Here is a 55,670-nt window from a genome sequence, read left to right on the forward strand (position 1 = left end):
TTGTCGAGGGTTTTGTTGCCGTCGGCACCATGGCAGGCGGCACATGCAGCGGCTTTCTGCTTTCCGGCGGCGGCATCGCCTTTGACGCCCATGGCAGCGGTTTGGCCGGCCAGACAGAACAAGGCGACAGCGAGGAGGGGTTTGATCTTCATCGATGGGGTCCTTTATTTGGCCGGTTTCAGCGCGGAGATGTAGGCGGCAATGTCGGCGATGTCCTGGGCGCTGAAGCTCTTGGCCTGCGCGGCCATGGTCGGGTGACTGCGCTCACCTTTGCTGTACGCGGTCAGGGCATTGACGATATAAGCCTCGTTCTGACCGGCGATTTTCGGCACGTGGTAGCTCGGATAGGCATTTTTGTACTCCGGAATGCCGTGGCAGCCGGTGCAGGTATACGCCAGCGCTTTGCCTTTCTGGGCATCGCCTTTGGCCAGGCAGGTGCCGCCGGCCAGAGCCAGCGCTAAACCGATGAGGAGGGACGTTTTGGTCATAGCAAAATGCCGAAGTGGGGTTCAAGTCCGGTAATTATACCTAAAATTCACCGGAATCAGGCAAGTATGTATGACTTTAGGCAGGTACGCAGGGGGCGGTTTCCCGATACCATTTCGCTTAATTCCCCCCAGTACGGTAACCGGTAAGCCCATGCCTCTTTCTTCCAAACATGCAAAAACCACGGCCTTGATGTTGGCCATTGCCTTGGCTCTGACGGCCTGCGGCGGCAAGCCCGATGCAGCCGGCACGGCAAAGTCCGAAGCCGGCGCCGAACAGGGCAAGGATGGCAAAGACGGAAAGCCCAAGGAGCCGGAAGCGGTTCCGGTCGAGGTGGTGACTGCCGCCAGCCAGAGCATCAACGCCAGCTATGCCGGCACTGCCAATCTGGAAGCGCCGAACGAGGCCCAGGTGGTTGCCAAAAGCTCGGGCGTCATGGTGTCGCAGCTGGCCGAGGAGGGCGACAGCGTCCGTCAGGGCCAGGTGCTTGCCCGCATCGATCCGGCCCGCGCGCAGCTTGAAGTCCAGCGTTCCCAGGCAACCGTCAACAAGCTGAGCAACAACTTTGCCCGCGCCCAGGAATTGCGCAGACAGAATCTGATCTCCGCCGAAGCCCACGATCAGATCCGGTTTGATCTGGAGTCCGCCAAAGCCAGTCTGAATCTGGCCAAGCTCGAACTGTCCTACACCAATGTCACGGCACCGATATCCGGCGTCATCGCACAGCGCATGGTCAAGCAAGGCAACCTGGTGACGCTGAATGCTCCGGTGTTCCGCATCGTCAATACCCAGTATCTTGAAGCCGTAATGAATGTTCCCGAACGTGAGCTGGCACTGATCAAGTCCGGCATGCCGGTGCGGATGACCGTGGATGCCGTGCCCGGCCAGGCCTTTGAAGGCCGCGTCGACCGCGTCAGTCCGGTGATGGAAGCCGGAAGCGGTACCTTCCGCGTGACCTGCGCCTTCGACGGCAAGCAGATTCTGCGTCCGGGCATGTTCGGCCGCTTTGAAATCATCTACGACCGCCGTGAAAACGTGCTGACCATTCCCCGTACCGCCATGCTTGAAGACGAAACCGATCCGGCCGTCTATGTGGTCCGCTCAGGAAAGGCGGTGCGTGCTCCCGTCAAGATCGGATACAGCAACGGGGAAATCGCCGAAGTCGTGTCCGGCCTCAAGGGCGGCGACAAGATCATTACCGCCGGCAAGGTCGCGGTACGTGACGGTGCGCTGGTCAGCGTGATTGCGGTTGACGGCAAGACCGTGGCCCAGCCCAAGAAAGACGGCAAATCTGCGGATGCCGGAAAATGAGTCTGGTCGAGTTTTCGACACGGCGGCGGGTTACCGTCGCGATGGTCACCTTCACCTTCGTGCTGTTCGGGCTCATCGCCCTGGGCAATCTGAAGGTCAACCTGCTGCCGGATCTGAGTTACCCGACGCTGACCGTGCGCACCGAATACACCGGTGCCGCGCCCGCTGAAATCGAAACCCTGATCAGCGAGCCGCTGGAGGAATCCCTCGGTGTGGTCAAGAACCTGCGTAAAATCAAATCGATTTCGCGTACCGGCCAGAGCGATGTGGTTCTCGAGTTCGCCTGGGGCACCGATATGGACCAGGCGGGCCTCGAGGTCCGCGACAAGCTCGAACTGCTGCGTCTTCCTCTGGAAGCCAAATCGCCGGTCGTGCTGCGCTTCAATCCGAGTACCGAGCCGATCATGCGTCTCGGTCTGGTCCTGCCGGAGAAAGTGTCCGGCAGCCGCCAGGCCCAGCTGATCCAGCTGCGCCGTTTTGCCGAAGAAGATCTGAAAAAGCGTCTTGAACCGGTCGACGGCGTTGCCGCGGTCAAGGTCGCCGGCGGTCTTGAAGATGAAATCCAGGTCGCCATCGACAACGAGCGCCTGTCGCAGCTGAACCTGTCGGTCGAAACCGTCATCAACCGCCTGCGCCAGGAAAACATCAACATCTCCGCCGGTCGCATCGAAGAAGGCAGCGAACGCTATCTGGTGCGCACCGTCAACCAGTTCGCCGATCTGGATACCATGGCCGACATGCTGGTGGCCAATACCGCCTTCGGTGTCCCGGTCAAGCTCAAGGATGTTGCGACGGTCACTCAGGGTTACAAGGAACGGCAGGCCATCATCCGCGTCGGCGGCCGCGAAGCCATCGAATTGGCGCTCTACAAGGAAGGCGATGCCAATACCGTGGCCGTGGCCAAATCGGTCAAGCAGGCACTCCAGCGCATGCAGGGCGATGGCGGCGCGTCCGATTCCGGAAAGCCGGCAAAAGCCGTCGCCGAGGGCGTCTATGAAATCGACGGGCTGGAACTGACCACCATCGAAGACGCCTCCCTGTTCATCGAGAGCGCACTTTCCGAAGTCAAGAAGGAAGCGCTGCTCGGCGGCGTCTTCTCGATCCTGATCATCTTCTTCTTCCTGCGCGACGGCTGGAGCACTTTCGTCATCGGCCTGTCCCTGCCGATATCGATCGTGGCCACGTTCTTCTTCATGGACCAGTTCGGCCTCAGCTTGAATGTGATGTCGTTGGCGGGACTGGCACTGGCAACCGGCATGGTGGTCGATGACTCCATCGTCGTGCTGGAATCCATCGCCAAGGCCCGCGAGCGCGGACTCGGCATTCTGGATGCCGCCATCAAAGGCGCCGGCGAAGTCAGCATGGCGGTGGTCGCGTCGACACTGACCACGGTGGCCGTGTTCTTCCCGCTGGTTTTCGTGGAAGGCGTCGCCGGCCAGCTGTTCAAGGATCAGGCATTGACCGTTTCGATTGCGCTGATGATTTCGCTGATCGTCTCGCTGACCCTGATTCCGATGCTCTCCTCGCTGAAGGCACATTCGCCGATGGCCTTCGCCGAAGACAACCAGCAACCGACGGCCGCCCGGGAGAAATGGCATCAGTTTCTGGCCAGTCTGAAGGAACTGTTCCGCTATCCGCTGCAGCGTGACTGGAAACGGCCCCTGGCCTATGCCGCATGGGTCCTTCTCGTTCCGCTCAAAATACTGACGGCGCTGATCTATGTCATCGCCCTGCTGTTCAGCCTCGGATATCCGCTTGCCGTCTTCGGCATTACCTGGGTCATCGCCACCTTCAGCCGTTTCGGCAAGGGCACCGGCGGCAAGGGCATGGTCTGGTTGGGTGAAAAAATCATCCGGCCCTACGATTACGCCGCCGACTATTACCGTGGAATCCTTCCCAAAGCCCTGGAGCGCCCGCGTAAAATCCTGATCAGCGCTGCAGTCGCCTTCATCGCATCGCTGCTGCTGGCCACGACTCTCGGTTCGGACCTGATTCCGCAATTGGCCCAGGACCGCTTCGAAATGACGGCCAAGCTCGCTCCCGGCACGCGCCTCGAAGAAACCGACCAACTGGTCAGCGCCATCCAGTCCAGACACAAGGCCGATACCGATATCCAGGCGCTTTACGGCGTCAGCGGTTCGGGCACGCGGCTGGATGCGAATCCGACCGAGTCCGGTGAAAACATCGCCAAGCTCAGCGTCGTTCTGGGCAAAGGCTACAGCCGCGACAGTGAAGCCGCCATCACCGAACGTCTGCGTGAAACAATGCGCGCCTATCCGGATGTGCAGGTCAAGTTCGGCCGGCCTGAACTGTTCAGCTTCTCCACGCCGCTGGAAATCGAAATCCGCGGCGCCGATCTGAATTCCCTGGAGAAATCCGCACGGAAACTTTCCGCCATGCTTCAGAAGGCCGAGCATTTCGCGGACGTCAAATCCAGCGTCGAACAGGGTTACCCGGAAATCCAGATCATTTTCGATCAGGACCGGGCCGCTGCGCTCGGACTGACCTCGCGGCAGATCGCCGATCAGGTGGTCAAGCAGGTCCGCGGCGAGGTAGCCACCCGTTACAGTTTCCGTGACCGGAAAATCGATGTGCTGGTCCGTGCCGAAGAACAGGCGCGGTCATCGGTCGATGATATCCGCAACATCATCATCAATCCGGCTGCGCCGCAACCGGTGACGCTGGCCTCGGTCGCGCAGGTCGTGGAAACCATCGGTCCCAGCGAAATCAACCGCGTCGACCAGACCCGCGTCGCCATCATTTCCGCCAACCTGCGCGATGTCGACCTCGGCACCGCGGTGTCGGAAGTACGCGACATGGTGGCTGCCGATCCGCTTTCGGCCGATGTCCGCATCGCCTTCGGCGGCCAGAGCGAGGAGCTCGATCGCTCCCGCAACTCGCTGTTCTTTGCCTTCGGGCTGGCCATATTCCTGGTCTATCTGGTCATGGCCTCGCAGTTCGAATCGCTGCTGCATCCCTTCGTCATCCTGTTCTCGATTCCATTGGCGATGGTCGGCGCCGTCCTGGCGCTGTGGCTGAGCGGCTCGCCGATTTCGGTCGTGGTATTCATCGGCCTGATCCTTCTGGTCGGCATCGTGGTCAAGAACGCCATCGTGCTGATCGACAAGGTCAACCAACTGCGCGAAGAGGGCGTCGCCAAGCGCGAAGCCATATGCCGCGGTGCGGAATCCCGGCTTCGCCCGATCATCATGACCACGCTGACCACGTTGTTCGGATTCGCGCCGCTGGCCTTTTTCGGCGGCGAGGGTGCCGAGGTGCGGGCGCCGATGGCGTTGACCGTGATCGGCGGCCTGACGGTTTCGACCCTGCTGACGCTGGTCGTCATTCCGATCGTCTACGATCTTCTGGACCGCAAGCCGGACAGCTATTACAAGGCGCGTGGTGCGTTGCATCATGATGTCCTCGAAGGCGGGAGCATCGGGTGAAAAGTCTTGCCGAGCTGAGTCTGCGACGGCCGGTCACGGCGGTCATGTGTTTCGTTTCGCTGGTGGTCATCGGCCTGCTGGCCGCTGTCAGGCTGCCGTTGGAGCAGTTCCCCGACATCAACGTGCCTTTCGTTTTCGTCAGCGTGCCTTATCCCGGTTCCACCCCGCAGGAAGTCGAACGCCAGATCACCCGGCCGGTCGAGGAGGCGTTGTCGACGCTTCCCGGCATTTCGATGATGAATTCGACGTCGCGCTCGGACAATGCCGGCATTTTCCTGATGTTTTCGGACTGGGATCGCGACATCGCAATCACCGCCAGCGAAGCGCGTGATCGCATCGATGCCATCCGCTCCGAACTGCCGGAAGATGTTCAGCGCTATTTCGTCCAGAAATTCTCGCCGAACGACGAGCCGCTGATGCGGGTGCGCTTCGCCTCCGACCGCGACCTCAAAAACAGCTATACCCTGATCCAGCATGCAATCCAGAAGCGCATCGAACGCATTCCCGGTGTCGCCCGCGTCGACATCACCGGCGCACCGCCGCCGGAAGTCGAAATCGCCATCGATCCGGTCCGCCTTGCCAGCCACAATGTCGGCCTCAACGAGCTGTCGGCCAAACTGCAATCCGTCAATTTCTCGGTTTCAGCCGGCGACATCAACGACCGCGACCGCCGTATCCGGGTACAGCCGGTCGGCGAAATCAAGACGGTCGAGGAGCTTCGCAGTCTGCCCTTGAATGACAAGGGCCTGAGGCTCGATGACATCGCCGATGTGCGCTTCAAGTTGCAGCGCCAGGACTTCGGCCGCCGCCTCGATGGCCGGCCGGCGGTCGGTGTCGACATCCTGCGCGAACAGAACGCCAATCTAGTCAATGTCGCCGATGCCATCCATGCCGAGATCGAAAAAATCAAGCAAGATCCGGAGCTTGCCGGCATCAAGTTCATCATCGTCAGCGATTCCGCGGAAAGCGTAAAGAGTTCCATTGCCGAACTCATCGAGGCCGGCATGATCGGCTCGCTGCTGTCGATCATCGTGCTGTTCTATTTCCTGCGCCACTGGCCTTCCACGCTGATGGTCAGTCTGGCTATTCCGATCTGCATCGTGATCACACTGGGTGTGATGTACTTCACCGGCATGACACTGAATGTCCTGTCGATGATGGGTTTGCTACTAGGCATCGGCATGCTGGTCGACAACGCGGTCGTGGTGGTCGAGAGCATCTATCAGTACCGCGAAAAATATCCGGATAATCCGATGATGTGCGCCATCGAGGGCACCAAATCGGTGCAACTGGCGATTTCCTGCGGCACCCTGACTTCCATCATCGTATTCCTGCCGAACCTGTTCGGCGACAAGAACTTCATCTCCATCTATCTCTCGCAGGTCGCCCTGACCATCACCATCTCGCTGCTGGCTTCCTGGCTGGTCGCGGTCAGCCTGATTCCGATGATTTCGGCGCGACTGAAAACACCGCCGGCCATCACCCAGTCGCACGGATTCGTACCGGCATTGACCCGGCGCTATGAAGCATTCCTGGCCTGGACGCTGGCGAACCGCAGGCTTTCCCTGCTCGGCATCCTGATGATCATCTTAGTCAGCATGGTGCCTTTCAAATTCACCAAGTTCGACATGAACTCGAACGAAGTGGGCCGTGAACTGTCCATGTATTTCAAGTGGAACGGCGCTTATTCCCTGGAGCAGATGTCCGATGAGGTGGCCAAGGTCGAGCAGTTCATGAATGAGAACCGGGAGCGCTATCAGGTCAAGCAGGTGTATGTGTTCTTCAGCGAGCAGGGCTGGGGCGGGATGAACCTGACCCTGCGCGATGATCTGCGTTCCTGCGGAAGTTTCGTTTCACGCAGCATCCGACTGGTCAACCCGGAGTACCTCTGTGCGATGTCCTCGGAACAGGTGCAGGAAATGATCCGGGCCGAGATTCCCAAGTTCGCGCGGGCGGAAGTCGGCTTTCAGGGCGGCGGCGGCCCCGGCGGCGGAGGCGGCGGCGGTCAGGACAACAGCGTAGAAATCTTCCTGAACGGCGATTCCACCGAAATGCTCAAGAAAATCGGAGCCGAAGTGATTCCGGTGCTGGCAAAACAGCCGGAACTGCGCGATGTGCGTCTCAACAGCGGTGACGAAAACAGCGAAATCCGCGTCAGCGTCGACCGCGACCGCGCCGGAGCCCTGGGCTTCAGCGCGCAGGATGTGGCCCAATACATCAGCATCGCATTGCGCGGTACCACGCTGCGCGAGTTCCGCAAGGATGACCAAGAAATTCCGATGTGGGTGCGTTTCGCCGGAGCGGAACAGTTCAGGGTCGAAGAGCTGTCAGGCCTGAACCTGCGACGCCCGGACGGCACCACGGTTCCGCTGATGTCCGTCATCAATGTCGAGATCCGTAAAGGCGACAGCGAGATCTACCGTCAGGACCGCTTGACTTCGCTGTCCATCAAGGCCAATAAAGCCGACAACGTGACCACCGAAGAAGCCATGGCGGCATTCAAGAAAGTGCTGAACAATCTGCCTCCGGGGTATTCCTGGAGCGAAAGCCAGGGCGGGTTCAACGGCGGCGATGCCGGAGGGCAGATGGCGACGAACACCCTGATTGCCCTGCTAATGATTCTGATTGTTATGGCGGCGCTGTTCGAGTCGATGCTGATGCCGCTGGCGATCCTGACCAGCATCCTGTTCTCGGCGCTCGGCGTGTTCTGGCTGTTTGCCCTGACCGGCACGACATTCTCGATCATGGCCTCGATCGGCATTCTGGTTCTGATGGGCGTGGTGGTGAACAACGGCATCGTGCTGTTCGAACACATCAACGCCCTGCGGCGCAGCGGCCATGCCCGAACCGAGGCATTGATCATGGGTTGCAAGGAGCGTCTGCGTCCGATTCTGATGACCATGGGTACCACCATTCTCGGCATGTTGCCGCTGTGTTTCGGTACCACCCAGATCGGCGGTGATGGTCCGGCCTACTATCCGATGGCGCGTGCGGTGGTGGGCGGCCTGGCGTTCTCGACCATCGTCAGCCTGATCTTTTTGCCGACCATCTATGCGGCATTGGATGACCTGCGCATCAAGACCGGAGGCGTCATCGCCCGGGCCAAAGACAAGGCGCCGTTGCGGCGCTTCGTGAAACCGGCCTGAGGGCCGGTCAGCCGAGTTTGATGAAAAAGGCCGCGCCGGCAACCCAGACCGCCAGGGCGGTGCCGGTATTGGTCAGGATGAAGTTCACCAGGATGCGTGCGAAGCGGTTTTTCCACCAGCCCGAGATTTCGATGGTATCGTCCTTGAGCTTCAGCAGATCTTCATACGTCGGTTTGCGCAGTTTGGCCTCGACATAGGCCGAAACCATGCCCGAGCTCAGGGCCGGGTGCAGCGGCGTCAACGGCGAGGCGATGAACGCGGCCAGACAGCTCAGCCAGTGCCCCTTGGCGGCGATGCACCCGATCAGTCCGCCGGTACCGGTGATGAGCGCCCATTGCAGCAACAGCATTCCGGCCAATTTCATCCCGCCTTCGTGGATGCCCCAGGCGAATCCGCCGATGAGAAAGACGGCAATGAACAGGCTGAACCAGGGCATCTCCGATTTTGCCGGAATGCTTTCCAGTGAAGCGAGTACGGCGCCATCCAGATTTGCGGAATCCTGAAGTGCGCGTTCCAGGCCGGCCAGATGGCCGGCGCCGACCACCGCAAGGACGTTTTTGACATCATCGTGCGCATGCAGCTGCAACAGCTTGGCGGCCATGTAACGGTCGCGTTCGGCGATGATGCTTTCATACAGTTCCGGAGTCTGCTTGGCGAAATCGCCGAAGCTCGACTCCAGCATGTCGCCTTCCTTGAGCTGCTCGATTTCGGTCTCGCCGATGTCATCCGAGCTGATTAGGCTGGCGCCCAGGCCGGCCACCAACTGACCGCGCTTGAAAAAGCCCAGCTTCGACCAGCTGCGCTTTAAGGTGATGCCGGCGTCGCGATCGATCAGCGCCATGCGCAGGCCGCGGGCTTCGGCTTCCTGCGCGGCGGCCTTGAGCTCAGCGCCGGGTTCGATGCCCAGCTGTTCGGCCAATCGGCGTTGGTAGGCGGCCAAAGACAGGTTGGCGGCGACCAGTCCGATCTTGTCTTCCTTAATGATCTGGAAAATGTCGAGCTTGTAGAGGGCATCCGGTTGGGTCAACTGCCGATGCCGGTTAACATCGAGCTCCACGGCAACGGTGTCGAAGCCGCCGCTGTCAATCGCGGCTTTGACCGCTTCAAGACTTTTCAGCGAAACGTGGGCGGTGCCGAGCAGGGTATAGACGACCCCGTTCACGGTGCATTGGCGGACCGGCTGGCCGGCGAAGTCAGGCAGACTCATCGGCAATCAATCGCGGTAACGCTTCAGCAGATCGGCATACGCGTCGATCCGGCGGTCACGCAGGAAGGGCCACATGCGCCGGACCTGTTCGCTGCGGCCCAGATCGAGCGTTGCGTAAAGTATTTCGGCGGCATCGGTGCCGGCTTCGGCCAGAATCTCGCCCTGCGGTCCGAGCGCATGAGAGCTGCCCCAGAAGCGGATGCCGCTGGCGCCCAGGGGGGATGCTTCAAAACCGGTCCGGTTGCAGCTCAGGACCGGAATGCCGTTGGCCACGGCGTGACCGCGATGGCTCAACATCCAGGCTTGCCGTTGCCGTTCGCGTTCTTCAGCCGTGTCGTCTGGATCCCAGCCGATCGCGGTCGGGTAGACCAGCACTTCGGCGCCGGCAAGCGCCATCAGCCGGGCGGCTTCCGGATACCATTGGTCCCAGCACACCAGTACGCCGATTTTCCCGATGCTGCTGTCGATCGGATGGAAACCGAGGTCGCCCGGCGTGAAATAGAATTTTTCATAGAATCCCGGGTCATCCGGAATGTGCATCTTGCGGTACTTTCCGAGCAGCGTGCCGTCTTTTTCGAACACGACGGCGGTGTTGTGATAAAGACCGGCGGCACGGCGCTCGAACAGCGAGCCGACCAGTACCACGCGGTTTTTGGCCGCCATTGCCGAAAGCCGTTCGGTGCTCGGGCCGGGTATGGCTTCGGCGCGGTCGAATTCACCGGCGGATTCGTGCTGGCAGAAATAGGCGCCGTTGTGGAGCTCCTGCAGCAAAACCAGCTCGGCACCGGCGGTAGCCGCCTCGGCCACGCGTTGCTCGATCTCGGCCAGATTCTCGGCCGCATCGCCGTGGTTGATGTCCTGGATCAGTGCGGCTTTCAGTGTCGAACGGCTCATTTCAATAACCCTTCCGGTAGTTGCATGGTGCAGCAGTGCAGGCTGCCATTCTGCCAGATTAGATCGCGGCAGGGGATGCCGATGATGTCATGCGTGGGGAAAGCGCGCTGCATCACCGAGAGCGCACGGCCATCGGCCGCATCGGCGTAGACCGGCATCAGTACCGCACCGTTGATGATCAGGAAATTGGCATAGGAGGCCGCCAGTCGCCGGCCTTCATCCATAATCGGTTTCGGCCAGGGCAGGGCGTGCAGGGTGTAGGGCTTGCCTTCAGCCGTGCGCAACTGCCCCAGTTCCGCGGCCATGGCCTGCAGTTCGGAGTAATGGCTGTCCTGCGGATCGTCACAGGCTTGATAGATGATCGAAGTTTCCGAGGCGAAGCGGGCGAGCGTGTCGATATGGGCATCGGTGTCGTCGCCCTCGAGGTAACCGTGCTCCAGCCAGAGTACACGGTGCTGCCTGAGGTGCGATTTCAGCACCGCTTCGATGTCGGCCCGTGATTTCTCCGGATGCCGCTCGTGCAGGCAGTGCCAAGTCGACAGCAGGGTCCCGGCACCGTCGGTTTCGATGCCGCCGCCTTCCAAGGCGAAGTCGATGCGGCGGTGCCGTGCATTGCGGAACAGCCCCAGTCGGTTCAATTCCGAGACGATCCGGTCGTCCAGTCCGGCTTCGAATTTGCCGCCCCAGGCGGTGAAATGGAAGTCCAGTAGCTCGAAGCCTTCATTGTGGCGCAGGCTGATCGGGCCGCTGTCGCGCAGCCAGGTGTCGTTATAGGGCAGGGTGATGAACTGGACCCGCGCAAGATCCGCATCGGCCTGGGCCAATGCGGTCCGCGCGTCGTCCTCGACCTCCGCCTCGGAGACCAGCAGCAGAAGCGTCTGATGCCGGCTGATGGCCGCGGCGATGCCCGCGAAACAGCCGCGGGTTTTCTCGAGCCGTGCCGCCCAGTCGGTACCGGCATGCGGCCAAGCCATCAGGATGGCGGATTGCGGTTCCCATTCGGCCGGGAAGCGGGGCGTATCGGTCATCAGTGACTCCCTAAGCCAAGCGGCTTGAACATGAAAAAGCCGGCTTCAGCCGGCTTGATCGGAACAACGGCCTTGAAAGCGATTAACGCTGACGGGCTTTGAAACGGGGATTCGATTTGCAAATCACAAAGACCTTGCCGCGACGACGGACGACCTTGCAGTCACGATGGCGGGTCTTGGCCGACTTAAGCGAATTAAGGACTTTCATGGCTATATTCCTAAACAACGAAAACGGGAAGCGGAAATTATATCGCCAAAATCCTGTGAAAGCAAGTACTTGTTAAATAAACCCTTAATCCGTGTAGGCTTTGGACAGGGTATGCAGATGCAGGCGCTCGGAGTCCCGCAGGAAGGGGGAAACCAGCATCATTACCTGCACGATGCCCTGCTGGATGGCACGCTGCTCGTCCTTTTCGCCGCGGACATTGGCGTAATTCAGCCAAAACGTGGCCAAAACCAGGATATTGGTGGCCAAACCCTCGATTTCGGCGGCACTGGCCCGCATGGCTCCGGTTTCGTTCAGACCGCGCATGATGCCGTGTGCATTGGCCGATCCGCGTTTCAGGATCCGGGCAAAGCGAAGGCGCAAGCTCCTGTTTCTACTCAGGATATTGATGATGTCCCGGTAGATGAAGCGGTAGTTCCAGATGCACTCGAACACCAGATGAAGCTGCAGCCAGACATCTTCAAGGGTGACTTCGCGGCCTTCCGGCGCGACCAAGGCCTGATCCATGCGTTCTTCGAAACGCTGGAACAGCTGCTCGATGATGTCATCCTTGTTGCGGTAGTGGTAGTACAGGTTGCCGGGGCTGATTTCCAGCTCTTCGGCAATATGGTTGGTGGAGATATTGGTCTCGCCCTGTTCGTTGAACAGGCGCAGCGCGACATCGAGAATGCGGTTTCGGGTTTTTCCGGACACGTCAGTCCTTCAGGGAGTGGACAAGGTCGACATACTTTTTCATGGCCGATTCCCGGCTGGTGCCCTCCAGCTTCTGCCAGGCCTGATGTTTTGCCGAGGCGACGAAATCGAACATGCCCGGTGCCGGGCCGCTGACATCGCCTTCGGAACCCTGTTTGTAAAGGGCGTACATGCGAAGCAGGGTGTCGTTGTCGGGACGATGCTTGAGATTTTTGGCTTCCAGGGCCGCCAGCTCGAACTGTTCCTGCAATGTTGCCATGAAGAAGTCCTTTGACCTGAAGTCGGATTCCAGTATTATGCATTAAACTGCGATTTGCGGTAAAAAATCAAGCACCTATTCAACATTCAACGGGAAAGGGATCGGGTATTTCTATGGCTTATTTCGTCACCGGCGCCACCGGCTTCATCGGCCGTTTCTTGGTCAGCAACCTGCTGAAGCGCAAAGGCCAGGTGCATGTGCTGGTTCGCAAAGGATCGGCCAAGAAGCTCAGCCAGATCGGTGAAACGATGGGGTGGGACATGAAGCGCATCGTCCCCGTCACCGGTGATCTCTCCAAACCGAAACTCGGACTCAGCGCAGCCCAAATTACCGCGCTCAAGGGAAAAATCCAGCATTTCTTCCATCTGGCCGCCATCTACGACCTGACCGCCGATGCCGACAGCCAGAAACTGGCCAACATCGGGGGCACCAAGAACGCCCTCGAGCTGGCAACGGTCATCAAAGCCGGATGTTTCCATCACACCAGCTCCATCGCCGCCGCCGGGCTCTATCCGGGCGTGTTCCGCGAGGATATGTTCGAGGAAGCCGAAGGCCTGAAGGATCCCTACCTCAAGACCAAGCACGAATCGGAAGGCCTGGTGCGCAAGCAGACGGCAGTGCCTTACCGGATTTACCGGCCATCGATGGTGGTCGGGCATTCCAAAACCGGTGAAATCGACAAAATCGACGGCCCTTACTACCTGTTCACCCTGATCAAGAGAATCCGTCAGACCCTGCCGCAGTGGATGCCGACTCTGGGTATCGAGGGCGGACGGATCAATGTCGTGCCGGTGGATTTCGTGGCCGATGCCATGGACCACATCGCCCACAAGAAAGGACTGGACGGCCACTGCTTCCATCTGGTGGACCCGGAACCGATGCGTTTCGGCGAGCTGATGAACACCTTCGCCCGCGCCGCGCATGCGCCGGAAATGACCATGCGTCTGGATGCCCGCATGTTCGCGTTCATCCCGGCGCCCATGCGCATGGCGGTCAACAATCTGCCGCCGGTGAAGCGCCTGACCAACATGATCCTGCGCGATCTTAAAATCCCGAAATCGACTCTGGCCTTCATCACCTATCCGACCCGCTTCGATACCCGCGAGGCCGAGCGTGCCCTCAAGGGTTCCAAAATCGCAGTGCCGCCGCTTGAAAGCTATGCCTGGCGCCTCTGGGATTACTGGGAACGCAATCTCGATCCCGATCTGTTCATCGACCGTTCGTTGCGCGGCAAGGTCGAGGGCAAAGTGGTGCTGATTACCGGCGGCTCGTCCGGCATCGGCAAGGCCGCCGCCATTAAAATCGCCGAAGCCGGCGGAAAGGTGGTCATTGCCGCACGCGGCGAGGAAGAACTGGAAGCGACCCGCAAGGAAATCTGCGATGCCGGCCATCTGTGCTATGCCTACAAGGCGGATCTGGCCGATCTGGACTCCTGCGACAGCCTCATCGAACAGGTCTCCAAACAACATGGCGGCGTCGATATCCTGATCAACAATGCCGGCCGCTCCATCCGCCGTTCGATCGAGCTGAGCTTTGACCGCTTCCATGATTTCGAGCGCACCATGCAGCTGAATTATTTCGGCTCGTTGCGCCTGATCATGCAGTCCCTGCCGGGAATGATCGCCAAACGCCGGGGCCACATCATCAATATTTCATCCATCGGCGTTCTGGCCAGCTCACCCCGGTTCTCGGCTTATGTGGCCTCGAAAGCCGCGCTGGACGCGTTCAGTCATTGTGCGCAGGGCGAATTGTCCGGCAAAGGCATCAGCTTCACCACCATCAACATGCCTCTGGTGAAAACGCCGATGATCGCTCCGACCAAGATGTACGATTCGGTGCCGACGCTCAGCCCTGAAGAGGCCGCCGATCTGATCGTCAAGGCCATCATCGACAAACCCAGCCGTGTCGCCACCCGTCTCGGCGTATTCGCCGGCGTCGTGCATGCCGTGTTCCCGAAAGCCTATGAAGTGGTGATGAGCACCGCCTTCGAGCTGTTCCCGGACTCGGCTGCCGCCAAAGGCATGGCCGGACGCGGCGAGGCCGCGCAGCCGACCAATGAACAGATCGCTTTCGCATCGCTGATGCGAGGCGTGCACTGGTAATGCACTAAAGTCTCCGGACGAAAAAAAGCACCGCTTGCGGTGCTTTTCTCTTTCGCGCCGGCTGCGTTGTCCGTGCCGGGAGGGAAGGCGGCGGACAGTGCTGGCCGGTATTGGAAAATCAGGCTTTCGGAGCGCGCGGGGTCGGGGCTTTCGGAAGCACGGCTTTGCCGGCTTTCTTGGCCACGGCGGGCTTCTTCACGGCTTTCTTGACCGGCACGGCGGCTTTCTTGGCAACCGGGGCTTTGCCATTCTGCTTGCGCAGCTCGGCAGTCAGGGACTCGACGCGCTTGTTCAGGCCGGCCAGATCCTCACGGGTCGGCACGCCGAGGCGGGTCAGTGCGCGCTGGACGCGGTCTTCAAAGACCTTTTCCATGCGGTCCCAGGTGTCGGTGGCTTTTTCGCGGACGTTTTCGACGCGGTCTTCAACGCTGGCACGCACGACATCGACTTTGCCGTTGGCCAGTTTACGGGTCTGGGCTTCCAGGCTCATGCCTTTCTTGACCAGGGCATCGAACATGTCGGTACCTTCACCTTGGGCGCGTGCCAAGGCACCAACGCCGGCAGCCCAGATTTGCTGGGCAGTGCCAATCAGGTTGTGCGAAACGGCTTCGGCGCGTTTTGCGGCCGGCTTGCGGCTTGCGGTTTTGGTGCGGGCGGCTTTTTTGAGCTTGGCCATGGGGTAACCTCGATAATTGGGAATGAAGTAATCAAGCCGGACTACCGACTTGATGCGCATTATGCGCCCCCTGTCTAGAGCAAACACACCAGAAATCAAGGGCTTCAGCGGGTCGGGTCAGCGTATTTTACGCTTGCGCAGCCCGTGTTCGATATCATCGAGATTGTGCCAGAGCTGGGCAGTCGCGGCGGTCCGGCGATAGACCGGGGCGATGCCGTCCAGAAGCGTAATATCCGGATCGTTGAGTACGGCCATGTTCAGGGTCAGGCCGTGCTTGGCCAGCAGCGGCGCCAGTTGCTTTGCACGCGATTTCAGGTCGCGCAGGGTGCTCTGGAAGGCGTGTTCGCAGACCCGGTGACGCGAGGAGTAACTGAATACATTGGTGAAAAACATCTCGGCATCGTCTTCGTTCGGTTCCAGAACGAGCTGGTCGGTTTCCGGATACTGGCGTGCGTATTTCTCGAGACCGACCTGCATGCGCGACTGCAGCAGGGTACGGAACGTCTGCGACAGCACCATGGGCAATCCGCCGTCGGCGAGTTTGACCGCAGGTTCGGTGCCCTTGGGCCGGTTCTTGGCATTGAACGGCACGAACGGATTGATGCCGATCATCAGATCGATGCCGTGATCGAGCACGACCGAAGCATGCATGGTCCTGCGCAGTGCGCCGTCCACGAAATGGTGTCCGTTGATGTCGACCGGCGGATACAGGCCGGGCAGGGCGGCGCTGGCCTGCACGGCCTGGGAAATCGGCACGGCATTCCAGTCCTTGCTGCCGAACCGGACGGCTTTGCCCTGGTCGAGGTCGACGGCGACGACATACAGCGGCCGTTCCAGCTCGCGGAAATCGTTGCTGCGGCCGGGCCCGGTGAAGATGCCTTTCAGGAATTTCTCGATTGGTGCGTTATCGAACAGACCGGTCGGCACGGCACCGGTGAAACGCGATGTCAATTCGCTCAGTTGCGATCCGGTCGGGTCGGTGACCAGGCTTTTCCACCAGTCGAAGGCCAGTCCGGGCAGCGAAGAGACGCGTTTGCCGAACTCCATGAAAGCCGGCTTCAGGAACATGCGCGGCGAGAAATGAATCTCCGGATGGTCATTGGTAATGAAGATCTGGCAGATTTCCGCTGTGCTCAGGCGGTTGACCAGCCCGGCCGCGAGGAAGGCGCCGGAACTGACGCCGACATAGACATCCAGACGATTGAGGTCCAGTCCGTCGATGGCCACTTCCAGTGCACGCAGGGCGCCCAGTTCATACATGCCGCCGATGGGTCCGCCGCCGGCAATGGCGAGGCCGATTTTACCTTGGTGTCTTGCGGACTGACTGGCGGCTTGCAATACGAGCATGAAATGGCCGTGAATTGACGGTGGATTTCATTGTAAGGCTAAAATAGCCCGAGTCCAATCTTGGAGTGCCATCCCGCATGGCGGTCAATGATCTGCAAAGCCGTCTGGGGCGCCGACTGCGTTGGCAGAAACAGGCGCATCTGTTGGAAAAACAGGATGTTGTACTCGCGAAGTGGTTGCCCGTTCTCCGTGACTGGCAGGCCAAACGGCTTGCCGCGAGTTTTGCTCATTTCATGGACGATCCGCGCAAGCAGCCGGCGGCTTCGTTTTTCCTGTCCGATCTTTACGGTGATGCCGATTTCATGAAACGTGATGAAGAGGCCGCCAAAATACTGCCGAAGATGTCGCGTCTGCTGCCGGAAAATCTGTTGACCGCAGCGGTGGATGCCATCGAACTTTCCGTGCTCAGCCATGCCGTCGACATGCGCATGGCCCGTGAGCTGCACAGGACCGGAAAAAAACCGGCGGCACTCGATGCCGCGCTCTATCAGCAGGCCTACCGCAGCGTCGGTCTGCGCCGGCTGCGTCGACGTCAGATCGATCTGGTGATGGATGTCGGCTCCCGACTGGATGCGGTGGTTCAAAAGCATGGCATCTCGAAGCTGCTGGCGGCTTCACGCCTGCCGGCACGCATGCTCGGACTACAACACCTGCAGAGCTTTCTGGAACGCGGATTCAGTGCCTTCAACCATCTCGGCGGCGCCGAGGAGTTCCTGGATGAAATCCACCGTCAGGAAACCTGCATCGCGAAGCGCCTTGCAGCGGGTTCCCCGGATCCGTTTGCGCCGCCTTTCAGCTGAACTCTTCGTCCAGATAACGTTCGATTTCGCTTTCAATCGGACCTTTGAGCGCCGACAGGAAAAAGCCGAGATCGGCGAAGACATGAATGGATTTCGGATTCACCTTGATGTGGCCGTCGACCCCAGAACGGCTGAAGTTGAGCATGTTGCCGTCCCATTCGCATTCGACATCGAATTTTTCAACGATGTGATCGGCGACTTTCTGGACCTTTTTCTTGGCCTTGGCGATTTCAAGGCCGTGCGTGCGTTTGATGTCGATGGCGGCCATGGGCTTCCCGTAAACCTGCGAAGCCTAGAAAATACAATGAAATTGTCGGTTTGTCAGGCCGGATATGGTAAATTTCCAAAAAAGGTCGATCTATGCAATGGCTTCTGAACATCCCCGGACAAACTGCCGTCCTCGTCGGTGACACTCCCGTGCGTGTCGGCTCCGATCCGGCCTCGGAGATTTATCTGGCGCAGCCCGGCGTTGCCCCCGTGCATGCCCGTCTGCTTCCGGATGCCGGCGGTGTTCTGTGGATCGAGCCGGCTTCCGATGAGGCCGCGGCCGTGCACGTCAACGGCCGGCGGATCGTGCGCGCGGCGATGCTTGCACCCGGTGATGATCTGCATTTGGGAACCTGCGCGTTGCGGGTCTGTTCCGCGCAAAAACCGGACGCCGCCCGGCGCCCTGCGGAACAGCCGATCAATTTTTCGGGCAGGGTGGTGTTGCGCATGCTGACCGGTGCCGATACCGGACGGGCCCATGTGATGGTCAACAGCCTGTGCATCGGACGCTCTGATCTGTCCGAAGTACGCATCGACGATTCCGCGCTGGCCGAACGTCAAATTCTGCTGCAACGGCAGGGCAATGACATTTTCGCCAAGAATCTCAGCCCGGTGCTGGAAATGCGTATCAACGGATGGGTCTGTGAAGAGGCCCTGCTGCAGACCGGTGCGCGCATTGCCATCGAGCAGCATCGGTTCCGTCTGGAAGGACCCTGCAACGATGCCCAGCCCGTTTCCGGCCCTGAAATCGTCGAGACCGTGCATTTATCGGAGTCGCCGGCTCCGGATATTGCACCGGTCAAGCGTATATTCAGTCCGGCGCAGTGGATTCTTCTGGCGGCAGCGATTGCCATCTCCGCGGTTTTCATCATTCTGCTGAGTTTTTCGCCGTAATTTAAGGAAAATCCGTGAAATGGGTTTCGCAGGCCAAGCCCTGCGTGATAGGCTAGAACCCATATTTCATGGAGTTTTTTATGTCGCGCGCGTTCAATTTCAGTGCCGGTCCGGCCACTTTGCCCGAATCCGTTCTCGTTCAGGTCCGGGAGGAACTGCTGGAATGGCAGGGCGAGCGCGCTTCGGTCATGGAAGTGAGCCACCGCGGCAAGGCCTTCATCGATTGCGCCGCCCAGGCCGAGGCCGATCTGCGGCATCTGCTCGGCGTTACGGATGAGTATGCCGTGCTGTTCCTGCAGGGCGGAGCCACGACTGTGTCGGCACTTCTGCCGATGAATCTGGCCCGGGCCGACCAGGCCGGCGAATACCTGTTGACCGGCCATTGGGGTGAAAAGGCACTCGAAAATGCAAAGGCCTCGCTGGCTACGCATGTCGTTGCCAGCGATAAGATCAACGCCTATCGGAACATACCGGAAGCCTCAGCCTGGCAGCGTGCCGGCAATGCGGCTTACTTCCATTACACCTCCAATGAAACCATCCACGGCGTCGAGTTCGCGGATATCCCGGATTCCGGCGATGTGCCGCTTGTGGCCGATTTCTCCTCCAACTTCCTGGCGCGTCCGGTGGATGTCAGCCGCTTCGGCATGATCTATGCCGGCGCCCAGAAGAACCTCGGACCGGCCGGCATCACCATCGCGGTCATCCGCCGTGACCTGCTCGGCCGCCACGGCCGTGATCTGCCGCCGATTTTCGAATGGCAGAACCAGGTCAAGAACGATTCGATGTTCAATACGCCGCCGACATTCCCCTGGTATGTGGTCGGTCTGGTGCTGAAATGGATGATCGCCGAAGGCGGCACCGAAGCCTTCGCGCGCCGCAATGCCGAGAAAGCCGCATTGCTGTACAAGACCATCGACGGCTCCGGAGGTTTTTACCGGAACGAAGTCGCGGTATCGGCGCGCTCGACCATGAACGTGCCCTTCATGCTGAAAGACGAGGCCCTGGACAAGGCGTTTCTGAAAGAGAGCGAATCTGCCGGGCTGATGGGGCTGAAAGGCCATCGCGCACTCGGCGGCATGCGGGCCTCGATTTACAATGCCATGCCCGTGGCCGGAGTCCGGGCCTTGGCCGATTTCATGAACGATTTCGCGGTGCGCCATGGCTGAGCGTGCGGGAAAGCCGCCTTCGAAGAAGAAACCGGCCGACAAGTCCGCGAATAAAGCCGGCAAGAACGGCGCATCGCCGGCCGGCAATCCGGAGAAACTGCAGGAAGTACGCGCCCAGATCGACGGCATCGACCGGCAGATCCAGGAGCTGATCACCCAGCGCGCGACCTGGGCGTCCAAAGTGCGTGCCGCCAAGGGCGAGCTGCGTGCGGCGGTCGAATACTACCGGCCCGAGCGCGAATCGCAGATTCTGCGGCGCGTGCTCGACCGCAATCAGGGCCCGCTCAGCAACGAAGTCCTTCTGCGCCTGTTCCGTGAAATCATGTCGGCCTGTCTTGCCCAGCAGGAACCTCTGAAGGTCGGTTTCCTCGGTCCGGAGGGCACGTTTTCCCAGCAGGCCCTGCACAAGCACTTCGGACATTCCGCGCGATCCCTGCCGCTGGCCAGCATCGAAGAGGTCTTCCAGGAAATCGAAAGCGGCAATGCCGATTTCGGCGTCGTGCCGGTCGAGAATTCAGGTCAGGGCACCATCCAGTCCACGCTCGACATGTTCCTGACCTCCAAACTCAAGATCTGCGGCGAAGTCGAACTGCGCGTGCATCAGCACCTGCTGTCCCGCACCGGCAGGCTCGAGGACATCGAGCGCGTGTATTCGCACCCGCAGTCGCTGGCGCAGTGCAAGGCTTGGCTGCGCGCGAACCTGCCGCATGCCGAAAAAATCGCCGTATCCAGCAATGCCGAAGCCGCACGCCGGGCCCGCATCGCCGATGATGCCGCCGCCATCGCCGGCGAAACCGCCGGTCATGTGTACGGACTGAAGGTCCTTGCTGGACCGATCGAGGACCGGCAGGACAACACCACGCGTTTTCTGGTCATCGGCCGGGAGTTCTTCACTCCCTCCGGACACGATCGTACCTCGCTGCTGGTGTTCGTGCGCGACCAGCCCGGCGCCCTGTACAGCGTGCTGAGTCCATTCGCCAAGCATGGTGTCAGCATGAACCGCATCGAATCGCGCCCGGCACACAGCGGCCGTTGGCAATATGTGTTCTTCATCGATGTCAGCGGCCATGTCGAAGATGAAAACGTGGCGAAGGCCATGTCGGAACTCGGCGAGTTCGCCTCCGATGTGGTGGTGCTGGGATCCTATCCGGTTGCCCTGCTGTAAGCATGGCCGGCACTCCCGATTTCAAGGCTCTGGCCAACCCGGCCATGCGGAATCTTTCCGCCTATGATCCCGGTCATGACATTCCCGCGCTTCGCCGCCGCTTCGCCGGGGCCGGCGGGCTGCTCGAGCTGGGCTCCAACGAAAATCCGTTCGGACCGTCGCCCTCGGTGATTCCGGCCATCCAGGCCGAGTTGGCGCAGCTGCACCGTTACCCCGATCCGGCCGGAAACGCCTTGAAACGCGCCATTGCCCGATCACAGGGCGTTGGCGAGCAGCACATCATGCTCGGCAACGGCTCGCATGAATTGCTGATGCAGTTGGCGCAGGTGTTTACCGGACCCGACGACGAGGTGCTGCTGAGCCGCTATTGTTTTGCGGTCTATCCCATCGCGGCGAAAGCCGCCGGCGCGCTGCCGGTCTATGCCGATGCCTATCCGGCGGACCATGCCATGGCGCTCGGTCATGACCTCGATGCGCTGGCCGCCGCGATTACGCCACGCACCAAACTGATCTGCTTCGCCAATCCCAATAATCCGACCGGAACCTGGTTCGGCAGCCGGCAACTCATCGATTTCCTCGACCGTGTGCCGCCCGAGGTGCTGGTGCTTGTCGATGAAGCCTATATCGAGTACGTTTCCGATCCTGCGCTGGGCAGCGCCTTGGCGCTGTGCACGCGCTATCCGAACCTGATCGTGGCACGGACCTTTTCCAAGGCGTATGGTCTGGCCGGGCTGCGTGTCGGGTACCTCATCGCCGAGCCGTCCGTATTGGCGCTGTTGGAGCCGGTCCGCGAATCATTCAATGTGAATGCCCTGGCTTTGGCGGCGTCCGAGGCGGCCCTTGCCGATGGACCCCACCTGCAGAAGGTGGTCGCCCGGACGCAGGAACAACGCGAGTGGCTGTCAGCGGCTTTACGTGGACTCGGACTGCGTGTGTCGCCATCGCAGACCAATTTTCTGTTGGTGCATTTCGGGCCCGAAACACCGGCCATCGAGCAGGTCCTGCTTCAGCAGGGAATCGTGGTCCGGCCCATGGGCGGATACGGGCTGGGCGAATACCTACGCATTACGGTGGCGGACCGCTCTGAAAATGAGCGTCTGATGGCCGCGCTGAAGGCGGTGCGGCCATGAGCCTGAACTGGACGGCATCGCGCTCAGCCGGTCTGGCCGGCAGCTTCCAGGTGCCCGGCGATAAATCGATTTCCCACCGGGCGGTCATGTTCGGTGCATTGGCCGAGGGAACAACCCGTATCCACGGCTTTCTGGAAGGCGAAGACACCCGTGCCACGGCACGCATTTTCAGCCAGCTCGGGGTGCGCATTGACATACCGGATACGCAATCCCGGGTCATCCATGGCGTAGGCCTGCATGGCCTGCGTGCCAGCACTGAGGTGCTTGACTGCGGAAATGCCGGAACCGGCATGCGGTTGCTGTCCGGACTGCTGTGTGCCCAGGCCTTTGACAGCGTCCTGACCGGGGATGCCTCCCTGTCGCAGCGCCCGATGGCACGGGTCATCGGCAAACTGGAAGCGATGGGTGCCCGCATTACCGCGCGTGACGGAAATTACGCGCCGCTGCATATCCATGGCGGCCAGCAGTTGAAGCCGGTTGTGATTGATACCGGCGTGGCCAGCGCGCAAGTCAAATCCGCCTTGCTGTTCGCGGCGATGTATGCGGACGGCGAATCGGTCATCACCGAACCGCGGCCGACCCGCGATTACACCGAAGCCATGCTCAAATCGTTCGGCTGGCCGGTCACCTACGGTCCCGGACGGGTCCAGATCCGGGGCGGCGGCCGTCTTCAAGCCGGCGATATTCGGATTCCGGGCGATATTTCTTCCGCGGCATTTTTCATCACCGCCGCACTTCTGATTCCGGGTTCCGACATCACCTTGGAGAATATCGGCATCAATCCGCGCCGCACCGGGATTTTGCAGGCGCTGCGACTGATGGGCGGCCGCATCGAGGTGATCAATGCCCGGGAGCAGGGCGGGGAACCGGTGGCCGATCTGCGCGTCCGGCATTCGGACTTGAAGGCAATCGATCTGCCGGAAAGCCTGGTTCCCGACATGATCGACGAATGCCCGATTTTTTTCGTGGCGGCCGCACTGGCCGAAGGCACCACCCGTGCCCGGGGCTTGGCCGAGTTGCGGGTCAAGGAGTCCGATCGGATTGCCAGCATGGTGGCGGGCTTGCGGGCCATGGGCATTGCGGTTGAAGACACCCCGGAGAGCGTCACCATTACCGGCGGTATCTTGCATGGTGCCGCCATCGACAGTCACGACGACCACCGGATTGCCATGAGTTTCGCCGTGGCGGCGCAATGCGCGTCCGGACAGACCCTGATCCGCGATTGCGACAATGTGGCGACTTCCTTCCCCGGATTCGTCGATTTGGCGCGTTCAGCGGGTATGATTCTTGAATGAGGGCTTAATTGCCCGCGCCTTTCGGAGAGCCCATGTCGCACATTTCAGTCCCTGTGGTGACCATTGACGGACCGGCTGGAGCCGGGAAAGGCACGGTCAGCCGGCTGGTGGCCCAAGCCCTGGGATGGGCCTACCTGGACTCCGGCGCCCTGTACCGGGCGGTCGGGATTGCCGCTGCATGGGAAGGGATCGGCTTGGATGAGCCGGAGCAGTTGGCGGCATGCGCAGCTCGAACAGACATTAAGTTCGTTACTCAAGCTACTGATGAACCTAAAATAATTGTCAATGGAAAAGAAGCGACCGACGATATCCGTTCGGAATTAGCCGGCTCCATGGCGTCGGCTTTGGCCGCCCAGCCGGAGGTCCGTACGGCCTTGGTCCTGCTGCAGCGGAGCTTCCGGGCGCCGCCGGGACTGGTCGCCGATGGTCGCGATATGGGCACGGTCATCTTTCCTGATGCCCCGTACAAGTTCTTCCTGACCGCCAGTCCCATGGAGCGTGCCCAGAGACGGCATAAGCAGTTGATGGAAAAAGGAGTTTCTGTTAAACTTGACGACCTATTGCACGAAATCGTGGCCCGTGATGAACGTGATGCGAACCGTGCGGTGGCGCCGTTGAAGCCGGCCGATGATGCCATCATCATCGACTCGACATCCCTGCCCATCGCTGCGGTCATCGATCGGATCCTTTCCGTTCTGCCGTCACATTACCGCTCGTAAGCGGGTTTCCGGTTCTGCAATAGGACAGGCCTCTGCCCCGGCAGGGATTTTCAACGTGCATCCGCACACAACAGGTGGGTTGCCTAATCCGGCAACCTGTTCATCAACTCGAGAGTTAATCATGACCGAATCATTTGCAGAACTGTTTGAGCAAAGCCAAACATCCCTTAACAACCTGAAATCCGGCGCCATCGTTACCGGCACCGTGGAAGAAATCCGCGCCGACGTCGTCGTCGTCAACGTCGGCCTGAAGTCGGAAGGCGTCATCGACATCAATCAGTTCCGCAACGAACAGGGCGAAATCGAAGTCGCCGTGGGCGACATCGTCAAGGTCGCGTTGGAAGCCGTCGAGAACGGTTTCGGCGAAACCATCCTTTCCCGTGACAAGGCGAAAAAAGCGCTGGTCTGGGACGAATTGGAAACCGTCATGGACGCCGGCGAAATCGTCACCGGCCGTATCAGCGGCAAAGTCAAAGGCGGCTTCACGGTCGATATCCGCGAAGTGCGCGCCTTCCTGCCCGGCTCCCTGGTGGATGTGCGCCCCGTGCGCGACCCGGGTTACCTGGAAGGCAAGGAACTGGAATTCAAGATCATCAAGCTCGACCGCAAACGCAACAACGTCGTTGTGTCGCGCCGCGCCGTGGTTGAAACCGAAAACAGCGCCGAACGCGAGCAGATGCTGGAACGCCTGACCGAAGGCACCATCGTCACCGGCGTGGTCAAGAACCTCACCGATTACGGCGCATTCGTCGATCTCGGCGGCGTCGACGGCCTGTTGCACATCACCGACATGGCCTGGAAACGCGTCCGTCATCCGTCCGAAGTGGTCAACGTCGGCGACGAACTGCAGGTCCGCGTACTGAAGTACGACCGCGAACGTAACCGCGTTTCGCTGGGCCTCAAGCAGCTGGGCGAAGATCCGTGGGAAAACATCGCGCGTCGCTACCCGGCCAACACCCGCGCTTTCGGCAAGGTCTCCAACGTCACCGATTACGGTGCATTCGTGGAAATCGAACCGGGCGTCGAGGGTCTGGTGCACGTGTCCGAAATGGATTGGACCAACAAGAACGTCAACCCGAGCAAGGTCGTCCAGCTGGGCGATGACGTCGAAGTCATGGTTCTGGACGTCGACGCCGAACGCCGCCGCATTTCGCTCGGCATCAAGCAGTGCGTGTCCAATCCGTGGGAAGCTTTCGCCGCCATCTACAAGAAAGGCGACAAGGTTTCCGGCCAGATCAAGTCGATCACCGATTTCGGCGTGTTCATCGGTCTGGACGGCGGCATCGACGGCCTGATCCACCTGTCCGACATCTCCTGGAGCTCGACCGGCGAAGAAGCCGTGCGCGAACTCAAGAAGGGCGACACCCTGGAAGCCGTCGTTCTGGCGGTCGATCCGGAACGCGAGCGCATTTCGCTGGGCGTCAAGCAGCTTGAACAGGACCCGATGGGCCAGTTCACCGCGAACACCCAGAAAGGCGCCATCGTCAAGGGCACCGTGCGCGAAGTCGACGCCAAGGGCGCCGTCATCGATCTCGAAGGCGGACTCGAAGGCTACGTGAAAGCCAACGACATCGCCAAAGAGCGCATCGAAGACGCCAGTCAGCACCTGAAAGTGGGCGATGTGATCGAAGCCAAGTACATCGGCAACGACCGCAAAGGCCGCGTCATGCAGCTGTCCATCCGTGCCAAAGATGAAGCCGAACTGCAGGAAAGCCTGGCTGAAGTGAACAAGGCCGATGCTTCCAGCGGTACCACCAAGCTGGGCGCGCTGCTGCGTGAACAGATGGGTAAAGGCGAGTAATTAAGCACCATCCGGTCCGGCGCAAGCCGGACCGGATTTTACCGGGTAACCAACATGACCAAGTCCGAGCTCATTGAATTCCTGTCCAAGCAACAGCCGCATCTGAAAGCGGACGATGTCGACCTCGCGGTCAAGACCATTCTGGAAATGATGAGCTCCTCGCTGTCCGAGGGCAAGCGCATCGAAATCCGCGGCTTCGGCAGTTTTTCCCTGCATTACCGTCCGGCCCGTACCGGCAGAAACCCCAAGACCGGTGAGGCTGTCGAGCTCAGCGGCAAACACGTGCCGCACTTCAAGCCCGGCAAAGAGCTGCGCGACCGCGTCAACAACGTCACCGAAATCCAGCCGCACAGTTAATTCCGCAGGTCTTTTCGGTTAAGCTGTAGCAATCGGAACGGAGACGGACATGCGCGCGCTCAAAGCCATCATCGCCCTGTTGTTCGTGCTGGCGGGCATCGCGCTCGGCGCACTCAACCAGCAGACGATTACCGTTGATCTGTTTTTCGCACGTTATCAGGCCCATCTCGGCCTGGCGCTTTTGTTATGTGTAATTGCAGGCGCCGTCATCGGCGGAGCCCTGGCAAGCGTCGGTTTGGTTTCAGGCCGATCCAGACCTCCAAAGTCAGCCGAATCCCGTACCGAAGGCGGTAAATCCGCATGATGACCAACGTCGCATGGCTGCTGCTGATTCCGGCCGCGATTGCGATTGGCTGGCTGCTTGGGCGCCGTGGCGGTGAGATCAAGGGCGGCGCCAAGATTTCGCGTCTGTCCAATACCTATTTCCGCGGCCTCAATTACCTGCTCAACGAGCAGCAGGACAAAGCCCTCGAGATATTCCTTCAAATCGCGGAAGTCGACAAGGAAACCGTGGAAACCCAGTTCGCTTTGGGACACCTGTTCCGCCGCCGGGGCGAAGTCGACCGCGCCATCCGTCTGCACCAGAATCTGGTGGCGCGTACCGGCCTCAGTGAAGAACAGAAAACCCGCGCCGTGCTCGAACTTGGCGAGGATTACATGCGTGCCGGGCTTCTGGACCGCGCCGAAACCCTGTTCAACGATCTGGTACAGATGGGCGTCCATGCCCCGAAAGCCCTGCAACAGCTCATTTCAATCTATCAGTCCGAACGCGACTGGAAGCAAGCCATCACCTATGCCCTGAAGTACGAGCAGATCACCGGCGAGGCCATGGGTGAAAGCATCGCCCACTACTATTGCGAACTGGCCGATAAGCACGTGCATGAGGGCAATCTGGTTGCCGCCCGCGACCGCATCGCCTCCGCCTATTCTTCGGATTCCCAATGCGTGCGCGCAGGGATGATCGAAGGCCGTCTCGACCTGCTCGAGGACAACGATGCCGGTGCCATCCGCGCCTTCGAACGGGTTGCCCGGCACGATGTCGATTACCTGCCGGAAGTGCTGCCGCAGCTGATGGAGTGTTACGAACGCCGCGGCGAGCTGATGCGTGCGCGCGGCTTTCTGCAGGAAGTCATCGAACAGTATGCCGGCGTCACGCCATTGCTGGCGCTGACCGATCTGATCGAGCGCGATGAAGGTCCCTTGGCGGCACAGGAGTTCCTGGCCAAACAGCTGCTGCAGCGTCCGTCGGTTCGCGGCGAAGCGGTACTGTTGGAAAAGGCCGTCGCCAATCCGGGCGCCGAGCCGGTGGAAACCCTGAAAACGCTCAAGCAGATCACCGATCAGCTGCTGGTGCGTTCCGCCAATTACCGCTGCGTCAACTGCGGCTTCGGCGCCCGTGCCCACCACTGGCAGTGTCCGAGCTGCAAGCATTGGGGCAGCGTGAAACCGCTGCTCAACCTGTTGGGATCATGAACAAGGACGGTCGATGGCATTCCAGGTAAAGAAAGCGGTATTTCCGGTCGCCGGCCTCGGCACCCGGTTTCTGCCGGCCACCAAGACGGTGCCCAAGGAAATGCTTCCGGTGGTCGATAAACCGCTGATCCAGTATGCGGTCGATGAAGCCATCGAGGCCGGCATCGATACCCTGGTGTTCGTCACCAACCGCTACAAACATGCCGTGGCCGATTATTTCGACAAGGCTTACGAGCTGGAACAGAAGCTGGAAAAGGCCGGAAAATCCGAACTGCTGGCAATGATCCGGGATGTGCTGCCAAAGCATGTGCGATGCGTATTCGTCACCCAGGCCGAAGCGCTGGGCCTTGGCCATGCCGTGCTGTGCGCGAAACCGGTCATCGGCAATGAACCTTTCGCCGTCCTTCTACCCGATGATCTGATCTGGAGCAAGGGCAGGGGTGCGTTGGGCCAGATGGTCGATCTGGCCGGCAAGGAAAATGCCAGCGTCATTTCCGTACAACCGGTTCCGCAGGAACAGACTTCGAGTTACGGGATCGTGTCGGCCCCGAATTTTACCGGCCGGTTCGGCGCCATCGAGCAGATTGTCGAGAAACCCAAGCCGGAAAAGGCGCCGAGCAATCTGGCCGTAGTCGGCCGTTACGTGCTCAGCGGGGCCATTTTCCCGATTCTGGAAAAAACACGTTCCGGGACCGGCGGCGAGATCCAGTTGACCGATGCCATCGCCGAACTGCTCAAGCAGGATAAAGTCTTGGCTTACCAGTTTGAAGGACGCCGCTTCGACTGCGGAACCCGCATTGGATTGATTGAAGCCACCATCCAGTATGCGCTGGACCACGATGATCTGGCCGCCGAGGCCAGAGCCTACATGCAGGCCGCACTCGCGGCGAAATAATCCGGCCCATGCCGGCACGGTTTATAATAACGGCCTGAGGAGAACCGTCATGGCCGTCATCAAGCAAGCCGATTTCATCGAAAGCATCGCCGATGCGCTGCAGTACATTTCCTATTACCATCCGGTCGATTACATCACCAATCTGGCTGCGGCGTATGCGCGTGAAGAATCGCCGGCGGCCAAGGATGCCATGGCGCAGATCCTGATCAATTCGCGCATGAGCGCCGAGGGCCACCGGCCCTTGTGCCAGGACACCGGCATCGTCACCGTATTCCTTGAAATCGGCATGGATGTGCGCTGGGATGCCACGCTGTCGGTCGAAGACATGGTCAACGAAGGCGTGCGCCGCGCCTACAACCACCCGGACAACAAACTGCGCGCCTCGGTGCTGGCCGATCCGGCCGGAAAGCGCATCAACACCAAAGACAACACCCCGGCCGTGGTCAACATGAAAGTGGTGCCGGGCCGTACGGTAGACGTCATTGTGGCGGCCAAAGGCGGCGGCTCGGAAGCCAAGTCGAAATTCGCCATGCTCAATCCCTCCGATTCCATCGTCGACTGGGTGGTTAAGACCGTGCCGACCATGGGTGCCGGCTGGTGCCCGCCGGGCATGCTCGGCATCGGCATCGGCGGAACGGCCGAAAAAGCCATGCTGCTGGCTAAAGAAGCCCTGATGGAACCGATCGACATCAATGACCTGAAAGCACGCGGTCCGTCTAATCGTGCCGAAGAGCTGCGTCTGGAGCTGTTCGAGAAAGTGAATGCGCTCGGCATCGGCGCCCAGGGGCTCGGCGGTTTGACCACCGTTCTGGATGTCAAAGTGAAGGATTTCCCGACGCATGCCGCCAATCTGCCGGTCGCGCTGATTCCCAACTGCGCCGCGACCCGCCATGCCCATTTCACCCTGGATGGCAGCGGTCCGGTCAGTCTGGAACCGCCGACGTTGAGCGATTGGCCCCAGCTGGCACTGGATTTCAAAAAATCGCGTCCGGTCAATCTCGACACGCTGACTCCGGCCGAAACCGCGACATGGAAGCCCGGTGAAACCCTGCTGCTCAGCGGAAAGATGTACACCGGACGTGATGCCGCCCACAAGCGCATGGTCGACATGCTCAACCGCGGCGAAAAACTGCCGGTGGATTTCACCGGCAAGATGATTTATTACGTCGGCCCGGTCGATCCGGTACGCGATGAAGTGGTCGGTCCGGCCGGCCCGACCACGGCCACCCGCATGGACAAATTCACCGAGCAGGTCCTGGCACAGACCGGTCTGATCGGCATGATTGGAAAGTCCGAGCGTGGTCCGGCGGCCATCGAGGCCATCAAAAAGCACAAGTCCGTTTATTTGATGGCGGTCGGCGGCGCCGCCTATCTGGTGTCCAAAGCCATCAAAGCCGCCAGAGTGGTGGGTTTCGAAGACCTGGGCATGGAAGCGATTTACGAATTCACGGTCAAGGACATGCCGGTCACCGTTGCCGTCGACAGCACCGGCGAATCGGTCCACGAGACCGGCCCGAAGCAATGGCAGGCGCGCATCGGCAAGATTCCGGTGGTGAAAGCTCGACGAGGTCTGCTACGAAATCCGCGGACCCGCCTTGGAGCGGGCCAAGGAGCTCGAAGACCAAGGTCACAGCATCATCAAACTCAACATCGGCAATCTGGCCGTGTTCGGGTTCAATCCGCCGGATGACATCGTCCGCGATGTCATCGGAAACCTCAGTCGCGCCGGCGGCTACAGCGATTCCAAGGGCATTTATTCCGCGCGCAAGGCGGTCATGAACTATGCCCAGGACTGCGGCATACGTGGCGTCGGTCTGGAGGACATCTACATCGGCAACGGCGTGTCCGAACTCATTCTGCTGGCCATGAATGCGCTTCTGGATGATGGCGATGAGGTGCTGGTGCCGGCGCCGGATTACCCGTTATGGACGGCGGCGGTTTCCCTTTCCGGCGGCAAGCCGGTGCATTACCTGTGCGATGAAGCCGCCGACTGGCAACCCGATCTTGACGATCTGCGCGCACGGATAACGCCAAACACCAAAGCGCTAGTCGTCATCAACCCCAATAATCCGACCGGTGCCGTGTACCCCAAACCGATGCTTGAAGCCTTGCTGCAGATCGCCAGGGAACACCAGCTGCTGGTGTTCGCCGACGAAATCTACGACAAGACCCTGTATGACGGCGAAACCCATACCGCGCTCGCCTCGCTTGCCGAAGATGTGTTCTGCATCAGCTTCGGCGGGCTTTCCAAAAACTACCGCGCCTGCGGTTACCGCGCAGGCTGGATGATTCTCAGCGGTGCACGCGAACATGCCAAGGACTACATCGACGGCCTCAATATCGTCACTTCGATGCGGCTTTGTGCCAACGTGCCTGCACAGTATGCCATCCAGACCGCGCTCGGCGGCACCCAAAGCATCGAGCATCTGGTCGCAGCCGATGGCCGATTGACCCGGCAGCGCGATCTGGCCTGGCAGCGGCTGACCGCGATTCCGGGTGTCAGCTGCGTCAAACCCAAAGGCGCCCTGTATCTGTTCCCGAAGTTCGACCCGTCGGTGTATCCGATCGACGATGACCAGAAGTTCATCACCGAATTGCTCGAGCAGGAGAAGGTGCTGCTGGTCCAGGGCACCGGGTTCAACTGGCCGAAACACGACCATGTGCGCGTGGTGTTCCTGCCCAACACCGATGAAATGACCGAAGCGCTTGACCGCATTGAACGCTTCCTCGCCGATTACCGTGCCCGGCACGGCACCTGAACAGGAGATTGTCATGTACACACTCTATTACGCCCCCGGTGCCGCCAGTCTGGTGGTCCATTGGCTGTTGATTGATCTTGATCTGCCCCATGCGCTGATCAAGCTCGACATCGCCGCCCGCGAACACAAGACGCCGGAATATCTTGCGCTCAACCCCGCCGGCGTGGTGCCGACCTTGCTGATTGACGGCAAACCCATGTGCGAAGCGGCCGCCATGGCCGTGCTGCTGGCGGAGGCCCGGCCTGAAGCGGGGTTGATTCCACCAGTGGGCAGCGCCAAACGCGGCGAGTTCCTGCAATGGATGTTCCATTTGGCCAACACGCTCCAACCCCCGTTCCGACTTTGGTGGTACCCGAGCGAAGCTGCCGGAGAAGACCATGCCGATGCCGGAAAGGCCGCTGCCGAGCTGCGAATCCATGCCGTCTTCGCCAATCTGGACGCGCATCTGGCCAAGAATGGCCCCTACCTTCTGGGCGATCGTGCTTCGGCGGCGGATTTCATGCTGGTAATGCTGATGCGCTGGTCGCGCAACATGCCCAAAACGGCTCTCGACTATCCGGCTCTTGCCAGACTGGCCGCACTGATGAAATCCCGACCGAGCTGGCAGGCACTCTATGCCTCCGAAGGACTGACCGAATGGGCCTGAAGCTGAACCCGTCCGGATGGCAGAACTGGAGCGATTTCATTCCGCTGTATGCGCTGGTAAATCTGCCTTTGATTTTCGTGGCAGCTTTACTCATGGCGTATCTGCCGTCTTCGGAACCGGTGTCTTTCGCCAGTGTTACCCGGGAAAGCGTATTCATCCTTTATATCTGCGGCGGAGTGTTCAGCTCCCTGGCTTCATTTCCCTGGCAGTGGCGTTTTCTGCGTCGGTGCATCGCACTGTCCGGCGAAACGGGCCGGTTCGACATTGCGGTTTTTGCGTTGGGTTATTATTGGCGCAATCTGCTGGTTTCTATCATCGTTGCCGCTGCCGTAGCCGTTCCGTTGGTCTTCGTCATCTTTTTTCTGGTCGGATTTCCGTTGATGATGATGCTGGTGCCGGTGCATCTGCTTTCCGGTTTCGTAATCGGATTCATTGCGGCGAAATCCAAGCAGGCCCCCAACGGCGGGCCGACATCGGCCTGAATAGTTTGAAGGAAGGGCGGCTGGAACGCCGTTTGTCGCGATTCATGTACTATATCCGGAGTCTGTTCCCGAGAGGCTCCCATGAAAAAATCCCTTCGATTGTCGGAAACCTGGTTCAATCGCGGCTTATGGCTGGTGGCCCTGGTGTTTGCCGGGTTTTTGATCGGACTTGGCGGTCAGGTGGTCCAGGATCTGCCTGGTGTCGATCGCCAGCTCAGTCTCGATGATTACATCGACAGCACCAAAGCCCAACCGCTGCGTACCCAATTGCAGAAGGCGGAGCAGGCGGCCCAGGAAGCCCGGCTGGAGCAACAGCAGGCGCGCCTGCTGCGCGATGCGGCGCAATCGGATTCCCGAAACGCAAATGAGTCTTTCAGTAACTGGATTGCCACCCGGAAGGCCACGCAGCAATCCGATCACAACGGCGAGCTGCTCAAGCGCACGCAGCAGTTGGATGCGCTCAAGCAGCGTGAATTAGCCGCCATCCGTTTACTCGAAGCACAGGACAAGGCGTTGTTGGATGCTGAACAGGCCGCTGACAAAGCCCGTACAGGGCTGACAGCACTCGAGGCCACGGCACAGAAAAGCTATGATGCCGAAGCCAGAAAGTTGGAGCTGCAGGTTTTCCTGATTCGGTTGGCCATCACGCTGCCGCTGCTGGTATTGGCCGGGTGGCTATTCAGCCGCAAGCGGAAAACCGCATATTGGCCGTTTGTGTGGGGCTTTATCATCTTTGCTGGCTTTGCTTTCTTCGTCGAGCTGGTCCCGTATCTGCCGAGCTATGGTGGCTATGTGCGTTATCTGGTCGGTATCGTACTGACAGTCCTGATCGGTCGGCAGGCCATTGTGTCCTTGTCGCGCTACCTTGAGAAGCAACGTGCCGCCGAGCAATTATCGAGCAGCGAGCGCCAACAGGAGCTTGGCTATGATGCGGCCTTGAATCTGCTCGGCAAGGGCGTGTGCCCGGGCTGCGAGCGGGGCGTGGACCTGAAAAACCCGAATATCGATTTCTGCCCGCATTGCGGCATGACGCTGTTCTGCAAATGCAGCGCCTGTCAAACTCGGAAAAGCGCCTTCATGCGTTTCTGTCATGCCTGCGGACATGGCGGTCAAGCCGCTGGGACGACTGATATTCCGGCGCATTAGTCGGGCGGCAGACTGTCGCCAACCTCAAACCGGATCGGAATTCTCGCCATGCGCTTTTCCATGGCATCGGGAGGCAGTGTCTTCAGGTCGAGTTGCCACTCCAGTGCTTTGCCCACAGCGGCGAGGTCAAGGCTGCGATGGCCGGAACTTTGCAGGATCCAGCTGTCACGCACATTACCGCAACGGTTGAACAGAATGCCGATGAATACGGTGCCGCCCTTACCCTCGCGCAGGGTATCAAGCGGATAGCGCGGGTGGTCCATGGTTGCCGGGCGTTCGATACATGTTTCATCAAAAACCAGGTTTCGCCACTGCCGCGATGCTAATTCGCCCGCCGTTTCCTGCGGCTTTGGTGCCAGTAGTTCGGATTGTCTCTTGCTGAAGATCTCGCAGGTGTCCGCTGCATCGTAGCAATGCACGGTTGCACGAACATGGTAGCCGTTCACCCCTGAAAGATCTTCGAGTTCAAGCGCACGCAGAGGCATGCCACCTTGCGGGCCGGCAGCGTCGAAAACCCAGGTGTGGGTTTTATTTCCGGCCTTCCAGCGCCCCATCATGTTCAGCATTTGCTTGGCTGCGCTGTACTCATGGCTTTTTTTATACTCATCCAGCTGACGGAGAGTGTTTCCGTTCAAGGTCCGGAGTGCGTTATCGCTTTGCCAGGAGGCCTCAGCGAAACGATCCGCCAGCCAAGTAGCGTTTTGGCTGCCCGTGCCGGATTCAAACACGCCCTTGCCGCTGTCGTCACGTGCAAGAAAGGCAGGGCGGGCAACGGGTGGTGCAGGGGGGAGAGGACGGGAAGATTCTGGGATTCGTGCCGGAGTCTGCTGGGTGGCCATCAATGCTAAAAGCAATATCGAGAACATTCTTATCCCTGATGCATTGAAGGTGGATCAATACCACAGCGCAAACAGAAAGATTCCCATCATCGCGAAAGCCAGTCCGACTTTCAGCGCCACGCCGACGGCCATGCCGATCCAAGTGGCGAAACCGATCTTGCCGGCTTCGCGCATGCTCTTGCCCTGGGCGGTTTCCACCGCCATGACGCCGACGAAGGGGCCGAGAATGAGACCGGGCAGATTGAAAAACAGCATGCCGAAAAGGCTGCCCAGTCCGGCGCCGAGCACAGCAAGCTTGCTGGCACCGGCGCGCCTAGCGCCGAGCGCACTGGCCAGGAAATCAATGGCCACCGAAGCCGCGGTCAATAAGCCCAACAGAATGAGCACCAGAACCGAAATCTCCTTGAAATCACCCGCCCAGGCCGCGAGCACCATGCCGACGAAGGCCAAGGGAATGCCAGGCAGCACCGGCAGAAAAACCCCCAGCAGTCCGATGATGATCAGTGCGGCTGAAACGATATAAAGAATCTGCTGCAGTTCGGCAGTCATTTGTAATCCCGGTGGCAGTTGTCGCAGCCCTGCTTGATGGCGCTGGTGGCCGTGGCGAGATCGGCGCAGTTGTCGATGCCCTTGGCCAGCTGCAGATCGAGTACGCGGCGAAGATCAGCGGCATAGCGGACGAACTGCGGGTCCTGCTCGGCCAGGGATTTGAAGGCCGGCTCGATATCGGCGGCGATAATCCGCATCGGCAACAGTTCCTTCTGGATTTCCGGCGCGCTGCAGCGGTTGTCCTTCGCCAACTTGTTGAGCGCCGTAGCATGTGCGGCCTGGACGGCCATGACGCCGCGCGAGAATTCCGTGCCCTTGCTCAGTGCTTCGATGGCGATGCTGGTGCAGACCGCGCCCATGATCAGGCCGACCACCATGACGATCAGGAATTGCAGGGGTTTGTTCATGCGGATTCTCCGAAAATAGATTTCGTCATACTAAAGGATAGCGCGAAGGCATTACAATAGTGGCATGAATGCCCAATATGAACGCTTCGCCGGGGTGGAACGGCTTTACGGAAAAGGCGCGCTTCAGCGTCTTGGCGCGGCGCATGTCGCGGTCATCGGCATCGGGGGCGTCGGCTCCTGGCTGGTCGAGGCGCTGGCCCGGTCCGGTATCGGCCGGTTGACCCTGTTCGACGCCGATGACATCTGCGTGTCCAACAGCAACCGGCAACTGCATGCTTTGGATGGACATTTCGGACGCAACAAGGTCGATGTGATGCGTGAGCGCTGCCTGGCCATCAATCCGGAGCTGCAGATTTCGGCGGTAGCGGCATTCGTGACCCCGTCTAATATGGCCGAACTGCTGGCTGGGCCGTTCGATCTAGTCATCGACGCCTGTGATGCTTTCCGGGTCAAGGTCGAGCTGATTGTCTGGTGCCGCCGGCGCAAGCAGAAGCTGATCGTGGTCGGTGCAGCCGGCGGCCGAACCGATCCGACCCAGATCCGCGTCCGCGATCTGGCCCGCACCGAGCAGGATGCACTGCTGGCGTTGATCCGTCGAAAACTCCGTACTGAATTCAACTTTCCGAAGAACAAAGACCGTTATTTCAGCATCCCTGCCGTCTATTCGCTGGAAAATGTCCAGTATCCACAGGCGGATGGCTCGGTCTGCGGAATCCGTCCGGCAACGGATCCCGAAGGCGGGTTCAAACTCGACTGCGGCGACGGACTGGGTGCGGTCACGCATGTGACCGGTGCTTTCGCATTCGCGGCATCAGCCAAAGCAATCGCCATGCTCCTAGGCCGCAAGTCCAAATAGTCGCTCGGCATTGATTCCGGTCTGTTCCGCGACGACAGCCATGGGTATGCCGCGGATTTCCGCAACGGCCTCGGCCACCCGAATCAATTTTGACGGTTCGTTGCGTTTGCCCTGTTCGCCGGACATGGGTTGATCGGGCGCATCGGTTTCCAGAAGCAGGTATTGCAGCGGGATTTCCTGCACGATGGCACGCAGCCGGGCACTGCGCGGATAGGTGATGGGGCCGCCGATGCCCAGCAAAAAGCCCATGGCCGTCAATTGACGGGCCTGCTCCAGGCTGCCGGAGTAGCTGTGGATGACGCCGCGCACCGGTCCATGCTGCCGCAGCAGCTGGATGACGCGTTCGGTAGCCTTGCGGGCGTGGATGATGAGCGCCTTGTCGCATTCGGCGGCCAGCCGGATATGTTCGCGGAAAATAACTTCCTGTCGTGCGGCATCCAGATCGGGCACGAAAAAATCCAATCCGCATTCACCCACCGCGATGCACTCCGGGCGCTTCAGCCAGTCGGGCAGGGTCTCGAGATCGGCATCCGTGTGTTCAGCCAGGAACATGGGGTGCAGGCCGTAAGCCGGGTGGAATCCCGGATGGCGGACGGCAAGCTGGGCCAAATGCGGCCACCCTGCGGCGGAAATGGCCGGCACGATGAAGCGTTTGACGCCGGCCTGCTGCGCGCGGGCCAGTGTGTCCGGCAGATCATCCGCGAAATCAGCCACATCCAGATGGCAGTGGCTGTCGATCAGGTTCATTCCGCCGGCGGCTCCGGGTCTTTACGTTTTTTCCAACTGGCCAGTAGCGCAGTTCCTAAGCCCAGTAGAATTTCATCGAATGGAATAAATGGCAATAGAATGTCAGGTGAAACTAAGTCAAGTATAAATACGACAAGGAAGATTTTGAATAACGTAGGAAATCGCAGCTTTGAGAAATAAGCAATAATTGGGGCAATCAAGGACTTCAGCATGCGGGGCTCCGTGAAAACGCGGTGAATGGGCCCATTTTGGCACAATTCAGGGCAGGAATATGGGGTAAAATAGGCGACTGATTTTGATGAGGAAACCCCCATGGCCCTGACCCCGACCGACCTGTTCGACATCCGCTCCATGCTGACTGAAGAAGAATGCATGATTCAGGATGCCGTGGCGCGTTTCACCGACGAGAAAGTCATCCCCATCATCGGCGACGCCTTCGATCAGGGCCGCTTTCCGAAAGAACTGGTTCCTGAAATCGCGGCCATGGGCCTGCTCGGCTCCTCCCTGCCGGAAGAATACGGCTGCGCCGGTCTGAACGGCGTCAGTTATGGTCTGATCTGCCAGGAACTCGAACGCGGCGATTCCGGAATTCGCAGTTTCGTCTCGGTGCAGAGCTCGCTGTGCATGTACCCCATTTTCGCCTACGGCTCGGAAGAACAGCGCCGTAAATATCTGCCGGGCATGGCCCGCGGTGAAATCATCGGTTGCTTCGGTCTGACCGAACCGCATGGCGGTTCGGATCCGGCCAACATGAAAACCCACGCCAAGAAGGATGGCGGCGATTGGGTCATCAACGGCGCCAAAATGTGGATCACCAACGGCAATCTGGCCGATATCGCCATCGTCTGGGCGATGACCGAGGAAGGCATCCAGGGCTTCATCGTTGAGAAGGGCACACCAGGTTTCGTGGCTCAGGAAATCAAACACAAGATGAGCCTGCGCGCTTCGGTGACTTCCGGTCTGTTCTTCGACAATGTACGCATCCCCGACAGCCAGCGCCTGCCGAACGTAAAAGGCCTGAAAGGTCCCTTGGGCTGTCTGACCCAGGCCCGCTACGGCATCACGTGGGGCCCGATCGGTGCCGCGCAGGCGTGTTTGACCGAAGTGGTCGAGTACACCAAAACCCGCATTCTGTTCAACCGTCCGCTGGCCGCGAATCAGGCCATCCAGATCAAGCTGGCGGAAATGGCGCGCCGCATCACCATGGCGCAGTTGCTGAGTCTGCAGCTCGGTCGCCTGAAGGATGCCGGCACCATGCAGCCCTCGCAGGTGTCTTTGGCCAAGTGGAACAACTGCCGCATGGCGCTCGACATCGCCCGTGAAGCCCGCGACATCCTCGGCGGTGCCGGCATCACCACCGAATACTGTCCGATCCGCCATGCCCTGAATCTGGAATCGGTCATCACCTATGAAGGGACCGAAACCGTGCATCAGCTGGTCATCGGCCGCGAACTGACCGGTATCAACGCGTTCTGAATGTAATGCGCAAGAAGGATTTTGCATGAGCGCCGCCCTGATTCCCGCCCGCCAGAAAGACGTCAACCGCGCCAAGGTCTGCGATGACAACTTCATCGCCTTCGTGCAGAACTGGCAGGGCGAGGTGTTTCCCAAGCCATCGCCCGAAGAGCCGATTCTGGACGGCAGCGCCTGTTCGGCCCATGACTTCGATGCGCTGTTCCGCTCCCAGCTGATCTCACGCCATCTCGATCTGATGGCCCGCGTATTGCGCGTGCAGCAGAAGGTGTTCTACACCATCGGCTCCAGCGGGCATGAAGGCAATGCCATGGTCGCGCGTCTCACGCGCCATACCGACCCGGCATTCCTGCACTACCGCAGCGGGGGCTTCATGGCCGAGCGGTTCCGCAAGTTGCCGGGCATGGATCCAATCATGGATTCGGCGCTCAGCTTCGCCGCCAGCAAGGATGATCCGATTTCCGGTGGCCGGCACAAGGTCTGGGGAAGCAAGCCATTGTGGGTGCTTCCGCAGACTTCGACCATCGCTTCGCATCTGCCGAAGGCGCTGGGTACCGCCATCGCCGTCGAGCAGGCCAAACGCATCGGGCATGCCTCGCCGATTCCGGAGGATTCGATCGTCATCTGTTCCTTCGGTGATGCTTCCAGCAATCACGCCACGGCACAGACCGCTTTCAATACCGCGCAATGGACGGCCTATCAGAAACTGCCGGCTCCGGTGCTGTACGTCTGCGAAGACAACGGCATCGGCATCTCGGTGAAAACACCCACCGGCTGGATCAACAATGCCTTCCGCAACCGGGACGGCTTGGATTACTTCTACGCCGATGGTCTCGATATCGCCGAAGGCTATGGCCAGATTGAACGGGCCGTCAATCATTGCCGGCAGACCCGCCGTCCGACATTCCTCCATCTGCGAACGACCCGCATCATGGGTCATGCCGGTACCGATTTCGAGATTGAATGGCGCAGCTTCGAAGAACTCATGGCCGTGGAAGCGACCGATCCGCTGCTGCGCTCTGCGGAAATTGCCCTGCATTCGGGGTTGATGACCCGGCAGGAGGTGCTTGATCTTTATGAATCCACCCGCCGTCAATGCTTTGCCGCGGCCGAGGAGGCCGACAAGCGTCCGAAGCTGGAAACCCTCGAAGAAGTCATCGCCCCGCTGGCGCCGTTCCATCCCGAAGCGGTGATGGCCGAAGCGACCCGGGCCGATTACGCGGAAAAGCGGCTGGCCGTATTCGGTAGCGAGGACAAGCTCCCGGAAAAGCTGCCGTCGCGCCATCTCGCCCTGCAGATCAACAGTGCCCTGCATGATCTGTTCTGCAAATATCCGGAGACTCTGCTGTTCGGCGAAGACGTGGCCCAGAAGGGCGGCGTGTACACCGTGACCAAAGGACTGCAGAAAACCTTCAAGGGCGCCCGTGTATTCAACACGCTGCTCGATGAAACCATGATTCTCGGCCTGGCCCAGGGCTTCGCCAATCTCGGCATGCTGCCGCTGCCGGAAATCCAGTATCTGGCCTACTTCCACAATGCCTGCGACCAGATCCGCGGCGAGGCCTGTTCACTGCAGTTCTTCAGCAACGGACAGTACCGCAATCCGATGGTGATGCGCGTGGCTTCGCTCGGCTATCAACGCGGTTTCGGCGGCCATTTCCATAACGACAACTCGATCACCGCGCTGCGCGACATCCCCTCTTTGGTGGTCGGCTGTCCTTCGCGCGGCGATGATGCGGTGACCATGCTGCGTTCCATGACCGCGTTGGCGAAAGTCGACGGCCGGGTCTGCGCGTATCTGGAACCGATTGCCCTGTACATGACCAAGGACCTCTACGAAACAGGTGACGGTCTCTGGCAGACCCGTTATCCGGCGCCCTCGGAAGCCATGGAAATCGGCAGTGAGCGCGTGTATTTCCCGGAAAACAATGATGTTGTGGTATTCACCTTCGGCAATGGCGTGCCGATGAGCCTCCGTGCCGCCCGCCAGATCGAAGACACCCTGCAATGGAAAGTGCGCGTGGTCGATCTGCGCTGGCTGCAGCCCTTGAACGAGGCGGCGATTGCGCGCCATGCCGGTGAGTGCAAACGGATTCTGGTGGTCGATGAAGGCCGACGCAGTGCCGGGGTGGGCGAGGGCATCATCACCGCCATCGTCGAGGCCGGTCATGGCGCCAAACCCCTGCGTCGCGTAGTCGGTGCCGATACTTATACGCCGCTGGCGGGTGCCGCCTTTGCGGTAATCCCGGCCGACGCTGACATCGTCAACGCCGCCATCGATCTGGTCTGAGTTATTTCTTGACCGGTGCCGCCGTGACCGGAGCCGCTGCTGCCGGTTTGGCTGCGGGGGCCGGAGCCGGTTTCGGATAACCGAAAACGCGGCGCAGCATTCGTTCGTTGCCGGCGATTTCGGCCGCATTGGTCTTGACGAATTGGGCCGTGCCGAGCTCGGTCAGCACATCGATAAGGGCCGGATTTTCATGCAGCTTGAGCATGGCGTTGGTCACCGCGGTACGCACATCGGCCGGGACTTTGCGGGAGGCATTGAGACTCCGGCCCGGCAGGCTGCGGGAAAGGTGCACGGACTCGAGATTCGGGTACTGTTGGGCGATGTAGACCGGTACCATGGCAGCCTTGGCTTCCTGGGCGAACACCGCATCGACACCGTCTTTCCAGGTCTGCGCCGTCGAGGCGATTTCGGGCTGGGCAATCGGATTGGGAAACAGTTCGCCAAGGAACAGATAGCCGAGGCTCGGTGACGGCATGCTGACGATGGTGCCCGACATCAGGCCCTGCGGACCGGCAGCGGTGTTTTCCGGGCTGACCAAGAGCGAGAACTGGGTCGGTTCGGCGACGCGAACCAAAGGCACGAAACCGTAGCGTTTGGCGCGGAAATCAGCGAACGGCGCTTCTTCGAAGGAAAAATCGACCGGCGCATTGGCCAGGATGTCGCGCCAGTAGGCATGGTAGTTGTTGCTGGTTTTCAGGGTGAAGGTGTGTCCGGTGCTTTTGCCGAGATAAGCCATCAGCGGCTTGTAGATTTCCTGGGCCTGGGCGGCGGGGTAACTTGGGTCGACCGTGACGGTATAAGTGGCGGCGGAAACGGTGGCTGCCGAGAAGGTCAAGGCAATGGCGAACAGCGAACGGCGCAACATAATCAATCCCCTGGAAAATGACGTAATACCGCAAGAAGCCTAGCATATTTTGCCGATCCGGGCATGCGGCGGCATGCCCGTGTTACATTTACAGGCATGGATACAGAAGACCGCCGTTCTGCGCCCGACACCGAAGAAAAAGCCGTCCGTGAAAAACAACTCTGGGCGCTGGAAGCCTATGCCCGCGCATCGCGCGCCTTGATCCATGCCAAGACCCCGCAGGCCCTGATTGAGCAGGTCTGCCGCGCCGTGACCGAAATGCCGCCCTATGTCATTGCCTGGGTCGGTTTGGCCCTGAATGACCCGTCGAAGACGGTTAAAGTCCTGGGCGTTTCCGGTGCCGTCACGTCCAGAGGCTATGCGCAGGGAATCGCGGTCAGTTGGGATGCCTCGGTGCTGGAAGGACAGGGTCCGACCGGTCAATCGATCCGCTTGGGCAAGACCGTGCTGTTGGCGGATACCGAAACCGATAAGCGTTTCATGCCCTGGCGGGATCGTGCCCGGTCTTTCGGCATCCGATCGTCCGTATCGGTGCCGATGATAAGCAATGACAAGGTCATCGGAGCCTTCATGGTGTATGCCGGACTGCCGGATGCCTTCGGGGACTATGAAATCCGGCTCTTTGAAAATCTGGCCGGCGAGATCGCCCTTGGTCTGGGCAAATTCGGAAATATCGATTCGCAGTAGTCAAGCTCCGGTAACCGCCGCACCGATGACGCTGCCGCCATCAAGGACCGTGCCCAATGCGATGTCCGCCGGCAGAACGGCAACAGCCAGCGTGCCGTCCCCGCTGTGGTCGGCGATACGGCCGATTTCACGGCCATCCAGCGAGAGCAGCGCGCCCGCCTGCAGGCCGGCGCCGTGGATGCCGAAAAGCCCCCGCTTGCTCTTCCCGAGGAAATGGGTGCGCGCGACGATTTCCTGACCCGGATAGCAGCCTTTGCTGACGCTGAAGGCCTTCAATTGCTGCAAGCCGAGCATGTGCGGCGTCCACAGGTCTTGAACGGCTTGATCAATCCATACCCAGCCGATGGCCATGTCGATTTCATGCCATCGCTGCGCGGCATCCTCATCGAGGTTGCCGGAATGGCTGCCAAGCCTTAGCTGGCGTGAACCTTCGCCGTGACCGATCTGCAGGCATGGCCCGTCCGGCTGCGGGGCCGCGCCGAAGCTGGCCAGAAGATGTCCGGAGCTCTCGATGGCGAAAGTCACCTTGGACCGGAAAACATAGCGTTTCAGCCCGTCAATCAGTTTTTGCGGATCCAGTGCCGGCAGAACAAGCAAAAAATGCGCGGTTTCGATCTTGATCAGGTAAAACAGCGCCAGCACCCGTCCTTGGGGGCTCAGCCAGCCGTTGTATTGCCATTGGCCGGTTTCGAGGGCATTCACGTCATTCATGCATTGCGCCTGCAAGAATGACTGTGAATCCGGACCGGTGACATGGATGACGGCGTGTCCAGGCAGCCGAAAATCCTTGGCGGGACTGAAATTTAGCTTGAATGGCATGGCGTGGGGATTTACCATAGAGGGATGAATCAAACGCCCCATTCTAGCGAGAATCCGGAACCGGCGTCAGCCGCGGAGGCTTTGCCGGAAAACAGCCCGCAGCCCGAGCCGATTCCCGAAATCGGCGGCCGTGGCGGCCCGGATCCCACCCGTTACGGGGATTGGGAAAAGAACGGCCGCTGCATCGACTTCTAACCCTGACCGGTAGCCCCTATGTCCGCGCAAAAACGACCCCTGTCACCGCATCTGCAGATCTACAGCAAGCAGATTACCTCCGTGATGTCCATCCTGCACCGCATCACCGGCATCATTCTGGCCATCGGCAGTCTGGGGCTGCTGTGGATTCTGGTCGCGCTATCGCTCGGGGAAGCGGCCTTCAGCACTACCCAGGCTTGCCTGTCCTCCAGTTTTGGGCGGTTCGTGCTGCTCGCCTTCAGTGCCTGCCTGATGTACCACTTCTTCAACGGCATCCGCCATCTGCTCTGGGACGCCGGTAAAGGTTTTGCAATCCCGGATGTCTATCGGTCCGGCTACGCCGTGATTGCCTTGACGGTGCTGTGTACCGCCGGTATCTGGTGGTTGGCCCTGCAGGGAGGTGCGGCATGAATCTGCGCGATCCTCTGGCCACCGCCCGCGGTCTGGGTTCGGCCAAAACCGGATTCGGCCATTGGTGGGCGCAACGCGTCAGCGCCGTGGTGCTGGCCTTGCTGACCCCTTTTGCCGTCTATTGCCTTGCCCGTTACGGCATCGCCGATTACGCCGCGCTGAAAGCACAGTTCGCCAACCCGCTGTGGAGCGCCGCGCTGGTGCTTTATGTGCTCGCGCTGTTCTGGCACGCGCGCCTAGGTCTGCAGGTGGTGGTCGAAGACTACGTCCATCACGGCGCTTTTGAAATCGTGCTGCAGGTGCTGATCAAAATCGTTTTTTCCTTCGCTGCCGTGGCTGCCGTGATCGCCATCGTCCGCCTCGCTTCGGGTTCCTGAGAATTTTATGAGTCAAGCCTACAAAATCACTGAGCACCAGTACGACATGATCGTGGTCGGCGCCGGCGGCGCCGGCCTGCGGGCGACCTTCGGGCTGGCCGCCAAAGGACTTAAAACCGCCTGCATCAGCAAGGTGTTCCCGACCCGATCGCACACCGTGGCGGCCCAGGGCGGCATTTCCGCGGCTCTGGCCAACATGGGCGAAGACGATTGGCGCTATCACTTCTTCGATACCGTCAAGGGTTCCGACTGGCTCGGCGACCAGGACGCCATCGAATACATGTGCCGCGAGGCCATCCCGGCCATCATCGAACTCGAGCATTACGGCGTGCCGTTCTCGCGTACCGAAGAGGGCAAGATCTACCAGCGTCCGTTCGGCGGCATGACCACCCGTTACGGCGAAGGTCCGCCGGCCCAGCGCACCTGCGCGGCAGCCGACCGCACCGGCCATGCCATCCTGCATACGCTGTACCAGCAGTCACTGAAGCATGATGCCAAGTTTTTCATCGAATTCTTCGCGCTTGATCTGATCATGGACGAGGAGGGCGTCTGCCGAGGCGTCATCGCGCTTGACATGGCCGAAGGCACCATTCACGTGTTCCGCGCCCACGGCGTGGTGCTCGCCACCGGCGGTTACGGCCGCGCCTACTTCTCGGCGACCTCGGCACATACCTGTACCGGCGACGGCGGCGGCATGGCCCTGCGTGCCGGATTGCCGTTGCAGGACATGGAGTTCGTGCAGTTCCATCCGACCGGCATCTACGGTGCCGGCTGCCTGATTACCGAAGGCGTCCGCGGCGAAGGCGGCATCCTGCGCAACGATTCCGGGGAGCGCTTCATGGAGCGCTACGCACCCAGCGTCAAGGATCTGGCGCCGCGCGACATGGTCAGCCGTTCGATGACCATCGAAATCCGCGAAGGCCGCGGTGTCGGCCCGAAAAAGGACCACATCCATCTCGACCTGACGCATCTCGACCCGGCAGTGATCCACGAGAAACTGCCCGGCATTTCCGAAACCGCGAAAATCTTCGCCGGCGTCGATGTCACCAAACAGCCGATTCCGGTCCTGCCGACCGTGCACTACAACATGGGCGGTCTGCAGACCAACTACCATGGCGAAGTGGTCACCCTGAAGAACGGCGATCCCAACAGCGTGGTTCCCGGACTATACTCCATCGGCGAGGCGGCCTGCGTATCCGTTCACGGCGCCAACCGTCTGGGATCGAACTCGCTGCTCGATCTGGTGGTGTTCGGCCGTGCCGTCGCCAACCGCTGCGCCGAAACCATCAAACCGAACATGCCGCATAAATCGTTGCCGGCATCGGCCTTGGACAAGTCCTTGGCCAATTTGGACAAACTGCGGTTCGCCAGCGGCTCGACGCCGACCGCGGAAATCCGCGACAACATGCAGCGCATCATGCAGAACGATGCCGCCGTGTTCCGCACCGGTGAAACCCTGCAGCAGGGCGTGGTCAAGATCCGGGAAGCGTTCAAGAGCTTCGAGGACGTCAAGGTCTCCGACCGGTCGCTGGTCTGGAACTCGGATCTCATCGAAACCCTGGAACTGCAGAATCTGCTCGGCCAGGCCGTGGTCACCATGGTCTCGGCGGAGAACCGCAAGGAATCCCGTGGTGCCCACGCCCGCGAGGACTTCAAGACCCGCGATGATGAGAACTGGATGAAGCACACCCTGACGTGGATCGATGACAAGGGTGATACCGTCATCGATTACCGCCCGGTGCATCTCAACACGCTCAGCTCGGATGTGGCTTACATCCCGCCTAAAGAACGCAAATATTGATTGAGGTGTCACGAATGAAACACATTTCACTGCTTGCCATCGCTCTAATTTCGCTTTCTCTTGGTGCTTGCAGCTCTACCATGAAAGCGGTAAAACCGGACGTCACCGGTAGCTTTCCCACCAAAGACGCACTGAAGCCTGAGGAAATTCTGGTCAATGAACCGCTTCCGTTGGCTGATTATCGTCGTCTGGCCTTTATCCAGGCCGGTGACCGCGGCGAAAGTTACGAGGATTTTATCCAAGAGTCGGTATCAAATATCGGCTTTTTCCAAAAAGTGCTGAACAAACAGGGTTTCGAACAGGAACTCATCACCAGTGGAAAATCCGATTCAGTAAGTAACATATCTGACTTAATCGGCCTCCGTCAGGCGGCCAAGGCTTATGGGCCGTTCCTTGTGGTCAGGACCAATGTCGAGTGGCTCGGAGGATACGACTACACCGCAAGCATCGAAGCCATAGATCCTGTTACTGGACGCACACATTTTCATGCGAAACGCAAAGCATTCAACTGGGCCGGTTTGGACAAGCCTCTGTTCTATCCACTGTTCAACGGCTTTCTGAGCTGGGTGAACGCCAACAAACAGGCTCCCGCTGCTTCGGCTCCGGCACAGAACTGATTCCGGAACTTCCAACAGGAACAAAACATGGCTGAATTTACCCTGCCGGCAAACTCGAAAATCACCAAAGGCACGCACTTTCCCGCCAAGTCCGGCGGAAAGAATCTGCGCAGCTTCAAAATCTACCGTTGGAACCCGGATGATGCCGCAAACCCACGCGTCGATACCTATGAAATCGATCTTGACCAGTGCGGCCCGATGGTGCTGGATGCGCTGATCAAGATCAAGAACGAAATCGATCCGACCCTGACCTTCCGCCGTTCCTGCCGCGAAGGCATCTGCGGCTCGTGCGCCATGAACATCGACGGCAGCAATACCCTGGCCTGCACCAAGGCCATCGATGAATGCGGAAAGAAGGAAGTGCCGATCTATCCGCTGCCGCACATGCCGGTGATCAAGGATCTGGTTCCCGACCTGTCGCATTTCTACGCGCAGTATGCTTCGATCAAACCCTGGATCCGAACCCAGTCGGCCACGCCGGCCTCCGGGGAGCGCCTGCAGTCCAAGGAAGACCGCGCCAAGCTTGATGGCCTGTACGAGTGCATCCTTTGCGCCTGCTGCAGCACCAGCTGCCCGAGTTACTGGTGGAACGGCGACCGTTATCTCGGGCCGGCCATTCTGCTGCAGGCCTACCGCTGGATCATCGATTCGCGCGATGAAGATACCGGTGCCCGTCTGGACGAACTGGAAGATCCGTTCAAACTGTACCGCTGCCACACCATCATGAACTGCGCCCGCACCTGCCCGAAAGGCCTGAATCCGGCCAAAGCCATCGGCGAGATCAAGAAGCTGATCCTGCAGCGTCACGGAGCCTGAGATGGGCAATCCGCTGTTCTGGCCGATGATTGCGATGGCGGGACTGACCTTCCTGGTCTGGCTGCGCATGTTCCAGACCCGGGTCGGTGAAATGAAACGCCGCCGCATCCATCCGCAATCCGTGGCGCAAAGCGCGCAGATGGCGCAGCTCGTCGAGGACAGCCGGGCTGCCGATAATTTCCGCAATCTTTTCGAATTGCCGGTCCTGTTCTATGCGGCCATGCTGCTGTGCCTGCAGGCCGGAATCGATTCCGTGGCCATCCTGGTGCTGGCTTGGGCATTTGTGGCGTTGCGCGCCCTGCACAGTTATATCCACTGCACCTACAACCGGGTCATGGACCGGTTCAAAGCCTATGTGCTCAGCGGTTTCGTGCTCTGGGCCATCTGGGGTCTGCTGGTCTGGAACTGGCTGGGCTGATGCCCGGAGTCGGGGAAAATCCGGAAATCAAACGCCTGCGCTGGCGTTGCCGTCGCGGCATGCGTGAACTCGACCAGTTGATGCTGCGCTACCTCGACCGGCGCTGGCCCATGGCGGAGGACGCGGAAAGAGCCGTATTCCTACAATTGCTCGACTGTGAAGACGATAAGCTGTGGCGGTGGTTCATGGGGCGCGAACGCCCGGAGAATGCCGAACTCGATGCCCTCGTCACCCTTATCGCCGGATTGCCGGCCTGAATGCCGGACTCCGGCGCTGGCGCGCCAGGCGATCACTGTCCTTCTGGTGATCGCCATCAGCTGCATCATCGGGTCCGATACCGGACTGCTCTGGCAAGCCATCCTGACCGGCGCTGCACTTTTTGAAGCCTGGGTCGGCCTGAAATCCATCTCAGACTTCAAACCGTTCACGCTGCAACGCGATGCCGCCGATGGCTATTGCATGGATGACGGGTGCGGCCTCAAGCCGATCTCCGGCGTGCATTGGCGCGATTTCGGGTATCTGGCCATCCAGCATTATCATCAGGATGGCCGCCGCCGTGCCGCGCTGTGGTGGCTGTTGCTGATGCCGGTGCGGCAGCGCCGGCAGCTGCACTTATGGATGAATGTCCCTGCAACGCGGGATGTGGCGGAACTGCCAAGTATTCTCGTAAACCCAGTATCATAGAGCGATGTTCCAACCTCTGACTGCCGCCATCGGACTCCGCTATCTGCGTGCCAAGCGCCGAAACGGATTCATATCCTTTATTTCGCTGGCATCGGTTCTCGGCATCTTCATCGGCGTGGTTGCCCTGATTACCACCATCTCGGTCATGAACGGTTTCCAGGATGAGCTGCGCAACCGCATTCTGGGCACCGTGGCCCATGCCACCATTGAAGGCGTCAACGGTTCCTTGCCCGACTGGCAGCGTGCCGTTGCACTCGCGGAAAAACACCCGCGTGTAATCGGCGCTGCGCCCTACGTGCAGACCGAAACCCTGCTGCAGGCGCAGAGCAAGCAGGGCGCGCTTCTGCGCGGCATTGAACCGGCGCTGGAGGGCAGGGTGTCGGAACTGCCCCGGAAAATGGTGCAGGGCCGTCTGGACAGTCTTGCTCCCGGCAGCTTCAACATCGTGCTCGGCTCGGAGCTGGCCGCAGCGCTCAATGTCCGGGTCGGCGATTCGGTCAATGCCTTCGTCAGCGAATCGGTGGCCACGCCGTTCGGCTCCATGCCCCGCGCCAAACGCTTCACCGTGACCGGAATTTTTTCCGTGGGCGCGCAGGAGTACGACTACGGACTGGCGCTCGTACATATGAAGGACGCGCAGACCCTGCTGCGCATGGGTGATGACGCCACCGGGGTCCGGCTCAAGCTCGATGACATCTGGCAGGCCTGGTCGGTGGCACGCGATCTGGCCAACCGCATGGAAGGCATATACCAGGTCCGCGACTGGACCCGTGATCACGCCAATTTCTTCCGAGCGCTCAAAATGGAAAAAACGGTGATGTTCATTTTGCTGTCGCTGGTGATCGCAATCGCCGCCTTCAATCTGGTGTCCTCGCAGGTCATGCTGGTGCAGGACAAACAGGCCGATATCGCCATTCTGCGCACCCTCGGCATGTCACCGGCACAGGTCATGCAGGTGTTCACGGTCCAGGGATTGGTCATCGGTCTGGTCGGCGTGGCGCTCGGAACCGCTGCCGGCGTAATGCTTTCCCTCAATCTGAGTGCGCTGGTGCGCGTCATCGAATCCCTGACCGGCAACGAGCTGATGCCCTCCGATGTCTACTACATCAGCGGCGTACCGACCGTGGTCAATGCCCCGGATGTCCTGCTCATCGTCGCGGTCGCCATCGCCATGTGCCTGCTGGCCACCATCTATCCGGCCTGGCGCGCGGCGCGCACCAATCCGGTCGAGGCGCTGCGCTATGAGTGACATCATTCTGCAGGGTTTGAATCTCGGAAAAACCTACCAGGAAGGCGATTTGGTCACGCCGGTTTTTTCCGGCATCAACATCCAGATCCGTGCCGGCGAATCCCTGGCAATCGTCGGGGCATCCGGCTCGGGCAAGAGCACCTTGCTGCATCTGCTGGCCGGACTCGATGCGCCCACCGAGGGCGATGTCAGCCTGCTGGGCGATGATCTTTACCGGCACTCGGAAGCGGAGAAGGGCCGGTTGCGTAACCGCCATCTCGGGTTCATCTACCAGTTTCACCATCTGCTTCCGGAATTCACCGCGCTCGAGAACGTGATGATGCCGCTGTTGATCAATGGCACTTCATCGGCCAAGGCCTCCGCGCCGGCCCGTGAGCTTCTCGAGCAGGTCGGCCTGTCGCACCGTTTGGCACACAAACCCGGTGAGCTGTCCGGAGGCGAGCGTCAGCGCGTTGCCGTAGCGCGAGCCCTGGTCAACCGGCCGGCCTGCATTCTGGCCGATGAACCGACCGGAAACCTGGATGAAAAAACCGCCGAGTCGGTGTTCAATCTGCTGTTGGACCTGAAACAGCAGCAGCAAACCGCTCTGGTCATCGTCACCCATGATCACCGGATCGCGGATCGATGCGGGCGTTCGCTCGAACTGTTCCGCGGGCAATTGCGGGAACGTGCGGGGTGAGTTCCCGGGTGCAGCCCCGTCTGCACCCCTTTCACCTGTTCGCCTTCGCCCTCGGGGTTGCCGTCCTACAGCGCATGCCGGCATTGCCCGATGCCGGGCTTTGTCTTTTTCTGATGGCAGTCTCGGGTTTCCTGTTCTTCCGGTACCCGCGGCACGGCATGCTTCCGGCGTTCTTTTTCGGCGCCCTGTTCGCCGCCTGGACCGCCAGCGGCGTGCTTTCGCAGCGGCTTGCTTTGTCGGAGTCCGGTTCCCGCGGTGAAATCACCGCCGCAATCACGGACCTGCCGCAACGCAGACAGGACCAGTGGCAGTTCGAAGCGGAAGTCATCGACAGCGCCGATTTTCCGGCGCTTGCCGGCCGGCGCGTCAAGCTGGCATGGTACCGAACCAATGCCGTATTGGTTCCGGGCAACATCCACCGCTTTGAAGTCACTCTCCGGACTCCGAACGGTGTCTACAATCCCGGCGGTTTTGATGCCGAGCAGAGGGCGCTTCAGAAACGCTGGGCGGCACAGGGCTATGTCCGTCATGCAATCAGCGCCGAAGGCCACCGTGTCACCATCGACCGGATCCGGGATGCGCTGTCCGGACAGATCCGACGGCAGATCGGCGACCGGCAGGCGCGCTTCGTCAGTGCATTGGCGCTTGGCGATACCCGTCTGCTGGATGATGCGGATTGGGAAATACTGCGGCGGACCGGAATCACCCATCTCATCGCGATTTCCGGATTCCATGTCGGCATAGTGGCCTTGTCTGCGGCGTGGCTCGTGCTCGCCGTTTACCGCGTTCTGCCCACTCTGGGTCTGCGCCTGCCGCAGCCGAAGGCCGCAGCCTGGGCGGCCATTGCCGCGGCCTGGGCCTACACGGCTTTTGCCGGATTCGCTTTGCCGACGGTGCGCACGGCCCTGATGATCGCCGTATTCATGAGCTGCCGGCTGCTCGGACGACGTTGTACGGTGATCCATGCGGTGGCATTGAGCATGACGGCGATGCTGCTGTGGGATCCGCTGGCGATTCTCGCCCCCGGATTCTGGCTGAGCTTCGGCGGCGTGCTCTTTCTGGTCGCTTTCATGCCCGGGCAAAGCGGATCGGGAATGCTCCGGCCGTTCCTGCAGGCGCAATGGGTGGCTTCGCTCGGCTTATTGCCCCTGTCGCTCGGGTTCTTCGGCCAGACCACACTGGTCGGACCGTTGGTCAATCTGTTGGCCATTCCATGGATCAGTCTGGTCGTGGTTCCGCTGGCGCTGTTGGGCTGTCTGTTTGCCGGGATTGCGCCGATTGCAGAGGGCTTTTGGCATTCGGCCGCGGCACTGATGCAGTGGCTGTGGGTGCTGTTGCAGTGGCTGCAGGCGCTGCCCTGGTCAAGCCGCATGCTGCCGGAGGCCGGGTTGCCGGCGCTGCTGCTGGCCATGTTCGGCGTGTGTTTATTTCTCCTGCCCCGCCAGGTTCCCGGCCGCCGGCTCGGCCTGTTGCTGATGCTGCCGATACTGTTTCCAAAACCGGATGTGATTCCTGAGGGGCAGCTGCGTGTGGCCATGATCGATGTCGGGCAGGGGACTTCGGTGCTGGTGCGGACGCACCGGCATGCCCTTCTTTACGATGCGGGACCCGGTCTGCCCGGCGGTTTCAGCCGCGGCGAGAGCACGGTACTGCCTGCGCTACGCGCACTGGATGTCCAGCGTCTGCACCGCGTCGTCATCAGTCATGGCGATAACGACCACGCCGGGGGACTCGCGGCCATCCGAAACGGCATTCGTGTCGACCACATCGAGGCTTCCAGGCAGGCACTGCCGAAGGAGATACCGTACCGGGAATGTCTTGCCGGCGACCACTGGCAGTGGGATGGGGTCGAATTCGCCTATCTTTGGCCAGTGTCCCGCCATGCCGGCGGCGATAATGACCGGTCCTGCGTGTTATCGGTCAAAAGCGGTCAACGCCGCATTCTGCTGACCGGAGACATCAGTTCGGCGGCCGAGACCCAGCTGCTTGAACGCTACGGCAATGAATTGAATGCGGAGATCATGCTGGTGCCGCATCACGGCAGCGCCGGATCCTCATCGGATCCCTTCATCGCCGCGGTCCGGCCACGGATTGCATTGATTTCGAGTGGTTTCCAGAACCGGTTCAGACACCCCCGGCGCGAAGTGGTTGCCCGCTACCGGAGCCACGGCGCGCTGACAGTCAATTCCGTGGAGACCGGTTGGGCGGAATTAGCCGGGACGCCGACGGGCTGGGCATGGACGCATCGGTCCCGATTCGATGACCGCCGGTATTGGCTGCGGGCAACCCCCGAGGACGCCGTAACCGGTTATTAATCCGGCAAATTATCGCTATCCATGCCATCTCGGGTATGCTATCGGGAGTGCATTTGCAGGTTGATGAATTATGCTGGAACTACTGATGTCGGGCGGTTGGGTCATGCTGCCGCTGTTGATTCTGGCCGTGGTGGCCACGGCCATTGCCTTGGAGCGCTTCTGGACGCTGCGGCGTTCGGAGGTCATTCCCCACGGCATCGGTCTGGAAATCGAACATTGGTCGCGTGGAAAGACCCTTGAAATCGGAGAAATCCAGCGCCTGCGTCAGGATTCGCCGATGGGCGAGCTGCTGGCCGCCGCCCTGCTGGTGCGTCACAAGCCGCGTGACGTCATCAAAGAGCGCATCGAAGATGTCGGCCGGCACATTACCCATGATCTGAACCGGTTTCTTCCGACCTTGGGAACCATCGCCTCGGTGGCCCCGCTTTTGGGCCTGCTGGGCACGGTCATCGGCATGATCCAGATGTTCCTGACCATTCTCAGCACCGGCGTCGGCGACGCCAACCAGCTTGCCGGCGGCATCGGCCAGGCGTTGATCTCGACGGCGGCCGGGCTCTGTCTGGCCATTCCGGCCCTGCTGCTGCACCGCTATTTCCGGGGCCGCGTCACCGGTTATGTCATCGAGATGGAAAAAGTCGCCATCAATCTGCTGGATGTTCTCGAAGCACGGCAGGCGGACTGACTCCGATGCGTCTGGATACCGCAACCGGCGATGACGATGTCGAAATCAACCTGACCGCGTTGATCGATGTCGTTTTCACCCTCATCATTTTTTTCGTGGTGACCACCAGCTTCAACAACCGGTCGGCACTGAAGATCACGCTGCCCAACAGTGCCGCCAGCCAGGTCGAAGCGCAGCGTAAACCGCTCGTCGTGCTGATCGACCGCGCCGGTAATTATTACGTCGGCGACAGCGCCCTGGTCCGCAGCGATCTGGCCAGTCTCAAGGAAGCCATCCGGCAACAGGCCGGAACCGACACCGACCGCACCATCGTCATCCAGGCCGATGCCAAGACCTCGCACCAGTCCGTCATCACGGCGATGGATGCCATCGGCCAGCTCGGCTTCAGCAGGCTGTCGATCGCCACGGCGCCGGAGAAACAGGGTGAGCGCTGAGCTTCCGCCGGGCGTCTGGGCCGTGTACCGGCGTCTGCTCGGCTATACCGGTAAATACCGGGTGTTCCTGCTGCTGGCTTTCCTCGGCATGATCGTCGAGGCGCTTGCCGCCGGTGCATTCACGGCACTGATGAAACCGATGGTCGACCAGACCTTCGTGGCCAAGAATCCGGAAGTGCGCTGGGTCCTTCCACTGTCGATAATCGGTCTGTTCGTGCTGCGCGGTGTCGCCACGTTCGTCACCGATTACGGCATGGCCCGTACCGGCAGAAGCGTTGTCCTCGATCTGCGTCAGCAGATCCTCGATAAATTCCTGCGCATGCCGAGTGCGCGTTTCGACCAGGAACCGATTCCGGCACTGGTCAGCCGCCTGAACTACGATACCGATCAGGTTTCACAGGCGACCAGTGAAGCCATCAAGGTCTCGGTCACCGACACGCTTACGATTCTGGTCATGATTGCCGTGATGCTGATGCAGAGCGTCAAGGTGACTCTGGCGGTGCTGCTCATCGCGCCGGTCATCGGTTTCATTTCCTCGAAGGTCGGCAAGCGCTACCGCCGCATCAACCGCAGCATACAGGACGGTGTCGGCAAAATGGCGCAGGCGGCCGAAGAGGCCCTGTCCGCCCAGCATGAGGTCAAGATCTACGGCATGCAGGAAGCCGAACACCGGCGCTATGCCGGCCTGGCCCGAAACAATCTGGGCATGCATCTGAAGGTCGAGGCCACCAAAGCCACGGCTTCGGCAACGGTGCAGATTCTGGCGGCGGCGGCTTTGGCGGTCATCCTGATTGTTGCCGGTCATGAAGCCATGCAGGGCCGAATGACGGCCGGGGCTTTCGTGACCCTGATGACCTCGATGATGGTGCTGTTGCCCTCCCTGAAACGCATCACCAACGTACAGAGCATCATTCAGCGCGGCGTCGCCGCCAGCGAACGGCTGTTCGCCATCCTTGACCAGCCCGACGAACCGGATGATGGCGTCCGCACGCTTGCGCGCGCGCGCGGGGAAATCCGTTTTGACGCGGTCGGCATCCGTTATTCGGAAAAGGGCCGGGCGGCCTTGACCGATATTTCATTCACGGCCATGCCGGGGACGGTGACTGCGATCGTCGGCCGTTCCGGCAGCGGTAAAACCAGTCTGATTCGTCTTCTGCCGCGGTTTTATGAGCCGAATTCAGGACGTATCCTGCTTGATGGAATCGATATCCGCGAGCTGAAACTGGCCGATCTCCGGCGTCAGATCGCCCTGGTCAGCCAGCAGGTGATGCTGTTCGATGATTCGGTCATGGCCAACGTCCGCTACGGAAAAGCCGGTGCCAGCGATGAAGAGGTCTGGAACGCATTGCGGGCCGCCAATGCCGAGGAATTCGTGATCAAATTGCCCGAAGGCGTGCATACCGCCATCGGCGAACGCGGCGGCCGCCTCAGTGGCGGCCAAAGGCAGCGTCTTGCCATTGCCCGCGCTATTTTGAAAGATGCACCGGTTCTGATTCTCGACGAAGCCACGGCCGCGCTTGACAACGAATCCGAGCGGTTGGTGCAGGATGCCCTGGCGCATCTCATTCCTGACCGCACCACGCTGATCATCGCGCACCGTCTGTCCACGGTCGAACATGCCGATCAGGTCCTGGTGCTCGACGA

The 55,670-nt window shown here is 60.2% G+C and carries 56 protein-coding genes and 1 pseudogene (1 of these 57 running past the window's edge); 40 read left to right on the top strand and 17 right to left on the bottom strand.

Annotated elements, in window-relative coordinates:
* Positions 1-164: 164 nt before the first annotated feature.
* Positions 165-488: a cytochrome c gene (locus Q0W88_RS02515; RefSeq protein ID WP_297799676.1), complete on the bottom strand. Its 324-nt coding sequence runs from the start codon at positions 486-488 to the stop codon at positions 165-167.
* Between the two features lie 151 nt (positions 489-639).
* Here Q0W88_RS02515 and Q0W88_RS02520 point away from each other — a divergent pair, with 151 nt between their 5' ends.
* The 3 genes from Q0W88_RS02520 to Q0W88_RS02530 are packed head-to-tail and all read left to right on the top strand — an operon-like array spanning position 640 to position 8,389.
* Complete coding sequence (locus Q0W88_RS02520; protein WP_297799678.1) at positions 640-1,797, top strand: efflux RND transporter periplasmic adaptor subunit; 1,158 nt, start codon at positions 640-642, stop codon at positions 1,795-1,797.
* Positions 1,794-5,243 (top strand): efflux RND transporter permease subunit, encoded by a 3,450-nt coding sequence (locus Q0W88_RS02525; RefSeq protein WP_297799680.1) that lies wholly within the window; start codon positions 1,794-1,796, stop codon positions 5,241-5,243. Before Q0W88_RS02520 ends, Q0W88_RS02525 begins: the two co-directional genes overlap by 4 nt.
* Complete coding sequence (locus Q0W88_RS02530) at positions 5,240-8,389, top strand: efflux RND transporter permease subunit (protein WP_297799682.1); 3,150 nt, start codon at positions 5,240-5,242, stop codon at positions 8,387-8,389. Before Q0W88_RS02525 ends, Q0W88_RS02530 begins: the two co-directional genes overlap by 4 nt.
* Positions 8,390-8,396: 7 nt before the next feature.
* Here the strand turns inward: Q0W88_RS02530 and Q0W88_RS02535 are convergent, their stop codons facing one another.
* From Q0W88_RS02535 to Q0W88_RS02560, 6 genes are all read right to left on the bottom strand, one after another.
* Positions 8,397-9,596 carry a TraB/GumN family protein gene (locus Q0W88_RS02535; protein WP_297799684.1) on the bottom strand — a complete coding sequence of 400 codons (1,200 nt, stop codon included), beginning with the start codon at positions 9,594-9,596 and terminating at the stop codon, positions 8,397-8,399.
* 6 nt (positions 9,597-9,602) lie between these two features.
* A complete protein-coding gene (locus Q0W88_RS02540; RefSeq protein ID WP_297799686.1) occupies positions 9,603-10,490 on the bottom strand; it encodes a carbon-nitrogen hydrolase in 888 nt (295 codons plus the stop codon).
* The gene (locus Q0W88_RS02545; protein ID WP_297799688.1) at positions 10,487-11,518 is read right to left on the bottom strand and encodes an agmatine deiminase family protein; all 1,032 of its coding nucleotides are present in this window, start codon (positions 11,516-11,518) and stop codon (positions 10,487-10,489) included. Before Q0W88_RS02545 ends, Q0W88_RS02540 begins: the two co-directional genes overlap by 4 nt.
* An 82-nt stretch (positions 11,519-11,600) precedes the next feature.
* Positions 11,601-11,726, bottom strand: a complete 126-nt coding sequence (gene ykgO / locus Q0W88_RS02550) for a type B 50S ribosomal protein L36 (RefSeq protein ID WP_091238229.1) — start codon at positions 11,724-11,726, stop codon at positions 11,601-11,603.
* 84 nt (positions 11,727-11,810) lie between these two features.
* Positions 11,811-12,437: a TetR/AcrR family transcriptional regulator gene (locus Q0W88_RS02555; RefSeq protein ID WP_297799692.1), complete on the bottom strand. Its 627-nt coding sequence runs from the start codon at positions 12,435-12,437 to the stop codon at positions 11,811-11,813.
* Between the two features lies 1 nt (position 12,438).
* Positions 12,439-12,696 (bottom strand): acyl-CoA-binding protein, encoded by a 258-nt coding sequence (locus Q0W88_RS02560; protein ID WP_297799694.1) that lies wholly within the window; start codon positions 12,694-12,696, stop codon positions 12,439-12,441.
* A 113-nt stretch (positions 12,697-12,809) separates the two neighbouring features.
* Here Q0W88_RS02560 and Q0W88_RS02565 point away from each other — a divergent pair, with 113 nt between their 5' ends.
* Positions 12,810-14,798: an SDR family oxidoreductase gene (locus Q0W88_RS02565; protein WP_297799696.1), complete on the top strand. Its 1,989-nt coding sequence runs from the start codon at positions 12,810-12,812 to the stop codon at positions 14,796-14,798.
* A gap of 118 nt (positions 14,799-14,916) precedes the next feature.
* Here Q0W88_RS02565 and Q0W88_RS02570 read toward each other — a convergent pair whose 3' ends face one another.
* On the bottom strand, positions 14,917-15,474 hold the full coding sequence (locus Q0W88_RS02570; RefSeq protein WP_297799698.1) for a phasin family protein: 558 nt from the start codon (positions 15,472-15,474) through the stop codon (positions 14,917-14,919).
* 117 nt (positions 15,475-15,591) lie between these two features.
* A complete protein-coding gene (locus Q0W88_RS02575; protein WP_297799700.1) occupies positions 15,592-16,821 on the bottom strand; it encodes a patatin-like phospholipase family protein in 1,230 nt (409 codons plus the stop codon).
* A gap of 77 nt (positions 16,822-16,898) precedes the next feature.
* Here Q0W88_RS02575 and Q0W88_RS02580 point away from each other — a divergent pair, with 77 nt between their 5' ends.
* Entirely contained in the window at positions 16,899-17,621 is a 723-nt protein-coding gene (locus Q0W88_RS02580) for a hypothetical protein (protein ID WP_297799702.1), read from the top strand.
* Here Q0W88_RS02580 and Q0W88_RS02585 read toward each other — a convergent pair.
* A complete protein-coding gene (locus Q0W88_RS02585; RefSeq protein WP_297799704.1) occupies positions 17,614-17,889 on the bottom strand; it encodes a polyhydroxyalkanoic acid system family protein in 276 nt (91 codons plus the stop codon). The genes Q0W88_RS02580 and Q0W88_RS02585 overlap by 8 nt on opposite strands.
* A gap of 92 nt (positions 17,890-17,981) precedes the next feature.
* On the opposite strand from Q0W88_RS02585, the gene Q0W88_RS02590 reads away from it, so the two are divergent.
* The 16 genes and pseudogenes from Q0W88_RS02590 (at position 17,982) to Q0W88_RS02665 (ending at position 33,816) form a co-directional block, all read left to right on the top strand.
* Positions 17,982-18,782, top strand: coding sequence for an FHA domain-containing protein (locus tag Q0W88_RS02590; RefSeq protein WP_297799706.1), 801 nt, complete (start codon positions 17,982-17,984; stop codon positions 18,780-18,782).
* 80 nt (positions 18,783-18,862) lie between these two features.
* Positions 18,863-19,948, top strand: coding sequence for a 3-phosphoserine/phosphohydroxythreonine transaminase (gene serC / locus Q0W88_RS02595; protein WP_297799709.1), 1,086 nt, complete (start codon positions 18,863-18,865; stop codon positions 19,946-19,948).
* Entirely contained in the window at positions 19,941-21,113 is a 1,173-nt protein-coding gene (gene pheA, locus Q0W88_RS02600; RefSeq protein WP_297799711.1) for a prephenate dehydratase, read from the top strand. The genes serC and pheA overlap by 8 nt, the downstream gene beginning before the upstream one ends.
* Positions 21,114-21,115: 2 nt before the next feature.
* Entirely contained in the window at positions 21,116-22,243 is a 1,128-nt protein-coding gene (gene hisC, locus Q0W88_RS02605) for a histidinol-phosphate transaminase (RefSeq protein WP_297799713.1), read from the top strand.
* Positions 22,240-23,538, top strand: a complete 1,299-nt coding sequence (aroA, locus tag Q0W88_RS02610) for a 3-phosphoshikimate 1-carboxyvinyltransferase (RefSeq protein ID WP_297799716.1) — start codon at positions 22,240-22,242, stop codon at positions 23,536-23,538. Before hisC ends, aroA begins: the two co-directional genes overlap by 4 nt.
* Positions 23,539-23,570: 32 nt before the next feature.
* Positions 23,571-24,257, top strand: coding sequence for a (d)CMP kinase (cmk, locus tag Q0W88_RS02615; RefSeq protein WP_297799718.1), 687 nt, complete (start codon positions 23,571-23,573; stop codon positions 24,255-24,257).
* Positions 24,258-24,378: 121 nt separating this feature from the next.
* On the top strand, positions 24,379-26,058 hold the full coding sequence (rpsA, locus tag Q0W88_RS02620; RefSeq protein ID WP_297799720.1) for a 30S ribosomal protein S1: 1,680 nt from the start codon (positions 24,379-24,381) through the stop codon (positions 26,056-26,058).
* A 54-nt stretch (positions 26,059-26,112) separates the two neighbouring features.
* The gene (locus tag Q0W88_RS02625; protein WP_297799722.1) at positions 26,113-26,415 is read left to right on the top strand and encodes an integration host factor subunit beta; all 303 of its coding nucleotides are present in this window, start codon (positions 26,113-26,115) and stop codon (positions 26,413-26,415) included.
* A gap of 49 nt (positions 26,416-26,464) precedes the next feature.
* Positions 26,465-26,719, top strand: coding sequence for a LapA family protein (locus Q0W88_RS02630; RefSeq protein WP_297799724.1), 255 nt, complete (start codon positions 26,465-26,467; stop codon positions 26,717-26,719).
* Complete coding sequence (lapB, locus tag Q0W88_RS02635) at positions 26,716-27,888, top strand: lipopolysaccharide assembly protein LapB (RefSeq protein WP_297799726.1); 1,173 nt, start codon at positions 26,716-26,718, stop codon at positions 27,886-27,888. The genes Q0W88_RS02630 and lapB overlap by 4 nt, the downstream gene beginning before the upstream one ends.
* 13 nt (positions 27,889-27,901) lie before the next feature.
* Positions 27,902-28,783, top strand: coding sequence for a UTP--glucose-1-phosphate uridylyltransferase GalU (galU, locus tag Q0W88_RS02640; RefSeq protein ID WP_297799728.1), 882 nt, complete (start codon positions 27,902-27,904; stop codon positions 28,781-28,783).
* Between the two features lie 49 nt (positions 28,784-28,832).
* Positions 28,833-30,338 (top strand): annotated as a pseudogene (locus Q0W88_RS02645) (fumarate hydratase); the annotation flags it as partial.
* A 40-nt stretch (positions 30,339-30,378) separates the two neighbouring features.
* A complete protein-coding gene (locus Q0W88_RS02650) occupies positions 30,379-31,542 on the top strand; it encodes a pyridoxal phosphate-dependent aminotransferase (RefSeq protein ID WP_297799730.1) in 1,164 nt (387 codons plus the stop codon).
* Between the two features lie 13 nt (positions 31,543-31,555).
* Complete coding sequence (locus Q0W88_RS02655; protein ID WP_297799732.1) at positions 31,556-32,188, top strand: glutathione S-transferase family protein; 633 nt, start codon at positions 31,556-31,558, stop codon at positions 32,186-32,188.
* Positions 32,179-32,670 (top strand): hypothetical protein, encoded by a 492-nt coding sequence (locus Q0W88_RS02660; protein WP_297799734.1) that lies wholly within the window; start codon positions 32,179-32,181, stop codon positions 32,668-32,670. Before Q0W88_RS02655 ends, Q0W88_RS02660 begins: the two co-directional genes overlap by 10 nt.
* Positions 32,671-32,751: 81 nt before the next feature.
* Positions 32,752-33,816, top strand: a complete 1,065-nt coding sequence (locus Q0W88_RS02665; RefSeq protein ID WP_297799736.1) for a zinc ribbon domain-containing protein — start codon at positions 32,752-32,754, stop codon at positions 33,814-33,816.
* Here the strand turns inward: Q0W88_RS02665 and Q0W88_RS02670 are convergent.
* Genes Q0W88_RS02670 through Q0W88_RS02680 form a run of 3 tightly spaced genes read right to left on the bottom strand, consistent with a single transcriptional unit; the run spans position 33,813 to position 35,611 of the window.
* Positions 33,813-34,682 carry a TonB family protein gene (locus Q0W88_RS02670; protein ID WP_297799738.1) on the bottom strand — a complete coding sequence of 290 codons (870 nt, stop codon included), beginning with the start codon at positions 34,680-34,682 and terminating at the stop codon, positions 33,813-33,815. The genes Q0W88_RS02665 and Q0W88_RS02670 overlap by 4 nt on opposite strands.
* Before the next feature lie 27 nt (positions 34,683-34,709).
* Positions 34,710-35,204 carry a DUF456 domain-containing protein gene (locus tag Q0W88_RS02675; RefSeq protein ID WP_297799740.1) on the bottom strand — a complete coding sequence of 165 codons (495 nt, stop codon included), beginning with the start codon at positions 35,202-35,204 and terminating at the stop codon, positions 34,710-34,712.
* On the bottom strand, positions 35,201-35,611 hold the full coding sequence (locus Q0W88_RS02680) for a hypothetical protein (RefSeq protein ID WP_297799742.1): 411 nt from the start codon (positions 35,609-35,611) through the stop codon (positions 35,201-35,203). Before Q0W88_RS02680 ends, Q0W88_RS02675 begins: the two co-directional genes overlap by 4 nt.
* Positions 35,612-35,675: 64 nt before the next feature.
* On the opposite strand from Q0W88_RS02680, the gene Q0W88_RS02685 reads away from it, so the two are divergent.
* A complete protein-coding gene (locus Q0W88_RS02685) occupies positions 35,676-36,467 on the top strand; it encodes a tRNA threonylcarbamoyladenosine dehydratase (protein ID WP_297799744.1) in 792 nt (263 codons plus the stop codon).
* Here Q0W88_RS02685 and Q0W88_RS02690 read toward each other — a convergent pair.
* Positions 36,447-37,214 (bottom strand): TatD family hydrolase, encoded by a 768-nt coding sequence (locus Q0W88_RS02690; protein ID WP_297799746.1) that lies wholly within the window; start codon positions 37,212-37,214, stop codon positions 36,447-36,449. The genes Q0W88_RS02685 and Q0W88_RS02690 overlap by 21 nt on opposite strands.
* On the bottom strand, positions 37,211-37,426 hold the full coding sequence (locus Q0W88_RS02695; protein WP_297799747.1) for a DUF6116 family protein: 216 nt from the start codon (positions 37,424-37,426) through the stop codon (positions 37,211-37,213). Before Q0W88_RS02695 ends, Q0W88_RS02690 begins: the two co-directional genes overlap by 4 nt.
* A gap of 100 nt (positions 37,427-37,526) precedes the next feature.
* Between Q0W88_RS02695 and Q0W88_RS02700 the strand changes: the two genes are divergently transcribed.
* Positions 37,527-38,690, top strand: a complete 1,164-nt coding sequence (locus Q0W88_RS02700; protein WP_297799748.1) for an acyl-CoA dehydrogenase family protein — start codon at positions 37,527-37,529, stop codon at positions 38,688-38,690.
* Between the two features lie 25 nt (positions 38,691-38,715).
* Positions 38,716-40,977, top strand: a complete 2,262-nt coding sequence (locus tag Q0W88_RS02705) for a thiamine pyrophosphate-dependent enzyme (RefSeq protein WP_297799750.1) — start codon at positions 38,716-38,718, stop codon at positions 40,975-40,977.
* Between the two features lies 1 nt (position 40,978).
* On the opposite strand, the gene Q0W88_RS02710 is transcribed toward Q0W88_RS02705, so the two are convergent.
* Positions 40,979-41,842: a PhnD/SsuA/transferrin family substrate-binding protein gene (locus Q0W88_RS02710; RefSeq protein ID WP_297799752.1), complete on the bottom strand. Its 864-nt coding sequence runs from the start codon at positions 41,840-41,842 to the stop codon at positions 40,979-40,981.
* A gap of 96 nt (positions 41,843-41,938) precedes the next feature.
* Here Q0W88_RS02710 and Q0W88_RS02715 point away from each other — a divergent pair, with 96 nt between their 5' ends.
* Positions 41,939-42,529 (top strand): GAF domain-containing protein, encoded by a 591-nt coding sequence (locus Q0W88_RS02715; RefSeq protein ID WP_297799754.1) that lies wholly within the window; start codon positions 41,939-41,941, stop codon positions 42,527-42,529.
* Here Q0W88_RS02715 and Q0W88_RS02720 read toward each other — a convergent pair whose 3' ends face one another.
* Entirely contained in the window at positions 42,530-43,390 is an 861-nt protein-coding gene (locus Q0W88_RS02720) for a folate-binding protein (protein WP_343212524.1), read from the bottom strand. It abuts the gene before it with no gap.
* On the opposite strand from Q0W88_RS02720, the gene Q0W88_RS02725 reads away from it, so the two are divergent.
* The 15 genes from Q0W88_RS02725 to msbA all read left to right on the top strand — a co-directional run.
* On the top strand, positions 43,373-43,543 hold the full coding sequence (locus Q0W88_RS02725; protein WP_297799760.1) for a DUF1674 domain-containing protein: 171 nt from the start codon (positions 43,373-43,375) through the stop codon (positions 43,541-43,543). The genes Q0W88_RS02720 and Q0W88_RS02725 overlap by 18 nt on opposite strands.
* 18 nt (positions 43,544-43,561) lie before the next feature.
* Positions 43,562-43,954 (top strand): succinate dehydrogenase, cytochrome b556 subunit, encoded by a 393-nt coding sequence (gene sdhC / locus Q0W88_RS02730; RefSeq protein ID WP_297799761.1) that lies wholly within the window; start codon positions 43,562-43,564, stop codon positions 43,952-43,954.
* Positions 43,951-44,331, top strand: a complete 381-nt coding sequence (gene sdhD, locus Q0W88_RS02735; RefSeq protein WP_297799763.1) for a succinate dehydrogenase, hydrophobic membrane anchor protein — start codon at positions 43,951-43,953, stop codon at positions 44,329-44,331. Before sdhC ends, sdhD begins: the two co-directional genes overlap by 4 nt.
* A 7-nt stretch (positions 44,332-44,338) precedes the next feature.
* Positions 44,339-46,132 (top strand): succinate dehydrogenase flavoprotein subunit, encoded by a 1,794-nt coding sequence (sdhA, locus tag Q0W88_RS02740; RefSeq protein WP_297799765.1) that lies wholly within the window; start codon positions 44,339-44,341, stop codon positions 46,130-46,132.
* Positions 46,133-46,146: 14 nt separating this feature from the next.
* The gene (locus Q0W88_RS02745; RefSeq protein ID WP_297799767.1) at positions 46,147-46,749 is read left to right on the top strand and encodes a hypothetical protein; all 603 of its coding nucleotides are present in this window, start codon (positions 46,147-46,149) and stop codon (positions 46,747-46,749) included.
* Positions 46,750-46,776: 27 nt separating this feature from the next.
* Positions 46,777-47,565 carry a succinate dehydrogenase iron-sulfur subunit gene (locus tag Q0W88_RS02750; protein WP_297799769.1) on the top strand — a complete coding sequence of 263 codons (789 nt, stop codon included), beginning with the start codon at positions 46,777-46,779 and terminating at the stop codon, positions 47,563-47,565.
* A 1-nt stretch (position 47,566) separates the two neighbouring features.
* On the top strand, positions 47,567-47,983 hold the full coding sequence (locus Q0W88_RS02755) for an MAPEG family protein (RefSeq protein WP_297799771.1): 417 nt from the start codon (positions 47,567-47,569) through the stop codon (positions 47,981-47,983).
* Positions 47,983-48,240, top strand: coding sequence for a succinate dehydrogenase assembly factor 2 (locus tag Q0W88_RS02760; RefSeq protein ID WP_297799773.1), 258 nt, complete (start codon positions 47,983-47,985; stop codon positions 48,238-48,240). The genes Q0W88_RS02755 and Q0W88_RS02760 overlap by 1 nt, the downstream gene beginning before the upstream one ends.
* Entirely contained in the window at positions 48,203-48,667 is a 465-nt protein-coding gene (locus Q0W88_RS02765; RefSeq protein WP_297799775.1) for a hypothetical protein, read from the top strand. The genes Q0W88_RS02760 and Q0W88_RS02765 overlap by 38 nt, the downstream gene beginning before the upstream one ends.
* 4 nt (positions 48,668-48,671) lie before the next feature.
* A complete protein-coding gene (locus Q0W88_RS02770) occupies positions 48,672-49,916 on the top strand; it encodes a lipoprotein-releasing ABC transporter permease subunit (protein WP_297799777.1) in 1,245 nt (414 codons plus the stop codon).
* Positions 49,909-50,595 (top strand): lipoprotein-releasing ABC transporter ATP-binding protein LolD, encoded by a 687-nt coding sequence (gene lolD, locus Q0W88_RS02775; RefSeq protein WP_297799779.1) that lies wholly within the window; start codon positions 49,909-49,911, stop codon positions 50,593-50,595. Before Q0W88_RS02770 ends, lolD begins: the two co-directional genes overlap by 8 nt.
* Positions 50,596-50,603: 8 nt before the next feature.
* Positions 50,604-52,910: a DNA internalization-related competence protein ComEC/Rec2 gene (locus Q0W88_RS02780; protein WP_297799781.1), complete on the top strand. Its 2,307-nt coding sequence runs from the start codon at positions 50,604-50,606 to the stop codon at positions 52,908-52,910.
* A 70-nt stretch (positions 52,911-52,980) separates the two neighbouring features.
* Positions 52,981-53,592, top strand: a complete 612-nt coding sequence (locus Q0W88_RS02785) for a MotA/TolQ/ExbB proton channel family protein (protein WP_297799784.1) — start codon at positions 52,981-52,983, stop codon at positions 53,590-53,592.
* A 5-nt stretch (positions 53,593-53,597) separates the two neighbouring features.
* On the top strand, positions 53,598-54,026 hold the full coding sequence (locus tag Q0W88_RS02790; RefSeq protein ID WP_297799787.1) for a biopolymer transporter ExbD: 429 nt from the start codon (positions 53,598-53,600) through the stop codon (positions 54,024-54,026).
* A protein-coding gene (gene msbA / locus Q0W88_RS02795) for a lipid A export permease/ATP-binding protein MsbA (RefSeq protein WP_297799789.1) crosses the window boundary here: on the top strand, positions 54,016-55,670 show its 5' portion. The gene runs 103 nt beyond the window's last position; only the first 1,655 of its 1,758 coding nucleotides appear in the window; the start codon lies at positions 54,016-54,018; its stop codon lies beyond the right edge, outside the window. Before Q0W88_RS02790 ends, msbA begins: the two co-directional genes overlap by 11 nt.

The organism is Arenimonas sp. GDDSR-1 (assembly GCF_025980345.1).
Classification (GTDB): Bacteria; Pseudomonadota; Gammaproteobacteria; order Xanthomonadales; family Xanthomonadaceae; genus Arenimonas.

Coding starts and splice junctions, on each gene's coding strand:
- Q0W88_RS02515 (WP_297799676.1), bottom strand. CDS start 488: ATGACCAAAACGTCCCTCCTCATCGGTTTAGCGCTGGCTCTGGCCGGC.
- Q0W88_RS02520 (WP_297799678.1), top strand. CDS start 640: ATGCCTCTTTCTTCCAAACATGCAAAAACCACGGCCTTGATGTTGGCC.
- Q0W88_RS02525 (WP_297799680.1), top strand. CDS start 1,794: ATGAGTCTGGTCGAGTTTTCGACACGGCGGCGGGTTACCGTCGCGATG.
- Q0W88_RS02535 (WP_297799684.1), bottom strand. CDS start 9,596: ATGAGTCTGCCTGACTTCGCCGGCCAGCCGGTCCGCCAATGCACCGTG.
- Q0W88_RS02540 (WP_297799686.1), bottom strand. CDS start 10,490: ATGAGCCGTTCGACACTGAAAGCCGCACTGATCCAGGACATCAACCAC.
- Q0W88_RS02545 (WP_297799688.1), bottom strand. CDS start 11,518: ATGACCGATACGCCCCGCTTCCCGGCCGAATGGGAACCGCAATCCGCC.
- ykgO (WP_091238229.1), bottom strand. CDS start 11,726: ATGAAAGTCCTTAATTCGCTTAAGTCGGCCAAGACCCGCCATCGTGAC.
- Q0W88_RS02560 (WP_297799694.1), bottom strand. CDS start 12,696: ATGGCAACATTGCAGGAACAGTTCGAGCTGGCGGCCCTGGAAGCCAAA.
- Q0W88_RS02565 (WP_297799696.1), top strand. CDS start 12,810: ATGGCTTATTTCGTCACCGGCGCCACCGGCTTCATCGGCCGTTTCTTG.
- Q0W88_RS02570 (WP_297799698.1), bottom strand. CDS start 15,474: ATGGCCAAGCTCAAAAAAGCCGCCCGCACCAAAACCGCAAGCCGCAAG.
- Q0W88_RS02575 (WP_297799700.1), bottom strand. CDS start 16,821: ATGCTCGTATTGCAAGCCGCCAGTCAGTCCGCAAGACACCAAGGTAAA.
- Q0W88_RS02580 (WP_297799702.1), top strand. CDS start 16,899: ATGGCGGTCAATGATCTGCAAAGCCGTCTGGGGCGCCGACTGCGTTGG.
- Q0W88_RS02585 (WP_297799704.1), bottom strand. CDS start 17,889: ATGGCCGCCATCGACATCAAACGCACGCACGGCCTTGAAATCGCCAAG.
- Q0W88_RS02590 (WP_297799706.1), top strand. CDS start 17,982: ATGCAATGGCTTCTGAACATCCCCGGACAAACTGCCGTCCTCGTCGGT.
- serC (WP_297799709.1), top strand. CDS start 18,863: ATGTCGCGCGCGTTCAATTTCAGTGCCGGTCCGGCCACTTTGCCCGAA.
- pheA (WP_297799711.1), top strand. CDS start 19,941: ATGGCTGAGCGTGCGGGAAAGCCGCCTTCGAAGAAGAAACCGGCCGAC.
- hisC (WP_297799713.1), top strand. CDS start 21,116: ATGGCCGGCACTCCCGATTTCAAGGCTCTGGCCAACCCGGCCATGCGG.
- aroA (WP_297799716.1), top strand. CDS start 22,240: ATGAGCCTGAACTGGACGGCATCGCGCTCAGCCGGTCTGGCCGGCAGC.
- cmk (WP_297799718.1), top strand. CDS start 23,571: ATGTCGCACATTTCAGTCCCTGTGGTGACCATTGACGGACCGGCTGGA.
- rpsA (WP_297799720.1), top strand. CDS start 24,379: ATGACCGAATCATTTGCAGAACTGTTTGAGCAAAGCCAAACATCCCTT.
- Q0W88_RS02625 (WP_297799722.1), top strand. CDS start 26,113: ATGACCAAGTCCGAGCTCATTGAATTCCTGTCCAAGCAACAGCCGCAT.
- Q0W88_RS02630 (WP_297799724.1), top strand. CDS start 26,465: ATGCGCGCGCTCAAAGCCATCATCGCCCTGTTGTTCGTGCTGGCGGGC.
- lapB (WP_297799726.1), top strand. CDS start 26,716: ATGATGACCAACGTCGCATGGCTGCTGCTGATTCCGGCCGCGATTGCG.
- galU (WP_297799728.1), top strand. CDS start 27,902: ATGGCATTCCAGGTAAAGAAAGCGGTATTTCCGGTCGCCGGCCTCGGC.
- Q0W88_RS02655 (WP_297799732.1), top strand. CDS start 31,556: ATGTACACACTCTATTACGCCCCCGGTGCCGCCAGTCTGGTGGTCCAT.
- Q0W88_RS02660 (WP_297799734.1), top strand. CDS start 32,179: ATGGGCCTGAAGCTGAACCCGTCCGGATGGCAGAACTGGAGCGATTTC.
- Q0W88_RS02665 (WP_297799736.1), top strand. CDS start 32,752: ATGAAAAAATCCCTTCGATTGTCGGAAACCTGGTTCAATCGCGGCTTA.
- Q0W88_RS02670 (WP_297799738.1), bottom strand. CDS start 34,682: ATGTTCTCGATATTGCTTTTAGCATTGATGGCCACCCAGCAGACTCCG.
- Q0W88_RS02675 (WP_297799740.1), bottom strand. CDS start 35,204: ATGACTGCCGAACTGCAGCAGATTCTTTATATCGTTTCAGCCGCACTG.
- Q0W88_RS02680 (WP_297799742.1), bottom strand. CDS start 35,611: ATGAACAAACCCCTGCAATTCCTGATCGTCATGGTGGTCGGCCTGATC.
- Q0W88_RS02685 (WP_297799744.1), top strand. CDS start 35,676: ATGAATGCCCAATATGAACGCTTCGCCGGGGTGGAACGGCTTTACGGA.
- Q0W88_RS02690 (WP_297799746.1), bottom strand. CDS start 37,214: ATGAACCTGATCGACAGCCACTGCCATCTGGATGTGGCTGATTTCGCG.
- Q0W88_RS02695 (WP_297799747.1), bottom strand. CDS start 37,426: ATGCTGAAGTCCTTGATTGCCCCAATTATTGCTTATTTCTCAAAGCTG.
- Q0W88_RS02700 (WP_297799748.1), top strand. CDS start 37,527: ATGGCCCTGACCCCGACCGACCTGTTCGACATCCGCTCCATGCTGACT.
- Q0W88_RS02705 (WP_297799750.1), top strand. CDS start 38,716: ATGAGCGCCGCCCTGATTCCCGCCCGCCAGAAAGACGTCAACCGCGCC.
- Q0W88_RS02710 (WP_297799752.1), bottom strand. CDS start 41,842: ATGTTGCGCCGTTCGCTGTTCGCCATTGCCTTGACCTTCTCGGCAGCC.
- Q0W88_RS02715 (WP_297799754.1), top strand. CDS start 41,939: ATGGATACAGAAGACCGCCGTTCTGCGCCCGACACCGAAGAAAAAGCC.
- Q0W88_RS02725 (WP_297799760.1), top strand. CDS start 43,373: ATGAATCAAACGCCCCATTCTAGCGAGAATCCGGAACCGGCGTCAGCC.
- Q0W88_RS02720 (WP_343212524.1), bottom strand. CDS start 43,390: ATGGGGCGTTTGATTCATCCCTCTATGGTAAATCCCCACGCCATGCCA.
- sdhC (WP_297799761.1), top strand. CDS start 43,562: ATGTCCGCGCAAAAACGACCCCTGTCACCGCATCTGCAGATCTACAGC.
- sdhD (WP_297799763.1), top strand. CDS start 43,951: ATGAATCTGCGCGATCCTCTGGCCACCGCCCGCGGTCTGGGTTCGGCC.
- sdhA (WP_297799765.1), top strand. CDS start 44,339: ATGAGTCAAGCCTACAAAATCACTGAGCACCAGTACGACATGATCGTG.
- Q0W88_RS02745 (WP_297799767.1), top strand. CDS start 46,147: ATGAAACACATTTCACTGCTTGCCATCGCTCTAATTTCGCTTTCTCTT.
- Q0W88_RS02750 (WP_297799769.1), top strand. CDS start 46,777: ATGGCTGAATTTACCCTGCCGGCAAACTCGAAAATCACCAAAGGCACG.
- Q0W88_RS02755 (WP_297799771.1), top strand. CDS start 47,567: ATGGGCAATCCGCTGTTCTGGCCGATGATTGCGATGGCGGGACTGACC.
- Q0W88_RS02760 (WP_297799773.1), top strand. CDS start 47,983: ATGCCCGGAGTCGGGGAAAATCCGGAAATCAAACGCCTGCGCTGGCGT.
- Q0W88_RS02765 (WP_297799775.1), top strand. CDS start 48,203: ATGCCCTCGTCACCCTTATCGCCGGATTGCCGGCCTGAATGCCGGACT.
- Q0W88_RS02770 (WP_297799777.1), top strand. CDS start 48,672: ATGTTCCAACCTCTGACTGCCGCCATCGGACTCCGCTATCTGCGTGCC.
- lolD (WP_297799779.1), top strand. CDS start 49,909: ATGAGTGACATCATTCTGCAGGGTTTGAATCTCGGAAAAACCTACCAG.
- Q0W88_RS02785 (WP_297799784.1), top strand. CDS start 52,981: ATGCTGGAACTACTGATGTCGGGCGGTTGGGTCATGCTGCCGCTGTTG.
- Q0W88_RS02790 (WP_297799787.1), top strand. CDS start 53,598: ATGCGTCTGGATACCGCAACCGGCGATGACGATGTCGAAATCAACCTG.